Genomic DNA, 57,671 nt, shown 5'->3' on the forward strand with positions numbered 1-57,671 from the left:
TACGAGCGATCCCTTTGCATTTGATGAGCGCAGACGTTTTGGCAATGACAAAGCCGAAGCCAGGCACGCCTTGGATGCATTTGTTCGCGCTTGAGATCAGGAAGTCGATGGAGAGCTCTGCTGCATCCATTGGAATGCCACCGAAGCTGCTCATCGCATCTACGATATAGACTTTTCCGTACTTCTTAGCGACTTCACCGATTTCTTTGATGGGATTGAGCATGCCTGTTGTCGTTTCTGAATGCACGACAGCCACATGCGTGATCGTTGCATCCGCCGCTAGTTTCTGCTCCAATGCCTCTGCATCGGCTTTTGTCACTTCGCCAAAATCAATGACCTCCGTCGGGATTCCATGAATTTGTGCCATTTCCACGATCCGATCCCCGTATGCACCATTCGTCAGGACGAGCAGCTTGCCGTCTGCGGGAATCGCACTGCTCACCACCGCTTCCACACAAAAGGACCCGCTACCTTGTATCAAAACGCTCGTATAATCCTCTACCTGCGAAGTTGCCAATCGGACGAGCTTTTGGCGGATTGCCTGTACCAGTTCATTGTAATCACGATCCCACGTGCACCAGTCCCGCAGCATCGCCTCGCGTACGGTTGGGGAAGTGGTCAATGGCCCGGGGGTGAGCAACAAGTACGGATTATCGGTTGGTCTTGTCTGATTCATGGTCTCTCTCCTTCTGCATGACGCATCTCGATCTTTTTCAGCACCTCATCCAAGCATCCGATCTCCTCGATCACGTAGTGCGCACCCGCTGCCATCAGTCGTTCTGTTGCGATAGCCAGTTTTTTATCCAGCTCTTCCTGTGGCATGCTCGTCACTTCCTCCAAGGACAGACCGAGCTCGCTTCCACCCTTCAGAACGCCAACGGTCCACATTCCGGCGTTTCTGCCTTCTTTCATATCGCTCGTCGTATCACCGACCTTGACTATCTCGTTCATTGGATATACGTCCAGAAGGATCGCATTTTGATAGCACATCCATGGATATGGACGTCCTGCAGGCACTTCACTTGGGGTGATCAGTACGTCCGGCTCGTAGCCCTGTTGTTTAGCCGATGCTGCTACCACATTCATCATTTCTCTTGTGTAGCCTGTGGTCGAGCCGATTTTGAAGCCCTGCTCACGCAGACGTCCTACCAATTCAATTGCTCCCGGAACAGGAGTGGCATATTCGTGCAGCGTAGCCATCAGCATCGGTTCGAAGTCAGCGTACAATTCGTCCACATCCGCTTCATTCGGAAGTCGACCGTAACGCTCTTGCCATAACGCTGCTACCCGCTCCATTTTGCAAAGCGCCTGGATATGATCGCGCTTGAGCATCCCCATCGGTTCGCGCGCTTCTGCTGCTGTCAGCTCGATCCCCCGTTTTTTGAACACCTGTAAAAAGACAGCTAAAGGAGCGAAACATCCGTAATCTACCATCGTTCCTGCCCAATCAAATACTACTGCTTTCATGCTTTATGCCACCTGACCTTTCTCTTGGTAGGACCCTGTTGTCCGCTTGCGAAGTTTGGATGCGATCCATTCTGCACCAGCACGTGCGAGGATGTTGAGGAAGACAATCAATACCGACATCGCTGCTGCCGGAGCCACATCCCCTGCGTCATCCATGTTCACGATGGAGACAGATGCCAATTTGAAATCTGCTGCGTACAGAAAAACAACCGCCGAGATCGTCACCATCGAGTTGATGAAAAAGTACACCGCCATCTCGACAATTGCCGGCATACAGACGGGAATCGTGACGCGCCACAATAGCTTTGTCTGCGGGATCCCCATGGATTCTGCCGCCTGCTCGAATTCGGGATCGAGCTTTTTCAATGCGCTCGTTGCTGTAATAAAACCAACTGCGAAAAAATGAATAACGTTCGCCAAAATCAAAATCCAGATCGTTCCGTACATACCGTGAAATGGATTCGCCGGATTATTGAAGAAGAAAATGTACGCTAGCCCAATGACCATCCCCGGCAATGCCAGCGGGAGAATCGACAGGAAGTATCCAGCTTGGCGAAGCCCCTTCCACACTTGGGACTTTTCTATGGTGTAGGCCGTAATAAACGTCACCGCCGTCCCGATCACTGCCGTCAGCAAGGCGACGAGAATGCTGTTCCACAGTGGCTCGATCCCTTCTCCAGCTACGTTGGAAAAGTCATAATGATCCAAGCCGAAAGTCAGATTGTACGGCCATACTTTAATGAAAGAAGCTAGTACCACCGCAGCCATGAGAAGCAGCAAAAATCCGCTGACGCTCAAACAAAGAATAAAGTAAAACGTGTCGCGCAAACGATTTTCCTTGATTCGATACGGTTTGGACTTGGCTGTTACAGCCGCATGCTGCTTTCGCTCAACAATCCGGTCCACGACAAACGCTACGAGAGCAGGAATGATCAATAGCAGCCCAACCGTTGCGCCCATCGTCATATTTTGCTGACCGATGACCTGCTTGTAGACGTCTGTTGCCAGTACGGAAAACTGTCCGCCGACAACCTTTGGTGCTCCGAAGTCAGTAAACGAGAGAGTAAAACAAACAAAGCAGGCGCTGACGATACCGTATTTCACGCTGGGAATCGTCACTACAAAAAACTTGCGCAAATGGTTCGCTCCGAGCGTATCCGCCGCTTCGTACAATTGATAGTCGGCAAAAGCTAGGGAAACTGCGAGAATCAAATACGCTTGTGGGAAAACATAGACGATCTCCGCTAAGATAACTCCCACTGGGCCGTACAGATCGATGTCCCATTGAAACGGGAGTAATCCAAAGATCCCTGTCGTCACCAGCCCTTGATTCCCAAAAAGGTAGGTCAGGGCGATTCCGTGCATCATCGTGGGCGCAAACAGTGGCAGCAGCGCGATCGCCCGAAAGACTCGTTTTCCGCGAATCCCGCTGCGCGTCAAGGCATACGCGAACAAAAAAGCGAGTGTGACTGCAATCAGCGTGGTCATCCCAGAAATATACAAGGTGTTATTCAGCGACCCTGCCAGTGCTGGGGTGGAAAAATACGTAACGAAATTGTCCAGGCCGATGAACTGACCGTTCTTGTTATAGAATGCTTTGGAAAACAGCTGGCCAAGTGGCAACAGGACACTCGCTGACAATCCAAGAACGACAAGGCCGATGAGCCACTTTTGCAGGGCTTTTCCATCGAAGATCGATGTCATTTCCTTCATGCTGCTCACTCCTGTTCCTCTATGGTTGGCGCATGCTCAAATGTCAGCAAATTCTCTAGCGGAAACTCCAGCCACATCTTTTTGCCTCGGGCAATTCCAAGTCTTTGTGCCTCGGCCGCTATTAAATCGATTGTCAGATGCTCTTTTTTTATCTGACCTTCCTCTTGCCACTCCAGAAAGATTCGGTAAAAAGCACCGCGAAATTCTATTTCGGAAATAGTCGCAGGCATGGTGCATTCGGATTCTTGCTGCAAAAGCCGCACATGCTCCGGTCTGATCGCAAGTAAGCGATTCGGATCAGATTGCGCATTTTCAAAGCGACTGTACTCAAAAAAGTTGATCGCTCCGATAAAATCAGCAACAAACGGAGTCGCTGGTCTGTTATAGATCTCCTCGGGTGTACCTACCTGAACGACCTCTCCGTGATCCATGACGACGATCTTGTCTGCCATGGTCAATGCCTCATCCTGGTCATGGGTGACCATCACTGTTGTCATGCCGTACTGCTCATGCAAACGCCGAATCTCCCGGCGCAGCTTTTGTCTTACCTTTGCATCCAATGCGGATAGTGGTTCATCTAAAAGCAAGATATCCGGCGATAGTGCAATTGCTCGCGCCAAGGCAATTCGCTGCTGTTGACCGCCTGAGAGCTGGCTGGGATATTTGGCGGCGGCATGAGACAAATCAACCATGTCTAGCGCCTCTTCTACTTTGGCTGCGATCTCTTTTTTCCCTAGCTTCTTTTCTTGCAGGCCAAAGGCAATGTTTTCGGCAGCCGTCAAATTGGGAAACAAGGCGTACGACTGGAACATCATCGCAATGTTTCGTTTTGCAGGAGGCAGAGAAGTAATCTCCCTGCCTCCCAGAATCATCTTGCCTGTTGTCGGCTGTTCCAATCCAGCCAGCATTCTCAGTAATGTTGTTTTACCGCAGCCACTGGGACCGAGCAGACAAACAAATTCATTCTTGTCAATTTCGATGGAAATGTGCTCCAATGCGGCAAACAAACCAAAGCGTTTACTGACCCCTTGAATGGATAGATAGAATTGTGTCATGCTGTTCTCCTCGCTGCTTACTTGGGTTCACTCTTGGTCGCGTATCGTTTTTCCCACTCCGCCAAGACGTTGTCGCGATTTTGTGCGGCTTGATTCAGGTCGAGCTTGATTAATTGCTTGATCGGATCTACTGCGTAGCCTTCCGGGAGTGTCGCGCCTTCTTGCTTGACACTGACGATGGCGAAGTTCTGGTTATAAGCTTTCATGACTTCATCCGAGATTGCCCAGTCCAAGAACAGCTTGGATTCTGGCTTGATTTGACTCTTTTTCATCAAGGCATTCGCCTCTACGTCCCAGCCTGAGCCTTCTGTTGGAAAGACGACTTCCACTGGTGCGCCTTTTTTCTTCTCCGTAATCGAACGGTAGCCAAAGGAAATACCGATTGGATACTCTCCCGATGCGGCCATTTTCGCTGGCTTCGAGCCGGAATGCGTGTAGATCGCCATGTTTTCATGCAGCTTGTCGAGGTACGCCCAGCCTTCTTTCTCCCCTTTTAATTGCATGATTCCGTTGACGGTGAGAAGCCCAGTTCCAGAAGATGCTGGATTCGGCATCACGATCAGCCCTTTGTACTCCGGCTTGATCAGGTCTTCGTAAGAACGCGGGATAGGCAAATTGCGTTTTTCCAATTCCTTGGTATTGACCGCGATCGCAGTCTCCCATGCATCGATTCCTACCCAGCTTGCAGGTTCCTTGGAATCCTTAAACTCCGGGGATACCTTCTCGATCCCTTTCGGCGAATAGCTTTCGAGCATGCCTTGCTGTTCGAGTACAAGCAGGCTTGTCGCTGCTGTTCCCCATACGACGTCTGCTTGTGGATTATCTTTTTCCGCCAGCAGCTTTGCTGTGATGATCCCTGTAGAATCGCGGACGATATTGACCTTTACATCTGGATATTTCGCTTTGAAGGATTCCAAATACGTTTTGATCTGGTCATCCTCCAGCGCCGTATACACTGTAATCTCACCTGAGGCGTTTGTACTTTCCTTTGTGGAAGTTTGTGTGTTTGGTTGTGACCCTGGTGCTTGTCCACATCCTGCTAAAAACGCGATTGATAGAACGGAAGCAAGTAAAGGATAATGCCATTTCTTCATGAGAACCTCTCCTCTTTGCGGAATGTTCATTTCTTGGTTCCTACGACACCAATCTTACGGGGAAAATATTAAGCAGATATGAACGCAACGTAAATTGATTGTTTTTATGTGTTTTTGGTTGTGTTTTTTTGGTTTCAGAAGATTTCTTGGGAGAGCAGAAAACGCAACTGGGTAATACAGGAAAAACAAGGTGTATGTCGAAGTTACAAATGCCTCATTATTATCATGCAAAGGGAGATATGAGTATGAACTTGAAGGCGGAACCGTTAGACTTGCAAATGGCGGATATATCAAGGTCTAAATGGCAGGAGGTTAATGCTGAGGAACTTGACATGGATAATGTCAGCTTGGCGAAGACCACAATGAATAACGTAAATATAAGTCAAATGACTTTGAATGATGTGAATATGAGTGGACTCAAAGTCTCCAACGCAAACTTGTCAGGTGCAGGCATTCAGCATGCGAATTTCAGCCACGCTGTTATTGACCACGTCCATTTGTTTGGAACAGAATTTCACAATGTGGTTCTTCCTATGGAGGGAGACGGAAATTATAATCACGATGGGCAATACAAACCCGTAAGTTTTCATAGCTGTAATCTTTCAAATGGGCAATTCAGAAATTGTGATTTATCTAATGTAGAAATAACGGATTGCGACATTACTGGATTGAAAATAAACGGTATCTTGATTTCGGATTTAATCAAGGACAAATAAAAACATGTACGATTGCACAAAAAAAAAGACTGAGTCATCCATTCTAGTAGCAAATGGAATGAACTCAGTCTTTTATTTTTTGCCTTTGCTCTACCGCAAAGCAGCCTCCACAGCTGCCTCTGCATGAATCGCAGTCGTATCAAAGACCGGGACCGTGCAATCTTGGGCTGTGATCAATAGACCGATTTCCGTGCAACCGAGGATGACTGCCTCAGCGCCTTCCTTGACCAATCGCTCAATGATCGCCTGGTAATTACGCTTGGATTCTTCGCGAATGATCCCGACACACAGCTCATTGTAAATAATCTCATGGACGAGCGTTCGCTCTTGTTCATCCGGTAGCAGTACCTCTAATCCATGAACATCACGCAGACGCCCTGTATAGAAATCCTGCTCCATCGTAAATCGCGTCGCAAGCAGTGCCACTCGTTTATGTCCGTGGTTCGTGATCGCTTGCGCTGTCGCATCCGCGATATGAAGAAAAGGCAAGCTGGTCGCTTCCTCGATGGCATACGCCAGCTTGTGCATCGTATTTGTGCAGAGAACAATCAGGTCGGCTCCTGCCGCTTCGAGACTTTTCGCCGCAAGCGCCATCCGCTCGCCAGCTTCTTCCCATCGTCCTTCTCGTTGCATTTCTTCGATCTCGGCAAAATCAACGGAATACAGGATGCTTTTTGCTGAATGCAAACCGCCCAGTCGCTCCTTCACGGTTTCATTGATCAAACGGTAGTAGACCAAGGAGGACTCCCAGCTCATGCCGCCAATTAATCCGATTGTTTTCATTGTTCTCTACTCTCCTTTGTTGTTAGCGTTTCCATTATGATCCAATATACCACCATCCCCCATCTAGAGCGACACATAAATAGCCCAATCACCTTTATGAAAAAGAGCTGTTTTCATAAGTCTTTTTCATAGGAAGACCCCCATCGATTATTCAGAGCGGTATAACTGGCCGCATGCCGCGTTTATGTCCGATCCGAATTGAGTTCGGACCGTGACGCTTATCCCCCTTGACTTCAAGATCCGAACAAACGCTTTAATCCGCGAAGGATCGGATTGCCGATAGCTGTCTGGCGTAACTTCGGTCGAATTGAATGGAATCAGGTTAACGTGGTAGAGATGTTCCCAAGCTCCCCTTCCCCTTAGCAACTCGGCAACTGCTTCCGCATGCGCTGTCGAGTCGTTTACTCCACGAAGAAGAATATACGCAATATATACCTTTCTCCCTGTTTCCCTGATGTGACGATCCAATGCTATCAGTACGTCACGGACTGGAAATCGGTCGTTGATCGGCATCAGCTCGCTTCGCTGATCGTCGAACGGTGAATGCAGCGAGAAGGTTAGATTGACCTGGGGGAACTCCCGAGTCAGCTTGTCAATCCCCGGCAACAGGCCGATCGTGGAAATCGTAATTCGTCGATGTCCTAAACCGAAGAGATACGGGTCGGTCAATATCGTCATGGCCTCAAAAATATGCGGGTTGGCGAGCGCCTCTCCCATGCCCATGAATGAGATGCTGTCCAAAGAGTGGCCGTTCAAACGAAAGTACAGCAATTGGTCGGTAATTTCGTCGGCGGTCAGATTTCGTTTCAGACCAATGGTACCGGTAGCACAAAACTTGCACCTGAATCCGCAGCCGCACTGTGTGGAAATACAATACGATTTCCACCCCCGTTCATAAGTAAGTCGTACGGCCTCGACCTGTTCGTCGCCCGGAATCGCAAACAGCACCTTGCTAACCTGTTTCGACGTGAGCTCCTTTACCGGAGCGATACTGCAAACGTTCGGTCCAAGTATCCGATTCAACTCGTCGCGCAAAAATTTGGGTAGGATGGTCATCCGTTCGTATTCGCCGATGTTTTGCTTGAAAATGGCGTCCATAATCTGAGCATACCGATACTCAGGCTGCTTGCATTCGGACAAGATTCGCCGAATCGTTTCATATTTCGAGGTTAGTTTCATGTCTTCTCCTTATCGCCGGAGAAACCATATAAAGCAACCGTCAATTGGCACTATGACACATTCATCTACGTGCATCTGTCGATAAATAGGTAAATCTCCGGCAACCGATTTGTTTTTTTGTGAACCGCTTCACACAATAGGAACCGATTCACATAATCATCTACAACCTCAATCTCCATCGCTTTCATCCTCCTGAAATGGTTTATCTCTTGTCAGAATAAAAAAGAGCTACAAGAAAGTTACCTTTCTTGTAGCTCAAAAAATACGGCACATCCAACCCATTGCAGGGTATAAAAAGGATATATTTTCTGAGTGAAAAGAATAAGGTAACGATCTTGCCAATAAAGAATAAGACAAATTTTGCTTTATTCTTTAAAAAAGTGGCAAGAATGATTACATTATCCTCTTCATCTCCTATCGTTAATTGTCAGCACGATTTTAACATACCAGTTTCTGCATGACAACATCCTCTACATGACGAAACAATAATCTAACTGACCATTTACTACCTACTCTTTGAACTTACCTGTCAGGGCATTGATATCGATATCGTTAAGATCAATTGAATAGGCAAGGACCGGTTTTGCCAACCTCTTTCCATTAATAAATGGGTAGATGTATAACAGTTCGGTGGGTTTCGCCAGCAAGGCCTTGGCTGCTGCATCTATGGAGACAGCCTTCCTCTTATCCGGGAGCTTGGCAGGCTTTTGGTCGAGTTGTTGATAGTACTCGGTGATTTTCCCTGTGACTCCATTCACACCAATACCAATGCTTCGTCCATATTCCAGCGGAAGTCCCTCAACTGATGGCACAAGCTCTACTACATACTGATGTGGATTCCCCCTATCAGGATTCTTCCAATCAGGAGTCACCCTGTAGTAGAACTCCTTTTCTTCCTGTTTGAGATATGGCTGCAGGAACTGAACAGCTTTCGCAAGAAGCTGCTTTTCCGATAATATTGTCTTTCCTTTTTCGGTTTGGGTGTTCGAATAGCTTTTAAATCCGATCACAACGTCATCCTTCGTATACAAATACTCACTAAAATCAGGCGAAAAATAGACCCTTTCCATCTCGCTATTGCCGCCATTGCTATTGAAGATACTACCCTTCAGGCTGATACCAAACTCGCTTTCGTAAATCCGCTTTGCCTCCTGCTCATTCTTCACCTTTACTACCTTTCCACCAGGCGTGAGGGAGGTTGGTTTCCACCTCCAGGTTCTGTATTGCCGATTAGTGATCAGCTCAGCTCCTGTTACTGCGTCCACATAACCGGAGAATACAGCGGAGTAGACGAGATCGGTCTGATTTTCACCAGTCTTGTACATGAGTTGCAGTAGGGGTGGGATACAGCGGCTGAGCTGATCTTTCTTCATCGCCTGGGCTGGGGGGCGGAAGTCAGCTGGATTGATGTTTGTCAGCGTGTTTTCTCCTTCCGAAACGTGGGTTACCTGTCCCGCACTGTTTACTGACAACCGAAACTCATCGCCAACTACCTCGATGCCATTTACATGGCGGCTATAGATGACATCGCCTACAGGAGCTCGCGTTACCTTGTACAGGCTGCGCATTTCACCGATCCACCCCTCCATGAAGGTATCGGCGCTCTTATAGGCCAGCTTGTCATCAGCAATTTCAAGATCCTTGTCATCCAATAAATAGGTGAGCAGTTTCCCGGTTTCTGCATGGATATAGGCTCTGGCAAAGAATTCATTATTTTTTTCATAACGGATCTCGTACACAGGCTGGTCTTTCGTTTCCAAGGTAATATATCTTGATGTGTCATCGAGCGCTGGGAAGAGCATTTGCAGCTTTTGCTCCGTTCGTTTTGCCTTTTCGCTTAACTGATTTTCCTGAAGGGGAGCTTCTGCTTGTTGGTTCCCTGTCTGATTTGCCATGACTGTACCCGAGGCTGGTGACAGGAGCAGTGTGGCTGTTAGGAGTGCGCTACTTGCCAGTACAGGATAACGCCTTTGAGAGGTCGAGGTCATACGTGTATCCTCCATCTTTTCTTGACGTTGAAGCTCACACAATAAGACGATATTTGGAAATGATTGTCACATGATAAGAAAACATATCTCACAAAAAAATTTGGTTTGAGTCAACATAGCGGAGGAGAAGAAAAAGCACAGTTCTCTTCGACTCTGACACGCCAGCTGGGGGATTGAATGTCCGTCTCCACTTCCAAAAGGGGACCGTCGAGCCAAAGCCACCCTACGGGCGGAAGTTTCTCAAGGAAGAAGTGTTCGACAAGCTGGTCCCCTTTTGGAAGTTCCGACTGGGTAGGCGTTGTCAAGGTCTACGAGCTCTGTGCTTTTTCTTCTCACCAGCTTTGTTGGTTCATCGGTACCTTATAAAACGGTAGAATGATCATTGTGATTGTTCTTTCAAGATGTCACAACCGTTATCTCAGAACGAATAACCGCCTATCGAAAGGATACGGGCTTTCGCACACACCAAACTTATAAATTCCTATACGCTGAAAAAGGGCCCTTATAAGGCCCTTTTTTCATGCTCCGAACATCCGTATTTCTTGTCTGCTATCTAGTCTTTGTTCAGCCGATGAAAGTGCGCAAACAACTGATCACAGTCCTCACGCTTCTCCACCTTGATCATGTTCAAAACACTCTGATCCTTACCGGAAAAATAGTCGCGTAGATGCTTGTCCGAAAAGCCGTTCTCATGCGCATCCTCCGCAGTCGAGCAGTAATGAACAACCTTGATCCCGGACCAAATGATGGCACCTACACACATCGGGCAAGGCTCGCATGTCGCGTAAATTTCGCAGCCTGCCAGGTCCATCGTACCGAGCGCCTTGCACGCTTCACGAATGGCTACCATCTCTGCGTGCTGGGACGGGTCCATATCTGCCATCATGCGATTGCTGCATACAGCGATGATTTCGTTCCCTTTCACGACAGCCGCTCCAAAAGGTCCGCCAAGCTTGTTGTTCATACCTTCCAGCGTTTTTTCCACTGCCAGCTTCATGTAATCCATAGACTTGCATACTCCCTTAAGAGGCCTTTATTTTACGATGTGTGTCCCTGCTTTGTTCGTAATCGCATCCTTTAAGCTCTCTGGGTTCGTAATGATCACGCTTGACCCGTTTTTCTCCAAAAAGCTCAGGCTGGCCTCAATCTTTGGCAGCATGCTGCCTTTTGCGAAATGCTCTTCACGAACGTATTGCTTCGTTTCCTCTACCGTGATGCGCTCCAGCGCCTTTTGATTCGGCTTGCCGAAGTTAATGCATACCTGCGGAACACCTGTCGTAATGATCAAGGTCTGTGCCTCGATTTGTTCTGCCAGTAAGCTGGTGGCAAAATCTTTGTCGATGACAGCATCAATCCCATCGTACGTATTTTCGCCCGATTTCACCACCGGAATACCACCGCCGCCAACAGCGACTACCACATATCCCGCTTCGATCAACGATTTGATTGCGTCTTTTTCCACGATGTCGATTGGCTTAGGGGATGGAACCACTCTTCTGTAACCGCGACCGGAATCCTCGATAAATACCCAGTCTGGATGCTCTTTGCGCATCTCTTCCGCTTGCTCCAGCGTGAAGAAGGAGCCGACTGGCTTCGTTGGATTTTGGAAGTTCGGATCATCCTTGCTAACTTCTACCTGTGTGATTACGCTAGCAACCTTTTTGTTGATTCCTCTTTTGGCAAATTCGTTGGTGAGTGCCTGCTGGATTTGGTAGCCGATTCCGCCCTGCGTATCCGCCACGCAATTGACCAGCGGGATCGTAGGCATCCCGGACACTTCATTGGCGATTTCGCATCGTTGCAAAGCAAATCCAACCTGCGGTCCGTTGCCGTGAGTAACGACAACGTTGTACCCTTCCTGCACCATATCTGCTATATTTACTGCGGTTTCACATACGGCTTCATATTGGTCTTGAATCGTGTTGCGACCATTATCCTTAACTAATGAGTTGCCGCCGATAGCAACAATAACGAGTTTTTCCACTGGGCACTTCTCCCTTTGTTAAGATGCTTTTGCAGCTGTTTCACTCTGCGTGATCGTACTTGGTTTGTTCCATTTATAGCACAGCGCATATAAAACGCCGGATATGATCAACCCGCTAAGGAATGCTGACTTGCTGATGTTTGCCAATAGTGGCACATTTGGCAAGAAAGAGCCGGATAGCGTAATCAAGAAGCTGACGATCAATACGCCGCATGCCACCATATTAAAGCCGTTTTTGTATTCTCCGTTTTCACCCGGTTTTACGTAGATTGCAGATAAATCTAGCCTTCTTTTTCTTTCAATGAAGAAACTGACTAGCATGATCCCCGTAATCGGACCGTACATGGAGCCGATAAAGCTATAGAACATATACAGCGCCGCCGTACCATTAACCAGCTTCCAAGGTAAAATGACAGTCCCCAATACAGCTGTCAAAATAGCTGCTGATTTCACTGTAAACATTTTCGGAAGAAGCGCTGTCATTTGCAGTCCAGATGGAAGCAAATTTCCAAACACAACATAGCTCGTCGAACCTATATTCAGTGCCAGCAACAAGATAATGACGGCAACAGGATTCCCAATTTGATCAATGGCAACGACTACATTAAAGTCCTTGATGCCAAACGCGATTTGCGTCCCAACCAACAATCCTACACACGTAATTCCAAACAAGATGTAGGATGCAATCATTCCAAGCGGCAGACCAATCATCGGAGCTTTCGGGTGTTTTGCCCTTTGCGTAAGGTCTGCGATATTTACAATCGGGCCACCCCAGTTCGATACCAATGCACTTACACATGCGATAAATACAAGCCAATTCTCCATCGGTTTGGCAGGAGCATAAGCAAAGATTGGACCAAATCCGCCAGCAACGCTGATCGCCCAAATCGCTGCACCTACGATGAAAATATAGATGATCGGTGAAGACCATTTACTAAACAGACTGAGAATTTTCATTCCACCTAAAAACAATCCAACTGTAATGACCCAGAGGATCACATAAGAAAGCATGGTCGGGAAATCTAATCCGAGAAAATCAAAGCCTGGAACCATACTCTTATAGCCAGGGAATATTTTCTCAAAAATGACATTAAAGGATTGTGCGCCAATAATTGTTTTTGTCCCAAAAAACACGACCCCAGCGATAAGCCCGCGACATATAGCAGGAATGATCGAGCCTTTTACACCAAAGGAGCTGCGCAGCAGCATCGAATAGCCAATCCCGTACTTTGTTCCCGCATAGCCATTCAACACATAGCCCGCCGAAACGATCAAGGCAGCAATCATGACTGCCCACAAGACTTGCGGAACGGATAATCCGAGGACAAAGAATCCGGCTACCGTCATGTACGACATGAGATTATGCACAGCGCCCATCCATACGGTTACGTAGTTAAAGGTGCCCCAATCTCGATTTTCGGAAGTCTTTGGCAAAATATCGTCCGCGTATCCATAGGACTTGAATTCTTCATATGATTCCTTTACGTTTGCCTGTCCCATGTTCATTCACCTTCCTCTTTCAACCCAGCTTTCGCAACCTTCTTTTGCTGCGAAAGCTGAGTCACCTAGGATGAAAAGCTATTGGCTAATCGTTTCCGTCACTGCGAGCAATGCCTTTTCAAAAGCTTCCATTGGCGGATATGTAATACCCGCACCGATCATGCCGATACCTGCGTCTTTATGCGCGATGGCCGTGTTGATAATCGGCAGGATGCCAGTTTGGATCACCTGACGAATATCGATTCCTGTTGCGACACCTTGGAAGTCTAGGAGTGGAATTGTGACGTTTGGATTTTCTGCTGTCGTGATTTCTTTCATCGTGGTAGAGAAGCCGATCGCTTCTTCAACCGTTCCGCCTACGAGTGCAACAATCGCTGGAGCTGCCGCCATCGCGAAGCCACCAATCCCGTATGTTTCGGTGATCGCACTGTCCCCGATATCCAAGCCGGAATCCTCTGGCTTGTAGCCTGCAAACATCGGACCGATTACCTTTTGTGCTGGCCCTATAAACCAGGTGTTGCCAGCCATACCGCTTACACGGATACCGAACTCAACGCCATTACGGGCCATCGTGGTGACAATCGTGCTGTTCTCAATACCGTGCGCTGCGTCAAGTGCGCATTTGCACAGAGCCATCCATGTCGGGCCAGAGAAGTAATCGCTGCTTGCGACGAAGTCGAATACTTCGCGCTTCTGTTCTTTTGTGAAATCTGTCTCCAAAATGTACGGAGTCAGCGCTTGAATCAACAGGCTCGTACCTGCGTTGTTGCGGTTGTGGCATTCGTCACCCATGTGCAGCGCTTGCGCCAGCATAAGACGAAGATCGATTTCGCCAGCGATTTTCATTGCATCACGCAGCATTGGTCCCAATACATCGCGCATCCAGTTCAGGCGGGCGATAACACTTTCATCGTTGGCACCCATGCGCAAAATTTTAGCCATTTGCTCACTAAGGTTGGTGTAAGCGACGTTGCCATACGTTTTGTTTTTCACCACATGCATGAACATTGAAGCGGATGTCACACCTGCCATGGAGCCTACGCAGTTGTGCTCGTGGCATGGAGAGAACGTGATTGCGCCGGAAGCAGCTACCTGTTCAGCTTCCTCGATGTCTTTTGCCAAGCCCTCGAATACGATTGCTCCGGTTACAGCACCTTTCATTGAGCCGCACATTTTGTCCCAAGTGATCGGCGGACCTGCGTGGAGAATTGTGGTTTTCGTCATACCTGGTACCACATTGATCGCTTGGTCGAAGCCAACAAGCATCGGCTGGGAGTTGATGATACGCTCTACCGCCAGCTTGTTTGCCGCAGCGATTTTCTCGGCGACAGCTGCATTTTCCAGTCTATCGAGAGCGTTGATCAGCTCAGGCTTTCCACCGCCTGGTGGCTTCCAATCCAGGTGAGACGCATTCGCATTTTGCTTGATGATATCGTCTTTGAAAAACTCAATCCCTACGTTGATTGCATGAATTTTCCCGTTAAACAGCTCGTTGATTTTGCTCATGATTATTCCCCTTTCGCAACAAATTCTCTAGCCAGAAGACCTGCGTTCGTGCTGCTGCTTGCAATCGTTACGCCCGCATCCATCAGCTTCTTCACTTGCTCATCAAAGTTCGGTGTATCGAGGTCTGTACCCAGCACGTAGCCCAGGATTTCCAGGTGTCTGCCCTCCTTGGCAGCATTCGCTTTTGCTTCCAGGATCGCTGGCAGCATCACGCCGACAGGATCTTCATGGGAGCCGAAGCCTAAGATGAAGTCCATCAGAATGACGCCGACGGAAGGATCTTTTGCTTCTTCCAAAAATCTTGCGATGCGCGTGGAAGGATCGATCATTGGGTGCGGCTTGCCATTTGTAAAGTCGTCATCGCCCATGTCGAGGAAAGTGTGAGCCTTGCTCTCATGGATATTTTTCAGCTTGTAGTCTGCTTTCTTTTGGATGTTGCTGTATACATCTTCATACTTGTCCATAGCGAGGTACATGGCTTCGTCGCACAGCGTACCGCCGCAGAACAGCCCGCGAACGTATTTTTGTTCCGGTGTCAGCTTTGCCCGCACTTCTTCAATCAGCGGCCAGTTGAGCGCACGCTTGTTAAGCTCGTCCTCGTTGGCACCAGCCAGCACAACTGCTTTGATTGCTGCTTCCTTGCTCGTCTTTGCAAAATGTCCGCCTGCTTCCAAAACTGGCGTTTCTTCTCCACCAATGAAGTACACAACCACAGGTTTTTTGCAGCTTTTCACTTGCGCCAACACTTTTTCCTGTACACTTGCTGCTGGTGGCTTGGAAATGAGCACGATGACCTTTGTCGCCTCATCCTCTTCCAGTGCTTTGATTCCATCGAGCATCATGATGCCGCCGACTTGCTCGGATAGGTCGCGACCGCCTGTACCGATCAGCTGCGTGATACCGCCGCCGAAGTCGTGAATACGCACGCTCACCTCTTGGCTGCCTGTACCAGATGCACCTACGATCCCGATGTTGCCTTTTCTCACCGCGTTTCCGAAGCACAGCGCCACATTGCCGATAATCGCTGTACCGCAGTCAGGCCCCATCATCAAGAGACCTTTTTCATGCGCGAATTGCTTGAGGGCGATTTCTTCCTCGATGCTCACGTTATCGCTGAACAACATGACATGCAGATCGTTTTCCAATGCTTTTCTCGCTTCTCTCGCTGCGAATGCACCGTTTACCGAGATAACAGCGAGGTTTGCCTCTGGAATGCTGGCTGCCGCAGAATCAATCGTGGAGTATTTGATCTCTGTTGCAGATTTGCTGCCGCCTTTTTTCTTGAACAGCTCTTCGATGGCGATGAGAGCACTTTCGCACAGCTCGTCTGTCGCTGCCTTCACGACGATCATCAAGTCGCTCGTTTTTGCTGCTTCCAGCTCAGGTGTGAGCAAACCGACGTTTTTCAACACCTCTTTATTCATGTCGGTTCCCATCGCGATAACCGCTTGTTCGACACCTTCAATTTGATTCGCTTTTGTAGAGAGAGACATCAGGGACACCGAGTCAAAATACGTGCTTTGCTTGATTACGACTTTGGTAGACATACATTACCTCCAGCTTCTAGATTTCGTTCCAAACCACATAGGATGCCAAGCAGGATATCCGTACCCGACGACGAGCCGATCCTGATGATTTTGTCTAAAGCAGGGACAAGCTCTTCCAAGGAGCCGGATATCATGCATGAAAGCAGGTCATTTAGCGACTCTCTTACTTGTCCATGGGCTGCTTTTTTCAGCGTGATCGCACTGATTTCGTTCGTTAATACTTGGGACGAACGGACGATTTCATCGAAAAATGGGCATGACAAACAAGAGGAAATGTTTTGCATTTTGTATACACTGCACAATCCCACTAAAAAATCGTCACCCGATGGTGTTAACCCCGGCCCCAGTCCGATAAGACTTATCGCATGCTGAGTAGCTGACTCTATGCGTTTGTTCGCCAGATCGTCGGAAAGCATATCTGCACGCTGGATCAGCATACGGGACATCTCTTTCTCAAACGGACTGGCAGGTTGGGAGGACATCTTCATGCCCCCCGTCTTGCCGTATTCGTCTACGTAGTTTTTCGTGAACGCCACATTTCGGCGCAATACTTCTACGGCTTCTATATCACAAGGATAGGAAGGAAGGACCCCTTCCCACTTTGCTGCTTGCTGAATCCATATTCGCAAATCCGATCCGATAACGAGCGTGCCATCTTCCGTAATGACCGGAGTATTAACGGGTAGCCCCAGCTCTGAAAAGCCTTTTACATCAATGATGAGCGTGTTCGGTGCATTGTCTAGCTGATGGTTGCCAATGGTGTACAATTCCCCGTTTTCGCTGCATTTCAGATTGATCGTGCGCTCAAAAGTACTGTGTACGGTCCCGCTAAAGTTTGCTCGTGTCAAACGCTCAAGGAAACCAGCATCGCCAGACAACGCCTGGATGTACATGGGACGCTTTACTTTGCTCCTGCTTCCAGCAAGATGTTTTCGATCTCGGTGTAGCCTTTTCTTCTCGCAAGCTCAAGCGGTGTTACGCCGTATTTATCTACCATGTGCACATTGCAGCCATGCTCAATCAACAGCCTGATGATCGTTTGTTGCTTTTCACCGCCATCACCTAAGATGATCGCTTCGATAAGTGGTGTCCAGCCCACAAAGTTCGTATGGTTTACATTGATGTCAGTCGTCGTTACGAGCTCACGTACGATGTCCACATGACCTTTTTCGGACGCTGGGGTAATCCCTACGCCACCAAAACGAGTCAACAGCTCCAGGTTTGTTCCTGCCTTGATCATCATTTTGACGAGCTCCAGCTTGCCGTTGATGCAACCGAACAAGAACGGGTTGAAGCATGTCTCATCCTGCAAATCTACATCTGCACCTGCTTCTACCAAAAACGATACCGCTTCCAATTTGTCGTTCATCGCAGCAGTCAGAATCGCTGTACGCTTTTGTCTGTTTCTTGCGTTAATATCTACGCCCTGCTCCAGATGCTTTTTCAGTGCTTCGATATTCCCCTCAGCCGCTGCCTCGAGAAATGCTTGTACTACGCTTTTGTCTGTCATAGTAAGCCCTCCATGATCTCGTGATTGAACAACCCGCCAAGATTGGCTCGGTGCTTGCTTTTCAAAAAACAATTAGACAAGCACCACGTACTTACATCATTATTTTAGACAGGGTGGATGGAATCGTCATTGTGTATGGAAACTAAAAAAATCGAGGTTCACTTGTGCACATTGCACAATTACAGGAATCCCTTTGTGGCAAAGGAGTGAACAAGGTGCTGACCATCAAAGATTTGCTTACCATTCAATCCATAGACGGCATCAAAATCATCGCGGGAGAGCAAGGCATTAACAACGTCATCTCCATCGTCAATATCATGGAGAACCCGGATGCTTTTGACTGGCTGTCTTCTAATGAATTACTGCTCTCCACTGGATATATTTTCAAGGACAATCCCGAGCTGCAAAATACAATTATCAAGGAATTGGCGGAGATCAACTGCTCCGGGCTCTGCATTAAGATGCATCGCTATTTCGATCAAATCCCGCAAAACATGATTGATCATGCCAACAAGTATGGACTGCCGCTCTTGGCCCTACCTTTTGAATACACGCTGTCGAAAGTGATTGCGATTATTAACGAGAAAGCCTCCGGGCGCTACGATTTGTTGAATCGCAAAACATTGGACATGCATAACGCCCTGTTTCGCATTGCGCTGGAAGGCGGCGGACTGGATCGCATCGCCTCCGAGCTGTCTGAGACGATCAACAACCCGATCCTTATACTGGACCAGGACTGGCATCTGCTTCATTACACGGAAATCTGGCACAATCCGATTCCGCTTGACTCCTGCCTGACCTTAAGCAAAAACAGGCCTGTTTTTACCCGTGACTTCACGGAGTCCGTGCCGCGAAATATTAGCCAGATCAAAAAGTCGATCAAGCGTATCTACCATGCGAAGGATTATGAGATTAAATGCAGGATTCTACCCGTTGCTGTAGCCAATCACATCTACGGATACATCGTCGTCTGGCAAACCGTTTGGGAGCTTACCGAATTTGACTACATCGTGTTGGAGCAGGCATCCACGATCGTGGCGCTGGAGCGGATCAAGGCGAGGGAAATCGAGGAAGTGAAGCTGAAGATCAGGCAAGACTTTTTCGATGACTTGCTCACAGGTAAAATTACGTCCTCTGACTCGCTGCAAACCTTGTGTGATTTGCACGGACTGCAATCGAGCTACATGTATTTTTGTATGGTCATGAATATCGAGCCGATTGAGCTGGAAAATTTGGAGGATATCATCGATCGCAAATACGAGCTGGATCGGATCGCCAAAAAGTGTGTTGACCTCGTCTATGACAATTCGAGTAAAGCTCCTGGAGAAATCACCTGCTTTTATCGGAACAATCGAATCATTATCCTCATCGGACAAAATGAGCAAAAACCCGTGGTGTCTGCAAGTGAAGCCAAGCAATTCGCGAATGAGCTGTACAGCGCTCTCGTGGATAAAATCAAGAAAACCTTGTTCTTTATTGGGGTCGGACGTCAGTATAAAAACATCGCTTCTCTCCATAAGAGCTTTACCGAAGCACATGAAGCCATCCGCCTAATGCAAAAGTTCAACAGCAAGGGCGACGTCTCTCATTTCGATGATTACTCCGTCTATCATTTCCTGGGCTCCAACATTAAGGACATTGAACTGGAAGACTTCTTTTTGAAGCGTCTGGGGAAGCTGTACGAGCATGATCAAGAGTTCGGTACGAGCCTCATGGTGACCTTGGACAATTACTTTCTGTACAATCAAAACGTCAGTGAAGCGGCCAAAGCGATGTTCATTCACCGCAATACGTTTATTTACCGGATCGAGAAGATCAAGGAGATTTTGAACATGGATTTGAAAAACTCGGAAGAGATGCTTCAAATCCAGCTGGCGCTCAAGATCGGCAAGCTTTTGCACAAGGAGTAACGCTCGAAAGAGCGTTGTCTTCCTGCTGCTGTGGTCGGGCGGTCTCCTTCCAAACATGTGACACACCTTCCCGTACAGCTGATGGGGTGCTCGTTTCGAACTGCTTTGGGAGTGGGGCTTGCCGAAGATTTCGCTTGAATACAAAAAGAGCCTCTTTAAAGAGGCTCTTTTCTCTTAGTTGCTACTGTTTAGTTATGAATGTATTTTTCAAAGACTTTACCAAAGTCTTTCACGACATACTTGTATCGGATGTCCTCCAGCCAATCGAAGGTGTATTGGTTGATGGACTTGAATTGTGAAGCTACGTCTGCTTGTTGTCCAGTTACGCGACTCAGTGTGCTTTGGGCGACGTGGAGGCTTTCTTTTGCATGTTGGAGCGCAAGTTCGTTATCGTGCATAGTCGAGGAGATCTTCACAAGTGCTTTGTAGAGGTCTTTTAATTCCTCCAAATGCTTTTTGTTTACATCGATCGAGTAGTGCTCATTGCCCATCGTGAACTTGATTTCTACATCCAAATCGACGGTTCCGGCTGTTTCCAGATACACGTTAGAGATCGGGTGTGTATGGTAGGAATAGCGGCGCAGCATGCGTTTTTTACTGGTGGCACTCGTTCCATCCAGATGAACTAGACCCAGATTGGTGAAGCAATACTCGTCGGACTTTGATTTGATCAAAAAATAGATTTTCTCATGGTCCTCATGCATGATGTAATCATCAGCGTCCACCTTGTCGTAATCCGCTGGTTTTACCACAATTCCCACATTACTCAAGCCGAGCGCGTCTGCTGCAAGCTTTCCAAACATTGATGAAACAACTCCCCTCGATATGTACGGTGTAACCTTTCCCATTTATACGTCCATGAGGAGGCTTAGTTGCAAAGTGATTCACTCTTTTTTGGAAATGCTTTTCAGTTGTTCAGCAGGATTCCAACCTTCTTGAGGACATCTTCCTTTTGAAAACCAAATACATCCATTACGAATCCAGTTATCTCTCCATGCTTTGTAAACAGACTCCTTATCAGTTACATCATCGTCATCATAACCATAGTGAAATCCACAGCATGGACATATTTCATCGGAGGGTATACCCCTTTCATCGTATGGAGGTTCAAGCAGTTCATTATAATTACAAACAAAGCATCTGTTCAATGAATCATCATCCGTTGGGTGTCATTTTACAGCCAGGTCGTCTTTTCTACCGCTGCTACCCGACTGCTCTCCGGAGCATCTGCCTCGGGGTAGCCAATGAACAGCGTGCCTACGACCTTTTTATTTTCGGGCGATCCAAGGAATTGCAGCAAGCGCTCGTCGCGAACCAAGCCGACTCCTCTCGTGCGCCAAACCATGCCCAGTCCCAGTTCCTTCGCTGCCAGCCACATGGAGTGAATCGCGCAGCAAACCGCGTATTCATTATCCTCTGAGGATGCTTCGTCCCCTGGGATCACATCAGCGGTGGCAACAATGACGAGCGGTGTTTTTTCCAGAACAGCCAAGGAATCCTGCACGAGATTCGGCTTGGTTGGAAAACGCTCCAGCAAAAATTCCTTCGCGATTTCCTTGAACCGCAGCTTCGCTTCTCCTCTGATCACGTAGAAATGCCACGGTTGACGCAAGCGGTCGTTCGGGGCTAGCACTGCGCAATCTAGCAACGCTTGGATTTTTTCAGTTTCTACTTCTTTTGGAATATAGTTACGCACGGCTCTTCTGCTTTTGAGTGCCTCTAGTACGGACATGCTGGTTCCTCCTCGTTTGTACCATTTTCTTACCAATCCCAATTATTATATCGTATAGGCACCCATCAACGGGAATGAATCGCTAAATGTGCCTGGTGTTCGTCTTCTTTTGCCACGTAAATATCATACTGCTTATGATCTTGTTCTTGGGGCAACATCCCCATGTCTCCCCCTAAATGACGAACTGCATGAGAATGAATGCGTGTGCGAAAACGAATGCCATGAGCACTTAGCTTGTTTACCACGCGTATGTATCCTTCATGACCAAACGCAGTGTGGATCAAGCACTTGTACTTGGAAAAAAGGGTGAGAAAAAAATCCATCATCCGCTCCACTCCCCTTCTTTTTTGTAGTATATTCCTATTATTGCGGAAAAGAGAGGGGCATTCTCCTATGAATCGAAAGAAAGTGTTCACGGGTTCGCCTTGGGAACCTGTCGTGGGCTATTGCCGCGCAATTCGAGTCGGCGACCGTATTGAAGTGGCTGGCACCACTGCCATGAAGGACGGGGAAGTCGTTGGTTTGGACGATGCCTATGTACAAACGCGGTTCATCCTGGAGACGATTGAAAAAGCATTGCGAGAACTAGATGCTGATTTGTCTCATGTGGTAAGAACGCGGATGTTTGTAACGGATATCAGCAAGTGGGAAGAGATCGGAAAAGCACATGGAGAGTTTTTCCGCGAGATTCAGCCAGTCGCTACGATGGTTGAGGTCAAGGCATTGATTGACCCGCGTCTACTCGTTGAAATTGAAGTGGAAGCCGTTGTTTAGCATGCTGGTTAGTTGGAAGCGGACCGACGACTTTTCCTGTCGATCCGCTTTTTGCTTTTTCTACGATTGTGTGAGCTCCTCAGGGATATCAAGACCTGCCTTTTCTGCTTCTTCGAGGTGATGTTTCGCCAGAAGCTCGTCCACATATTGCGCTTCATTCTGGTAAATCCTTGCCAGCTCGATATGCGCATGCGGGTAATCTCTTTCCAAAGCAGCATGAAAATATGTGATGGCGGCGTCGATATTTTTGGCTGTACCATACCCATTACTGTAGAAAATCCCCAAATTATAGGCACTGAAATCGCTGCCTGCTTCGTAATCCTGCTGATAATAATGCAGCGCCTTTTCATAATTCCCTTTTGAATCATGCAAATAGCCAAGCCATTCAAAAACCGGAGAGCCTAATACCTCTCCCTGTTCATAATGCCAGAGAGCTTTGTCCAAATCTTGCGGCACCAGCTCCCCGTCATAATAGGTGGCGCCAAGATTGTTGTGAGCCAGCGCATGACCGTGTTCTGCCGCCTTGCCCATCCAGTACATAGCCTGATCGGCATCAGGCTCCGTGCCTATCCCGTGTCGATAGCAACAGCCTAATCCATTCATAGCATGGTGGTTGCCTGCCGCAGCCCCTAATTCATACCAGTAAAAAGCTTTATCAGCATCCTCGAAGCCTTCTAGACTGTAGTACATATGAGCAAGGTTGTTCATGGAGGGGGCATAGCCCTTTTTAGCAGCATGCGTATCGTACAGAATGGCTTTCTCATAATCACCTGCTTCATACGCTTCCATGCCCAGGTTGTACAACGTTTCCACCGGCGTGTACTGATCTATGCTGTCACCATCGGATTGCTCCCCTTTGGCATAGTCCAGCAGTCGCTTGCGAACCTCGGCATCAAAATAATAGCTGTAATAACGATCGCAGGCTTCCTCCAGAACAAGCGTTTTATCTGCCCTCGACAGGCCGTACTCGCTTACTAAATAAACGTCGTGACCCTTGAAGGCATAAGCAAAACCCTCGACCAGTGCCTTTTTCACCACCAGATCGAATTCGAAATCACTCCATCGCTTTTCCGGCGATAAGGCAATGCTCCATAATCCATTTCTCTTCAAAGCATACGCATCCTGATGCAGCCAAAAAATGTTCTCATAATCGTCTAAGGGGAATAACCAAGCTGGTTGATCGGCATCCCCATGAAAAACGCCTAGCTTTCCATCTTTTTTCGCCAGCACCTGATTGCCCTGTCCAGCCTCCGTGTACACCTGTAAATCAATCAGTTCATCATATTCGTACGGCAGCAAAAGGCTCTCCTGCTGCTTGCCATAAGCGGCGTACTTCTTCCCCTTGCGCAGAACGAGCAGATTCGGAAAATGGGTTTGCCGATTCAATTTATCGAAGCCGGATGCTCCGACAGTGCCATCTTTTTTGTATAAGGTGCTATGACTTGCACCCTTGTGTGGTTTGACGAGGATAAGCCCTTCGTCGATCCGTTCCACCGCCGCCAGAGGGAATTCCCCGACGTATTTCCAATATTCGTTAAAGATTTTCCGATTCTTCCTGCCTTTGACTGCCGTATGGTAAAAGCCGTCTCCGCACTTGAAAGCTTCTTCATGCTCAAAATCTATCGTTACAGAACCAGATTCGTCCAGAACGCCCCACTTTCCGTCTTTCTTTGCCGTATGAAATCCTTGGTAATCAAGCAGTTCTAGCTCTTCATAGTGGATAGGGACAATCGTTTGGCCTTCCAGATTGATCAGACCATATCGACCATTTCGTTTGACAATGGCACAAGCAGAGCCGTATTCAAAATCGTAGGCATCCTCCCACTCTAATGGAATGACGATTCTCCCGGATTTATGTACATAGCCGTATTTGCCATCTCGGGCAACCACGGCGAGATCTTCGGAAGCGAAATCGTAAAAGGCATCGAACTGAGGGGCGAGCAATACGTTTCCCTCTGCGTCTTTGAGACCTAGCAAGCCAGCTTCCTCAAAAATCTCCACGTCAGGTTGTTCTTCATAAGGCTGCCAGATGTGTCCCCAGCCGTATTGGTAGTCTTCATAATTGAGCAGCTCGGCAAAAGAACGAAAGCCCGGGTTCACGTCCATCAATTCGGAGTAGTTCAGCAGTGAGATGTCATCGTTGTCCATTGCCTTTGTCATGATCTCGTTGTTATGGGCAATATTGGCGCGCAGGGTTTCCGCCTGCTCGTCATGAGGGATGTCATCCATATTGAATACGTCCCAAGCATCGATGTGAAAATACGGAAGCGTTCGTTTTTCCAGATAGCTGAAAAGCTGATTTCTCGCTTCCGAAAATGCTTCTTTGTTACCGATTAACCCTTCCTGTCTCTCCAGGAAATCGTAGAATCGCTTCACGTTTTCGATGCCTGCCTGCGCGTCGTAATAGAGTCCGGAATTGTCCGGTTCGGTATGGTTGTTGTAATTATTTCCGGCGATTGAACCACCTTCTATGAAGAGCGGTTGCAAGAGTAGGGGGACTTCATAGCCCCATTCCACCATCATCGTGTCGTTGTCTTGCGCTTGAGAAGGCTCACTGACGTTATAAACATAGACTCTGTGTGACATGTCTTCTCTCCCTTTGATTTCCAATTGCTTCTGATAACATTGTAAGCAAATCTAGCAGGGCAAAACAATCCGACTGATGGGCTATCCAATGAAAAAGGCTGACTAGCAAAAATCATGCTGGTCAGCCCTTTCTACTTTTTAGATTACAGGTCAATGAGAGGAATACTCCCACCCACACTAACGGGCTCGATCGCCTTGCCCGCCGAGCGCACCAATGTAAAGTACTCATAGCAGCCAATGACACCAAAGTCCCCATCGATCACACCCGGATAAGCGCGATTCACGGAATACTCCTGACTTAAGTGAGCCTTCAGCGCCTCTCCTTTTTGTATCCGATAGCCCGAAATATCGACCTTGCCTGTAATCGGAACCGCTGGCTTTGGACCATGATCCGGGCAATGATCGTAGTAGTGCGGGATCGAAACATAGTACAGATCAGGATATTCTGCCTGCGTCAAGCTCGCTTCCGCTTGTTTGACGGCTCGTGTCGTTGCCTCGCACGTGACGATATGATCGGGATGGCCCGTTACCCCGTCCGGCGGAAACGTAACAACGACATTCGGCTTCCATTCTTCTATCGCTTCCCGAATCTTATCTACCAGCTCATCCAGATCGGCATTTTGCAAGGAACCATCCGGGTACCGGAACAATTCGAGACGACTGATTCCCAGCACTTCCGCCGCTGTTTTCAGCTCTAGCTCTCGATGTTTTGCCAGCTTTTCTCTACAATCGATTTCGAATGGACCGCTGCGTCCTTTGCAGCCGGAGGTAATGCACAAATAACACGTTTCATGTCCGGCGTCCTTGCACTTTGCCAACGTTCCCCCGCAGGCAAAAGACTCATCGTCCGGATGGGGGAAAACGACCATTACTTTTTTCATTTCTGACACCTCACTCGCCGCCCGATTGGCGTTCTAGATAAGCCAATCCTTTTGCTATGACACCGTAAATCGGATCGTTTTGCGCATTTTCGATGACGACCTGAGAAGCGTACTCTCGGACGTGCTCTACGACGATCTCTCGCACGCGATCATCGTTTTGCAAAACGCCTCCCTGCATAATCATCTGAAACGGCTTGGCTTTCATTTGCAACGTATCAATGACCGCCCGAGCAGCATTGAAAAGCTCTTCGCCTGCAACCTGCAAGATAGCAACTGCCACCTTATCTCCGGCGAGTGCAGCCTGGCTGACTAGCGGCGATAGCTCTCCTACCTTCTCGACGGAATAATGCTCACTGTACGTCCAGTTAAATAACTCATCTACGCGTCCCAGTCCAACGTGCGGGAGGAGCAGCTCCTTCAATGCAGTCGGCTCGCCGCGGCCATCTGCTGCTTTTAATACCGCCATAATTGCTTGCTTACCGATCCAGTAGCCGCTGCCCTCGTCACCGACCCGATGTCCCCAGCCTCCTGCTCGCGCCGTTTCCTGTTCATCATTTACACCAAAGGCAATCGAGCCAGTGCCTGCGATAACCAGAATGCCGGGGCTGCCTCCGGTCGCACCGAGCAAGGCCGCAAACCCGTCGTTTTCCACAATCAGCTGCTGGACACGAATACCGAGCTGGTGCAGCACCTTGCTTACCATCCGCGAGATCACCTGTCGATCATACTCCGTATCCAGACCAGCGATCCCGAACACCGCGCACTCGATTTCCCATTCGATTGGTCCATCCGGGGTCGGAGTGCCGTTCATTAAAGGGGCAACTGTTTGACGAGTGACCGCATCGGCCAGAGCTTGGCTGATTGCTGCAACCAACTCACGAGCTGCCGCTTCCTCCCCGATTCCTTGATAATTGCATGAACCGGAGCGTCCTGCACCGATTTCCTTTCTGGAGCGGTCCACCAGTACCGCCAGACACTTGGTGCCCCCTCCGTCCACTGCCAGAAGAGGTATTCGCACCACTGCCATTACCCCACACTCCATTCAGCTGTCATCTGATCAAGCCCTTTCATCACATTCGCATTCGCCTGCTTTTTCTGTGTCAGCCATTCTGTTTCCTGCTGGAGTACCGCTTGGCGAACGGCGATCATGCGCTTCATTTCCTCTGGATTTGGTCCACCAGGAAGCTTGCGGATCATTACGAAATGAACGGGGTCAAGCGCCAGCCTGAGCTCTTCTGCTGTGAGCGACAGCTCCCGCCCGATTACTTCTATAGCTGCACGGTTTACCAGCTCCAAGCTGATTTGATTTGCAGCGAGCTGCTCGCTCATCGCTTCTTTTACCACACGACTCACGATGTGATGAGATTTGCGGAACGAAAGCTGATCCGTGCGCACCAATGTATCCGCGAGCTCAGTGACGGTCGCAAAGCTGCCCTTTGCCCGCTCCAAGAGGACGTCCTTGTTCACTTCCATCGTCCCCACAACACTCGCCATCAAGCGATACATCTGCTCGAGCACTCCCATGCTCCGCCACGCGTATGGCTGCATGTCATCCTCGGTATCCACGATATCGCCAAAAGGCGTATTGTGCATCATCGTAAGCACTGTCGTCGCATTGCCTGCCGCACTGGACAACAGCGAGCGCATATGTTCAAAGGAAACCGGATTGCGCTTTTGCGGCATGATGGAGCTGATCTGCACGTACGGACTTGCGACTTTTAACCCCGCGAATTCCTGTGTGCACCAGAGCAGCATATCTTGAACCGTACGCCCCAAATTAATGGCTGCTAATTGTACAGCTGTCGCTACTTCCCCTAAATAATCCGCGCCGCAGACTGCATCATAAGAATTTTCCACCAACTCATCAAATCCGAGCAATTCGCGCATCCGCTCCCGGCTGATCGCAAAGCCAGAAGTCGTCAATGCCGCTGCCCCCATGGGTGAGCGATTGACCGTGTGATAGGCTTGAATCAGTCGCTTGATATCACGGCTGAGCATGTCAGTAGCCGCCATGATGTAATGCGCCATTGTCGTTGGCTGAGCCTGCTGTGTATGTGTGTAGCCAATCATAATCGTATCCACATGCTCATTTGCAAAGAGGAGCAAATGCTCTTTCAGATAGAGGGCAGAAGTCAAGGTCACCAACAATTTTTCGCGCAGCACCATGCGGTATATGGTAATCCCCATATCGTTGCGGCTGCGGGCCAGATGCAGATTTCCTGCCACATCAGGAGCCAGTTCCAGCAAACGGCTCTCTACCTGAAAGAACAAATCTTCAAACTGCCCGGTGTAATGCGATTGGCGCAGCTCTTCCATTTCGATTCCACACAGTGCACCAGCAATTCTTTTGGCCTCATCGTCTGTGAGCAATTCTTGTTCACGAAGCATGATCAAATGTGCCTTGTTGATCGCCATCATCGGATGCAGCAAATGGTGCTTTGCTTCATTAAATGCAGGCTCCAAAACCGCCTCCACGTATGTCTTGCCAGGGAAACTGGCTCCCTCCTGTTGAAAAATTCGCTCTCTGTAATTCATCTTTCTTGCATCTCCTTCCTACCCATTCGTAAGCTGCTTCTATTTTTGCGTCTGATTTTCTTTTAGGAGGGAGGCGACCGCCGAACGATCGCCTTCCCTTCTACTATGATTACTGCTGTGGGCTGATCATGTTGACAAACAATCGGATCGCACCCGGTACGAGTGACGGAATTTCGCGATACCACACAAGCGAGCTGTAGGTATATGTTCCTTTTCCATACTTGGCAGTGAGGTACGTACCCGTAAATTCCTTCTCGCCTTCGTCGCCATTCGAGATTAGCTCGGTGAATTCCTTGCCCCATTCAGATGGATTGTAAGCGGAACGATCCTGAATCCAGTTATCCCAATCTTTCTCCGTGATTTTGTTTGGCGAATGGAATAATGCATGATCAGACGCCAATACTGTCACTTTGGAGGTTTCGTCTGTGACACGCCATTGAATCAGCGGAGCACCGATTTTGATCGGATAAGGAGCCAGCTCCGGCTTCCATTTATCCTCTGGCTTGTGGTATTGCACGACCAGATTTCCGCCGTTTTCCACGTATTTGAGCAAGCGTGCATTCGAAGGAATCAGCTCAGGTCGGAATCCATAAGCGCGAATGCCCAGCACGATCGTATCGTATTGATCCAGATCGCCAGACTCAATGTCTTTTGCCGACAGATTGGTCACATTGACTCCCAATTGGGACAAATACTGATCGATATTGTCAAAGCCACTGGATACGTAACCGACCTTCAGTCCTTCCGGCACCTTCAGGTCAAATGCCTGGATGGCAAGTGTCGCTGGTTGGACAAAGTAAGTCGTGCCGATATGCGGGTAACGGATGACCTGGGCTCCATGTCGGCTCTCTTTTCCACTGCCAGACGCTACTGCTGTCACCGTATACTTATCCGGTTGGACCGAAGCGTCTGCTTTGATCGTAAAGGCAACGGACTTCGTTTCTCCCTTGGCCTCAAAGGCGAGCGGTGCTGCTTGTGGCTCCACGCTCCAGCCTTTTGGTACATCGAGAGAGATGACTGTTTTCGCTGCACCTGGATTGTAGTTTTTCACTGTAACCTTGACCGGGATTGGCTCCTCCGGCTTCTGCGTATTCAAAACCGTCGCATTTGGACTCAGCACCATAGAAAAAGATGGAAGAACTGCAATGGCATCTGCTGGTGTCACATGGCTATTCGCCGTCGCGCCTGCAAAGCTGTAGCTGACGTCTGCTGTAATGGCAGGAGCGGCATACGGTTGGAACAGAGCAGCATCAGAAGGAACTGTGACATCAAAGGTTGTCTTCACTGTCTGATTGTAGCCGAGCGATGAAAAGCTGGTGGTCGATTGCGGCTTGGCTTGCCAGCCTTTTGGTACATTTAGCGCGAGATTGATCTTCCCGACTTTTGCTTGGCCGCCGTTGTAAGCCGTGACCGTTACTTTTGTCGTTTGGCCTGCTACCAGTTCAGTTGTCTCAGGCTTTACTTTCGTTACGAGCGAGAGCGCTTCGGCACTCGCTTTGTTCAGCTGGGATTTCTTCACTCCCAAACGATGGCGCAAGTCTGTTTTCGTGTCAGTTGCCAGGGAGGAGGCTTCGACTGCTACCGTCGCTTTTTCCACATCCGCCAGCATCTCATGCGCTTCCTTGGCTACTGACGCAAAGCTTGGGTACGCAGCAATGACCTCTGCGGCATCCTTTTGCAGCTTTTTCAGTTCACCCGCGACTTTTTCCCCGCCAGACTGGCTGGCAACGTCCTTGGCTAAATCGTCAAATGAATAGGCAATTCCCTCAAAAAAGTCTGCTTCCTTGTCTTTTGTCTCTACGATGGATTGATCGAGCTTGTAATAATTGAAGCTTGGCCCTTCGTCATAGTGGCGTCCCATGCCCTGGCTCTTATGCATGAAACGGGATTCTTCGCCGAGTTGGACGTAAGAGGCACCATAAATTTCGTCATAGTCGCCCACAGGCACCTTGACCGAGTAATCCTGTTCCTTTGCAGGCAGATACAGCTTCTTCACCTGCCAAGGAGCCAAGCCTTCCTTTGCATGCTGTGGAAAAACGTTTGGATCTGCGGCATCCTTGAATGCCCGCACCGTAATAACATTAATGGCGCGATGATGACCGTGAGTCGAAGGTTCGTTCAAAAATGCGGGAATCACGACATCGGGTCTCAGTGTCCGGATACGACGGATGAGCTTTTCATACGCGACATCCTCGCCCCATTTTTGCAAGGTTTCATCCGGGCTTTTGGAAAAGCCGAAGTCAAAAATAGGGTCATCGATTTTTTCACTGAGGTTCTCCAGATGGATGTTCGTGATTTTGGAAGCTTCCTGCAATTCGCGGGTACGAATAATCCCCAGCGCATTACCCAGCTCGCTGCCTATCTCGTTCTGTCCTCCCTCGCCTCGGTTCGCAATGACACTGGATGTGTCCACCCCTTTGCCAAGCGACAAGTACGCGAGCATTGAACTGTGCTCATCGTCCGGATGTGCTCCAGTGTTCATCGCACTGGCAATCGTGGTGAGCGGCTTGATGGCTTTCCACAGGTCGACAACCCCGCGGTCTGCATGGGCGGTCTCGGGTGCTATCGGCATAATCAGACTCGTGGCCAGCACCGCAGCAGTCGTAATCGTGTACAGCTTGGCAAGTTTCCCCTTACTCAATGAACGTTCCTCCATTCCATTTTCAGATTGATGTCTATATCAATCATGGCGGTCTGTACGTTTGCATTTCATTGATGTAGCCATGGATCGACCCACGTTGGCCCGGAGTGGATGGGGCATTACTGCTTCTGACTGATCATGTTGACGAACAAACGAAAAGCGCCAGGGACTAGCTGTGGAATCTCGCGGAACCAGGCAAGTGAGCTGTAGGTGTACGTCCCTTTTCCATAGTGCGCCGTGAGGAAAATGCCGCGGAACTCCGGTTCGCCTGGATCACTTGTCGCAATCAGCTCGGTATACTCGCTCCCCCAGCGAGAAGGATTGTAGATGGAGCGCTCCTGCACCCATCCATCCCAGTCCGCTTGGGTAATCACGTTTGGCTCCTGGAACATCGGATGGTCAGGGGCCAGCATACGGACGTCTGATTGCTCATTGGTCACCCGCCAATCGATCAGCGACTCGCCGATAAAAATGGGGTATGGCGCCAAGTGCGGCTTCCATTTGTCCTCCGGCTTATGATATTGAACGACGAGATTTCCGCCGTTTTCTACATAGTGCAAAAGACGCTGGTTGCTTTCGATTAATTCGCGACGGAATCCATATGCACGAATACCGAGAACAATCGTGTCGTAGCGGGACAAATCGCCCGATTGTATTTCGTTTGCGTCCAGATTGAGGCAATTCACCCCAACCGCGGGCAAGTATTTATCCATATTGTCAAAGCCGCTGGATACGTAGCCGATCCGCTGGTTTTTCGGGATGGCCAGATCAAAGGCTTGAACAGTCAGCGTAGCGGGCCGGATGAAATACGTGCGACCGACATGCGGGTATTCAATGACCTGCACATCCTGTGCTATCTCTGTCACACCATCTGTCCCCACGACCGTAGCGCTAATCTGATATTTGCCATTCGTCACCTGCGGTGTGGTATGAACAGTAAAAGCGATTGTTTTCGTCTCGCTGCGAAAAGAAAACGGAACATCGACAAAGGCTGGCTCCGCTGTCCACCCTGCTGGGACAATGAGAGCGACCTTGGCTGTAGAGCTTCCCGGACGGTACTGTTTCAGTGTTACCTTAACCGGGATCGTCTCATCCGTATGCAGCGTGTTTCGCACGACATCTGACGGGGTCAGCGTCACCGCATACGGTGGAAGCACAGCCACACGGCTTTCCGGCTCCACACGAATTGTACTGGCTGTCTCGAAGGCGAAATAGAGCACCTCGACATCGAGCACGGGCGGCTTGTAAGGATGGAACAGCTCCGTCTGTGCAGGAATCGATACCTCAAATACGGTGCACACCGTCTGATTGTAAGCAAGTCGTGGAAACGCAGTTGGGGTCAGCGGTTTCGCCGTCCATCCAGCAGGGACACGCATACGCAGTTGCACATGCTCAACCTCCAGCGAGCCGCCGTTGTACGCCGTTACGGTAACCGTTGTCGTCTGGCCTGCCACCCACTCGCCCGTCTCCGGCTTGATTTTCACGACCAAAGACAGAGCCTCCGCACTCGCACGGTTGAGCTGCGCTTCCTTGAGTCCTAGCCGATACATCAAATCCATCTTTGTTTCTTCATCAAGTGGAGCCTTGCGCACTTCTTGTTGTGCAGTCGCAAGCAAAGCCTTCATGCGGTGAACCCTTTGTGCTACTTCAGCAAAACGCGGGTAGGCATTCAATACATCTGTTGCCGCATCGTGCATACGGTGCAGCACTTCCGCGAGTTCTTTCCCGCCTTTTGCAGCAATACCCTGCGCCAGATCAGCAAAACTGACGGGCAATCCGGAAAAAAAGTCGCGCTCTTTTTCCGGTGCCGGAAAAACCGATGCATCCAAGCGGTAGTAATTGTAGGTCGGGCCTTCATCGTAATGAACACCCATCCCCTGTGTCTTATGCATAAACCTCGATCGCTCACCAAGCTGCACATAGGATGAGCCGTAGATTTGGTCGTATTCCCCGACGGGTACCGCGACGTGATAATCATCATTGTCCATGATAGGCAAATACAGCTTTTTCATTTGCCACGGCAAAAGTCCAGCCTGCCTATGCGCAGGAAAGATCTGTGGATCGGCTGCTTCGTGGAAAGCTCGCTGTGTCAGTAACGTAATCGCCCGGTGATGTCCGTGTGTCGTCGGTTCATTTTCAAAGCAGGCGATGACGACATCGGGGCGCAGCTCCCTGATTTTTCGAATCAATCGCTCATACACAACCTCTTCGCCCCATTTGCGGAAGGTTTCTTCGGCGCATTTGGAGAACCCGAAATCATGAATGGGATCATCCAGCTCTTCGCTTAAGATACCCAGCGTCACGTTGCTAAGAGAGGAGGCTTCTTCCAGCTCACGCGTCCGGATAATCCCCAGCGCGGTACCTTGCTCGCAGCCGATTTCGTTTTGGCCGCCTTCCCCTCTCGTCGCGATCACACTCGTGGTATACACGCCTCTCCCCAGCGCCAAATAAGCAAGCATGGCACTGTGCTCATCGTCTGGATGGGCCCCTGTATTCATGGCACTGGCAATAGTAGCGAGCGGCTTGATCGCTTTCCACAGATCGAGCAGTCCGTGTTCCCCCTGCATGGTGCGAACAGATGCGGGAATAGGCGGGCAGGGCAGTTTGGTCGGCTGTACGATCGGTGATTTCTTGTCCATCGATTCACTGACATCCACGTGAAGCTCCCCCTTTTTGACGAAGGCATCCAGCTTTACACGGCAGTTCCCGCTTTATCTCCGGTCAGTTTTCTGGAGATGAACAGCACGATGATGATGACCACGATTTGCAAGACACCATAGGCGCAAGCGGTGCCGAATTCATTACTGTACATGCGTTGGAATACCGCGACAGACAATGGCGTTGTCTTCGATGTGAAGATCAGAATCGAAGCCACGAACTCCCCGATACACTGGACGAATGCCAAGAGCGTACCTGCGAGAATTCCCCCCCATGCCATCGGGAACACGACACGTCTGAAGCTGTACCACCAGGAAGCACCGAGATTTCGCGCAGCCTCCTCGACAGATGGGTCCATCTGCATCAAGGTCGCATTGGTAGAGCGAAACACAAGTGGCAGATGTCGGACAAAATACGCCAATGGGATAATCCAGAATGTTCCGATCAACACCTGTCCAAAGCTAAATGCATTCGGCTCGCTGAACGCAGCAATCAGGTTGATCGCTACAACTGTCCCTGGCAATGCCCATGGCAGCATGATCAATACATCAAGAAGCGTTTTCCCGCGAAACTTGAGGCGAACCATGGCATATGCCGCAGCTACACCGAAAATGACGATCCCGACTACCGCGATAGCAGACAACTGCAAGCTGTTGAGAATCGGACGCCATGTCTTGCTATCCGTGAACAAATCCATGTAATGCGACAAGGTATACTCAGGAGGTAATATTTGCACCGTCCAGGTACCATCCACTGAGAAGGAAATGAGTACCAATACGAGAATTGGCAGCATCAGAATGATTGTACCGATAAAAGACAGCACAATCGTGGTGTAGCGTCCCGCTTTACTCTTGATCTCAGTACGGTGCACGCTGACCCCTTTGCTCAAGTTCTGGTAGTTGCGCGCGCCTTGATACCAACGCATGATCAAAAGAAAAGCCACAGAAACAATCGAAAGAATCGTAGACTGTGTCGCAGCCATGTCCAAATCTCCATTGGTGCGAGACAGATAGATTTGCATCGTCATCGTCCGGTCAATGCCGAAAATGAGCGGTGCCGTATAAGAAGCCATCGAAATCATGAAAACCAACAGAGAAGACGCGACCATGGCTGGCGTGAGCATCGGCAAAATAATGCGCCGCCAAACGGTAAAGCGATTCGCTCCAAGACTGGCTGCTGCTTCTTCCAAGGACGGGTCGAGTCCCTTGATTGCTGCTGTAGCGGTCATGAAGAAGTAGGTGTACATCGTAAACGTATGAACGACGACCACACCCCACATTCCTTTTAACGAGAAAGGAACCTGGGCAAGCCCGAACAGCTCTTTGATTGCCCGTGGAACGATTCCGCTTTCTCCGTACAAAAAGGTAAACGAGAGAACACCAATGAGTGGAGGCAACGCCATCGGAACCAAAGCCAGCACAGAAAGAATTTTTCGTCCGGGAAACTCATAGCGCTCCAATAAAAACGCCATCGTAACGCCGACGATTCCGCACGTAATGACACTCAGAACCGATATGTAGATACTGTTCCACAACGCTTCCAGGTTGGCGGTATGCTCCAGACTGAAGAAGCGAATGTAGTTTTTCCACGTAATTTCCTCATCGATTTTGATACTCGCAACGAACGTTTCGAACAATGGATAAACGACATAAGCCAACAATATTAAAAAGAGTGGCGATACCAGCACGTAGACGAAGGCGGGTGAAGCGGTGATGGACTTTCGTCTGGCTGCTGTCGGCGCTTGTTGCAACTCTGCTCTCAAAAGCTTCTTCCCCCTTATCCGGCAAAATAAATGCTCTCTTTCGGTATATGTAGGCCGATAGCATCACCGCGCTGTTTAATCGGTCGTCCCAGGTTGATCGACATGCTGCGCAGGCTCTCCGTTCCTACCTCCGTGACGTAATTGACACACGCCCCTGTAAATTCAGACATGACAACAGAGCCTGTTACTACATTTTGTCCCTCGTTGCCTGTACTCTCCAGAACGGATTCAGGACGAATGGACATGGTTACTTTCTCCCCAACTGACAGCTGTGCACGTGGAGAAGCATTTCCCTTCAATCCACTGAGCATTTGTCCAGAAGCCGTGCGAACCAGCACTTCATCGCCGTCAAACCCTGCAACTGTCCCTTCCCACAGATTCGTCTCGCCGATAAAAGAAGCGACAAAACGGTTTACAGGACGATGGTAAATCTCATGCGGTGTTCCGATCTGTTGCACTTCTCCGCTCTGCATGACCATGATTCGATCTGACATCGACATCGCTTCTGCCTGATCGTGCGTGACGTAAATCGTCGTGATCCCCAGCTCCAGCTGGAGTCTCTTGATCTCGAAGCGCGTCTCTTCACGAAGCTTCGCATCCAGATTGGACAGCGGCTCATCCAACAGCAGAATCTGCGGCTCGATGACCAGCGCCCGTGCCAGTGCTACCCGTTGTTGTTGTCCCCCAGAAAGCTGATCAATGCGGCGTTCGCCATAGCCTTCCAGACGGACCAGCTTCATGATTCGTTCTACACGCTCTTTTGCATCTGTTTTGTTCACTTTCCGAACCTGCAAGCCAAACGCGATATTTTCAAAAACAGTCATGTGCGGGAACAACGCGTAGTTTTGGAATACCATCCCGGTATTGCGCTTATGGGGAGGAAGAGATGTGACTTCCTGTGATCCAAAGCGGATATGGCCTTCCGTTGGATAATAAAAGCCGGCAATCATGCGCAGAGTAGTCGTTTTGCCGCAGCCACTCGGACCGAGAAAAGTAAAAAACTCTCCAGATTCGATATGAATGTGAACATCTTCGACCCCTTTTGCCTGACCAAACCTTTTGTAAACGTGATCAAGTGTTACGCTGCTCATCGGGTTGTGTTTCCTCCTTCATCGCAAGTCATTTCAAGCTGACGACCGTTTTCAAACAACTTCTATAAGTGACTAGACGGAAAGGACAACGCCTTCCCGCCTAGCTGCTTGGAAAAAATCTTTCTTACTTCTTGCCTTTCCCCTTGATGTTTTCATCCCAATGCTGCATCCACTCTTTTTCTTTTGCAGCCATGACAGCCCAATCGATTTCCATTGGCTTCAGCTCGAGATTTTTCATGAAGTCTGGCAACTGGTCCTTGCTGATGTCTGTACGAGATGGGAACTGGAAGCGTTCCTTCGCCAATTGGGCAGCTATTTCAGGACTCATCAAGAATTCCATGAACTTTTTCGCTCCATCCAGGTTCTTCGCGCCTTTTACGAGAGCCACGCCGTCTACGAGAATCGGTGCCCCGCTCTTCGGATAAATGAAGTCATACGGATGGTTGTTCTTTTTGCTTTGGATCAGAACGTCCTGAAGGTTCCACAAGGAGATGACGCCCTCTTGACGATCCAGCTTCAGATACAGATTTGTCGGGTCTTGCGTGTATTCTTTTGTATTGGCATCGAGCTTGGTCAGCCATTCAAAACCTTTTTCAGGAGTATCCGCCCCTTGACGGAAGATCATTGCGGAATAAATGGTACGCATTGTGCCGGACGGCAGTACGTTTCGGATCACGATCTTGTCTTTGAATTTCGGATCGATCAATTCGTCCCAATCTTGCGGCGCTTCTTCTGGCTTCATCACCTGCGAGTTGTACATGATGACCTCTGGCAAAAGCATTTCGCCGTACCAGCGATCTTGCGAATCTTTGTACAAATCTGGAACCTTGTCTGCAAAAGTCGGCTTGTATGGCTCCAGCAGATCTTCATTGGCCGCTGTTGCTAGAGCAGATTGGGTACCGCCCCACCAGAAGTCAGCCTGCGGGTTCGCCTTCTCTGCACGAACGCGCTCCAAAATTTGTTGTGCACCCATTTCGAGTGTCTCCACTTCAATGTTCGGGTACTTTTCTTTGAATTTTGGCAACACGATTTCAAAAATGTTTTTGTCCCGTCCTGTGTAAATCACCAGTCTTTGTGGGTCACCCGATGAATCAGCAGGTTGAGCAGCCGTGCCAGATTGGCCGCCAGCGCTGTTATCGGCAGGCTTTGCTTCCTGTCCTCCAGTGCCGCACGCAGCTACAGTCAGAGCCAAGGAGCTGACAAAAACGCCCTTCATCCATGTTTTCAGCTTGCTAGTTGTCTTCTTCAAAACGAACTCCCCCTTTTGTTCTTCTCACTCTTTGTCAAGCAGTCGCGTGAAAGGAAACGCTTCCAAAACACTGTGGACAGCACCAATTAAACCAGCTCGTTCCCCCAGACTTGCTTTTTCAAGATTAGGCACCTCGGGCACCCATTCTCTCAGCCATTCGTGAATTTGCTTCACCCCTTCACCATCGACGTGGACCATCTCCCCGCTCAGGATCAATATTTCCGGGTTCAAAATACTGATGATGTTCGCCATTCCGTACGCCCAATGTCGATACACATCTGCAAGAAGCTTCTCTGCTTCTGGATTATGTTTGGCGTGCCGGATCAGCTCTTCTATGACACTCGACCCTTCCTGAAGGTCAGAGAGAAATCCCTTAGCCTGCTCTTGGATGCCCGGAATCGAATAATGCGTCTCAAACACGCCTGACGCGCCATTCGGTCGATTATGTACCGGGCCGATCATCATGAAGCCGATTTCTCCTGCTGCCTCACGACTCCCCCGATAAAACTGTCCATCCAAAATGATCCCGGCCCCAATCCCCGTTCCTACGTACATGTAGACGACGTTGGTATGGCCGACTCCTGCTCCACGGACGTACTCGCCCAGTGTCATCATATTCACGTCATTGTCGATAATGACGGGCAGTCCGAGCCGCGCTTCGATGGTCTGCTGAATCGGTGAACCCATCCAGCCTGTGCTGGGTGAAAAGCTGACGGTTCCACTGCCACGCTGTGTGACCCCTTGCAAACCGACGCCCATTCCGAGCAGGCGCTCTCGCGGGATGCCGCTTTCACGTAGCAAACGATCCAGTCCAGCTGCCAAATCTTCGATGACGGTTTCGCCATTCGCTGGTTGTGCCAGCCGTTTTCGATAGCGAGCCAAGAATTCACCTTTCATATCTGCGATGGCCATATCCAAGGTAGAGCCTTCAAAAATCGCGCCAGCAATGGCGTACGCCTGGTAGTTGTACTCCAACAAAATCGGCTTGCGGCCGCCTTTGGAATCACCCATTCCTACTTCTTGCAGGAGTCCTTCCTGGATCATTTCATCTACGAGGGCAGAAACACATGGACGGCTGAGCTGTGTCTGTTTGGAAATATCCGCGCGGGAAATCTGCCCGTGCAAGACGACCTGCTGCAATACTTCTTCTTTATTCAGTTTTTTCACGAGTTTGCTGTTACCTGTTTTTTTGGGAACTTGCACGCGTCATCGATCACCGCCACACAGTTAGTTAACATTACTAACAAAGATAACCAAATTATAGACACGGCGACCATCAATAGTCAAACAATTTACATTTGTCTTTCAGATATTTTTTGGATTTTTCAGTGTATATATCCATTGTTAAGAGATACTAAAAATTCGGTCGTCTAGCTGTTGTGGTGGGGAGGAAACAGGAGAAAACGCTCAGATTCTAGGTCCACCCGCTGTGGGATTCACTGCCCGGCTCCATAAAAAAAGCGAAACCCGCGTCCAAAGTCGTCCATTCAAGGGGGATCTCAGAGGTGGACGCTAAGGGCTTGTTTCTCTTTTTTCATTGCGCCTCGGGCGGTGTCCCTAAGATCTTCGCTTTTTTCTCCTGTTTCCTCTACGAGCTTTCCTTGTTTACCGATCTTTTAACGACTTAAAACCATTGAAGAATGCGAGAAGTTACGCCAGAGAAGAATATTTCCAGACGTAGCGACTTGTGAAGTCCTACCGAGCGGAGAAGGGATTAGCGGGCAAAAGAAATGCAACCGTGCCCATGCGACGTAGCGGCTACCACTTTTGCATTTCCCCGCTAATTCCTTCGGAGCGGGCAGTCCCAACCCTCAGCGGGACGGAGCACTGAGCCTAGTCTGGAAATATTCTTCTCCTCACCGCAGATGCATATTTAGAGACCTTGAATTGTTGCAGTAGTGTTGGCGAGGAAACAGGAGAAAACGCTCAGCTTCTTGTCCCACCCGCTGAGGGATTCACTGCCCGCCTCCATGCAAAAAGCGAAACCGCGTCCAAAGTGGTTCTTTCAGGATGTATTTCAGAGGTGGACGCTTAAGAGCGTGTTTCGCTTTTTACATTCCGTCTCGGTCGGTGTACCAAAGATCTTCGCTGTTTTCTCCTGTTTCCTCTACGAGCTTTCTATGCTTAAACGGGGTTTAAAGGACTTCAAAGAATGAAGAATCTCATTAGTTACGCCAGAGAAGAATATTTCCAGACGTTGCGACTTGTGGAGTCCTACCGAGCGGAGAAGGGATTCGCGGGTAAAAGAAATGCAACCGTGCCCATGCGTCGAAGCGGCTACCACTTTTGCATTTCCCCGCGAATTCCTTCGGAGCGGGCTGTCCATGCTTCCCTGAGGGACGGAGCACTGAGCCTAGTCTGGAAATATTCTTCTCCTCACCGTAGCTGCATATTTAGAGACCTTGAGTTATTGCTGTAGTGCTGGGGAGGAAACAGGAGAAAACGCTCAGATTCTTGTCCCACCCGCTGAGGGATTCACTGCCCGACTCCATGCAAAAAGCGAAACCGCGTCCAAAGTGGTTCTTTCAGGATGTATTTCAGAGGTGGACGCTTAAGAGCGTGTTTCGCTTTTTGCATTCCGTCTCGGTCGGTGTACCAAAGATCTTCGCTGTTTTCTCCTGTTTCCTCTACGAGCTATCCATGCTTAAACGGGGTTTAAAGGACTTAAAAGATTGAAGAATGTCATTAGTTACGCCAGAGAAGAATATTTCCAGACGTTGCGACTTGTGGAGTCCTACCGAGCGGAGAAGGGATTAGCGGGCAAAAGAAATGCAACCGTGCCCGCGCGACGAAGCGGCTACCACTTTTGCATTTCCCCGCTAATTCCTTCGGAGCGGGCAGTCCCAACCCTCAGCGGGACGGAGCACTGAGCTTAGTCTGGAAATATTCTTCTCCCCACCGCAACCACCGTCTTTCAGACTTACCATGATTACCCTTTTGCGTTGTGAGAATAAAAAAGCACATCACCCTCTACAGGGGAATGTGCTTGGAACACTACTCTTCTTTTCCTGATAACCAGACGTCCTCTATTAGTCTATGTATCCAGCGACTCCTTTTTTAATCAAGTATTCCATTTCTACATCCAGGATCTTCTCGACAGTGATCTCATCCAGCTTCACATCTGACTTACCCATGACGTAATCTACGAGATCATCAAAATCAACGTCGACATCACCTTTTGCATCTGCCTTCGCACTGTTCATGTACGCTTGCTCATGCTTGAGTACGATCATGATTTTTTGCGGGTCTACTTTTGTTTTCGCAGCTACATGCGCTACGAGTTCGGTTTCGTTTACTTGCTTACTCATTTATAGTCATCTCCTATTTCTCTTACCTTCTGTCATTTTACACTATCATTGCCGTTCCACACAGAAATGAAAGAAATCAAAATTATATCAGCCAAACACTCCTCGCTCTAGAGGTGCAAGAAGAGAAATTATTGTTTCCAAGAGACAATTTGCCCCACATTCAATTTTTATAAACGTCAGACTCAGGTCATCTTCGATATCGAAGAGCTAATTTTTGAATAAAAAGCATCGGCTCCTATATTTTCCAACCTAACTATTGGGAATATCATGCTTATGCTATGTAAATAATTATCCTGACTTTATGCTACGCGTATAAAACAGTTACATGTTGGATCTACACCTATATAAAGGAGATGCTTTTCTTGGAGAATAATAACAACAGTAATAACAACGGCTCGGGGAAACCGGTGCCAAAGTCAGAGACTTCGACAGGATCTACGACATCTACGACATCTACAACCCCCACAACATCTACGACTCCTACGACTCCCACAACACATACGAGACCGGAGCCTGGGGGAGGTTTAATACCGACGGAACCCCAAGGGGGAGGTACAATACCGTCACCGCATCGATAATAGTCCACAGATGGACAAAACCATTTGTAACCATTCCAAGCATGAAAGGAGCCTCCATGGGCTCCTTTCTTCTTTACTTTTAAGGGACTTCTTAGACCAGTCCCTTGTCATGACTACTCTTCTCTTACCGATAACCAGATGTCTTTGACTAGTTCCATGAAGGTCTGGATTGCAGGTTCTTCTCTTCGGCGACCCAGACAGACCAGCGATGTTTCTGCTTTCTTGGAAAAGCGGTACAGCTCGAATAGTTCTCCTGATCGAAGCTCTTTTTCCACGAGAACCTTACTGAGCAGGGCTATGCCTGTTTGGTTCAGGACTGACCGTTTGATCGTTTCTTCGCTGCTACATTTTATGACAGAGGGTGGGCTGTAGTTTAACTCCACCAGGCATTGGGTAATAAATTCGTCGAGATTGCACCCCTCCTGATAGGACAAAAAAGGAAAGGTCACGAGTGCGTCTGCTAGTGTTTTGTCCTTCATCAAATCAGGAGAGGCAATCAAGGTAAATTGTTCCAAGTCCACGACGCTGGAATGAATACCTGGTTGCGAGGTGGTGCCCGCAATGATCCCAATATCCGCCTCGTGGGCCTGAATTTTTCTCAAAGTCTCCTGACTGGTGCATGAAATCACCTGAAGATTGACCTGTGGATGTGTCTCGACATATGCTTTCAGAATTTGAGGCATGTATTGGATGCAATAAAACTCCGGGGCCGCTACGACCAGCGGTCCTACAGGCATGTCTAAGTGATTAAGTCCCTCCGCCATGTGCTGGAGAACGTAGAAAAGCTGATCCGTATGCTGTTTCACTATTTTTCCGGCCGGTGTCAAAAACGTGCGCTTGCCTACCCGATTGAGTAAAGGATGTCCCAGCTCCCGCTCCAATGCTTGAATCTGGAGTGTAATCGTAGGCTGGCTGTATCCGAGTTGCTCTGCCGCCTTCGTCAGGTTCAAATGCTCGGCAACGACCTGAAATGTCTTCAGATTGCGTAACTCCATGATTAATTTTCCACTCCCTCACCGAACGACACCCATTCTTCGTGTAAGTGCGTGTTCAAAAAGTCGGCTTTTTGAACAACCTCAGTTAGAAAAAGTGTAGCCGAGAGTGGCTCTATGTTCAACCGATACCCTATGCGTGCTTCCCTATAATCTCCGCCAGCTTGTGAGCCGTCTCCTACTCTATCCCTTATTTGCGTGACTCCAAAAACTCCGATACTTTTGATAGACCCACTTGAAGTACTTCCGTCGAGCAGGCGTACCCGATTCGTAACCACCCTTCCATGTCAAAGCAACTGCCTGGTGTCAAAAAAGCCCCTGTCGTTTTAAACAGGTCAATACAAAACGCTTCCGAAGGGATATCCAGCTCGTACTTGAGCATTGCAGTTGTTCCTGCCTGCGGCTTGACGTAAGAGACCAACGGCTCCTTTGCTACCCATTCGTCAAGTATTTGCAGATTGTCACGCACGATCTTCAGGTTGCGCTCCATGATCTTGTCGCGGTTTTTCAGTGCATGGACAGCCAGCATATCATCCAGCATCCCGCAGCTGATGGTGGTGTAATCGCGGTGCGTAAAGCAGCTCTTGATCACGTCCTGAGGTGCTGCAATCCATCCCAGACGCAAACCCGCCAATGAAAACACTTTGGACATGCTGCTTGTCGCAATCCCTTTTTCGTACAAGTCGACGATCGATGGCACCACAACCTCCGGGTCTTGGTGCAAATTACGATACACCTCGTCACACAGCAGATAAGCATCAACGGAGCGGGCAATCCCTACGATTTCTCGCAGCAACCCTTCACCCATCAAAGCGCCAGATGGATTGTTCGGATTGTTGATACAAATCAGCTTTGTCTTGTCTGTAACGAGCGAGCGCAGCTCATTCAGATCAGGCAGAAAATCATTTTCCGGCAAAAGTCTGAGCAGCTTGACCTGTGCTCCGAACGACTCCGGTACCGAATAAATTTGCTGATAGGTCGGATGAACGGTAATGACTTCGTCACCAGGCGCAACGAGCGAGAACAAGGTGAGAAAATTCGCTCCAATCGCCCCGTTCATCGCCAAAATGTTCTCTGGCTTCATCGTTTGATACATACTCGCGACGAGGCTGCGGAATTCCGGCGAACCCTCGATATGACCGTACGTAAGCTTCTTCTGGGCCATCTCGCGGAAAAAATCTTCCGGCTCATCGGAAAGACGGATCAACTCTTCTACCGTCAGCGAATCGACGCAAGTTTCGGCAATATTGTAAACAGCCTCCATCTCGTAGGCGTTCATCCATTCTTCTACTTTAAAAGGTGCAATTCTCATCGTCGTTCCTCTCCTTATCCTATCCTTTCACTTTTACAGATCCACTATCGTACCTACACCGCGCTTATCCGCCACTTTCAAAATGTGTGCAGCTGTCAGTAAATCTTGAAACGCGATCCCAGTGCTGTCAAAAATCGTGATTTCTTCTGCATCTTGTCGTCCTTGGACATGACCGGGGATGACATTGCCGATCTCTGCTGCGATATTGCCTTCTGTTATCAGGCCCTTTTTTACAGCTACCTTTGTCTCTCCCACGCGTACAGCCTGTCCAACATCATCAACGAAGACGCGCGCTTTTGCAAAAAGCCGTTCATCGATTTCCTGTTTTCCTTCCATGTCTGCCCCGATGCAGGTAATATGCGTCCCCGGCTTTACCCACTCCTCTTGGATCATCGGTTCACGTGAAGGGGTTGCGGTGATGATAATATCTGCTTTTCTAGTCGCTTCTTCGAGGTTGTCCACTGCAATAAACTGCACGTCACAACGGCTGGCATAACACTCGTACTCTTCTCCTGCATATTTGGAGACGAATCTGGTCAAAAGGTTTTCTTTGATATTGGCGGCAAAGCTTTGCGCCTTTTCTGGTGATCGCGGATTGCAGATGTACACCCGCTTGATCTCTGTCATCGTCATCAGTGTCGCCATGATTTGAAAAGGTGCCTGGTGTCCTGTCCCGACAATTAGCAGGTTCTCCGATTCGCGACGTGCCAAATACTTTGCCCCGATTCCACCGGCAGCTCCTGTACGCATACAAGTAATGTGCTCTCCACTCAAAATCCCCTGTGGTACACCCGTTTGGCTGTCCAATACCATCACCGTACCAACTAATTGTGGCAGACCTTTCTTGTCATTTTCACCGAACCACGAGACAAGTTTGAGTCCAAATATATCCGCTTGGGGCAAATGACCGGATTTGATATCCATGTCCGCTCTACCCTCGACGAACTCATGAAAAATGAGCGGAAACAACGTCGCCTGCTGACTCGATTTCATTTGATAGGCTTGCTCGACCACTCTAATCACGCTGGCCATATCCAGCACATCTTCGGTAGTTTCCTGATTTATGACGCGAAATGGAAACATGTCTATCTTCCCTCCCTGCTGTTTCTTTCACACTAACACAGTTTTTCAGGGCGAAAAAATTGAAAGATCCAATGGTTCCTATTAAAAAAAGCAAACCCTCCACCAACAGATGCTGGAATGGAGAGTTTGCTTATGCTCCACCGATTCTTGTCGAAATCGTTGTAGCTTGACGCTTCACTTTTTCGATGAGTAGGGGCAATCGATCTTCTGTCACCCGAAAGCAGGGGGCGTTGATCGAGAGCGCTCCGACGAGTTGATTTCCGTAGCCAATGATCGGAGCGGCAACTGCCATGGTGCCTTCCGTCTTCTCCTCGTAGCTGATCGCATAGCCACTTTTCTTGGCTTCACTCAGCTGCTCCAAAAATGACGGCTGCTTGTCTCGTGCAAGCTGGGCGGAAACGACTTTTGTAATCGCATCCTGCTTCAAATACGCGAGAATGATTTTACTGGGGGCGCCAATTGTGAGAGGTATTCGCTCCCCCAGGTTCTCATCTATGCGTATTTTCAGTGGACTTTCTACTTTTTCGATCGGCATCGAATCCGTTCCAGCCAATACGTTGAGGAAAATACTCTCCTCGACTTCATTCGCCAGCTCCTCCATGAAAGGTCTCGCTACAGCTCGCAGGTTTAGCTTTTCATGCAGGATAAAACCGATTTCCATCCACGTATATCCCGGCTTGTAATGCTTGGTGACTGGGTCCTGCTCAACCAATCCGAACTGGATCATGGATTCGAGAAAACGGTGGAGCGTACTGATTGGTAGACCTGTTGCGCTCGCTAGCTCCGAAATCGGCCAAGCATGTTTTTCGTCTGAAATCAGTACCCGAATAATTTTCATCGCCCGTTCGACTGATTGAACCATCCTTCTTTCGTCCTCCATGACAAAAAGTTACGCTGCAACACTCGTGTTATCTTTCGTTTGTTTAGTGGGGGCTTTTCCTTTGGCAAGCCTTGCTTCCAGCTTATTTACAAAATACGAGAAGATCATGATCAGTACGAGATAGTACAACCCGACGACCATATACGTCTCCAACTGCTTGTAGTTGGAGGCTGCCTCACCGAGACCCGTTCCCCATAAATCCTGCATCCCAACGTATGCGACCAACGATGAATCCTTCAACCCGATAATAAACTGATTGCCAAGCGACGGGATCGCCCGACGGAACGCTTGCGGCAAAATGATTCTTCGCATCGCCAACGGGTACGACATTCCGAGTGATCTGGACGCTTCCATTTGCCCGCGGTCGATGGACTGGATGGAGCCACGGAAGATTTCCGCAATATACGCACCGTTATGAACTGCCAGGGCGATGGCCCCTGCCCAAAACTGCGACAGCGTGACCATATTCGCCAAGCCGAAGTACAGAATACAAATTTGTACGATCAATGGCGTTCCGCGAATGACGGTAATGTAGGTGTGCGCGATGTAGTTCAATGCTTTGGAATCGGATATCCGGAAAAAGGCAATGACAAGACCTACCACACAACCGAGGATCAGGGCAACCGCCGTCAACTGAACCGTGAGCCATGTCGCTTTTAGAAAAAGGGGATAACTGGATAGAAAAATATCAATAATCACGTTTAATCCTCCTCACATGAAGCGTTAAAAGGAGGGCGTCCATCACGGACACCCCGTTGCCCACTTACTGTTTTTGCAAGATGTTGCGGCCAAACCATTTTTGGCTGATTTTCTCATAAGTGCCGTCTTTGACGATCTCATCCAACGCCTTGTTGATCCGCTCCACTGCCTCTTGGTCGCCCAAGCGCACAGCGATTGCTTGCTCGTCAAAGCTGAGTGGTTCGCCTACATCAATCACTTTTCCGCCGCCTTCTTTAATGAATCGCAAGCCTACTACCTGGTCGGTAATCACTGCATCGAGACGCCCTGTCGGCAGGTCGAGCAAAGCGGTGATATCGCTATCATATTGAGTGATTTTGTCTTCATCCGTCAGCTTTTTCGCCCAATCCAAGTAGTTGGATGCTTTCACGACACCGATCTTTTTGCCTTTCAAATCCTCTTTGGTCTTGATTGTTGTATTGCCCTCTTGTACGAAAATTTGCGAACCGGAACGGTAGTATGGATTGGTGAACAAAACAGCTTTTTGGCGTTCAGGTGTGACGGTCAAGCTCCCGATGACAGCGTCGTATTTTTTCGCGTCCAGGCCAGGGATGATCGTTTCGAATGGATTGGTGATCGGTACTGCGTTCATGCCCATTTTTTCTGCCAGCGCTTGTCCAATCTCCACGTCAAAGCCAGTCAGTTGCCCGTTTTCCTTGAAGCTAAACGGCTTGTACACGCCACTCATGGCGTACGTAAAATCCTTCTTTCCACCGTCTCCAGCAGCTTGTCCACCTGCTGCCGGTGCACTTCCCTGTGATCCACAAGCAGAGAGCAACAACGAGCCTACTAGGACAGTGGACAACAAAATTCCGGACCATTTTGCACGCTTTTTCATTGGTGATTCCCCCTGTATTCATCTCTACTATTCGTGTTCAAAAAGTCGGCTTTTCAGCACCGAGAAAGTGGTGAGAACCTGAAGAAGGAGGAGCGGAATGTAGCGGACCTACATGAGCACCGGACTTCGAAGGTGAACACCTCTTTCGATGTCGAATTAGCTTTCAGGACTACTTCGTGATCAAAAGATGACTTTTTGAACTACCTTTTTAATGGATTTTAGCGGATGCTGCCTAAAAACTGCTTGGTACGATCATGCTGTGGGTTTTCAAAGAATTCTTTCGGCGGTCCTTGCTCCAGAATTTGCCCATCGTGCATGAACACCGCCCGATCTGCTACTTCACGAGCGAACCCCATCTCGTGTGTCACGACGATCATCGTCATTCCTTCTTTGGCGAGCTGCTTCATGACCTGTAGCACTTCACCGACGAGCTCGGGATCGAGTGCAGAGGTTGGCTCATCAAACAGCATGATCTTCGGCTTCATCGCAAGAGCCCGGGCGATGGCAACCCGCTGCTTTTGTCCACCAGAGAGCATGTCCGGGTAGACATCGGCTTTGTCCTGCATATTTACTTTTTTCAGGAGCTCGTACGCTAATTGTTTGGCTTCTGCTGCACTCATCCCTTTGACGTGAATAGGTGCCTCGATCACGTTTTCCAAAACGGTCTTGTGCGGAAACAGATTGAAGTGCTGAAAAACCATGCCGACCTCGGCGCGAAACTGATTCAGATTCGTCTTGTGTGGATCAATTTGCTGGCCGCCGATTCGAATCTCTCCGCTGTCATAAAATTCCAGAAAATTCAAACATCGGAGTAAAGTACTTTTGCCTGATCCACTGGCTCCAAGCAAGACAACAACTTCCTTTTCTTCCACCGTGAGCGTAACGCCCTTCAACACGGTTAACGGGCCAAAAGATTTGACAAGCTGCTTAACCTCAATCATCCTGCTATCCCCCATTTATCTCCCGGATGAATTGCGTATTCCTTTTTCCGAATACCGGAAACGTTTTCTGATTTAAATTATAATTATATATTTTCTGATATTCAAGAAAAATATGTTTTATTGAATAAATATTCATGATAAGAATATGGAATAGTTTTCCTCCCCGCTTGGAATGAATAAATGAGAGTGTTTTATACATCAAGGAGGATCGGGATGAAAGTAGCAACGTGCTTCTCTGTAGGACTCATCATCATTTTTCAGCTCTCCGCCTGTTCGCTGCCAGGTCCACAAGCAGCACCACCCCCACAGCAAGCGGCTCCATCTGACCCTGAGCCGGAAGTCAAAAGACCGGCAACCGATGAGATCAAAGGTCGAATCATAAACAATCAGTTCACGGTGCCGATCCCGATCACCGAGACATTTACGTTTACCCTTCCTCCCACTTGGAAAGGAAATTACATCGTGGAGGAGTTCTCATCGACGACGAAGCGTCCCCCTCGCCAACAGCCACAGGAGGGCAAGCTGGATGTGCCGACGAAATACGAAGTGCATTTTATGTTCGCGCCTAATCAGCGAAAGGAAGGGCACTCCTCACTCCTCACCATTTTTGTCATGACGGTACCCCATTGGAATCACTTGTCCAAAATGGAAGGGCCTCCTCTAGGTGATGTACTGGCACAAACACATGGGCTTGTCTACGCTGTCTCCTTGCCCCAGTCCAATCCATATGACCCCGCAACTCCAGACGGGAAGCTATACGGGCAGATGGTCATGTCTTTGGAGCAGGTCAAAACTGCGTTTTCCGTGCAATAAAGAAAAACAAATAGTTTCCCATCTGTGTTTAACGCTTGAGTACCTTGGCCTAACTCCATCAAGGACTGTTCCAGGTCAGGACAAATGCTTCTTGCACCCTATTTTAGAAGCTATTTTAAACATAAGTAATTTGTAAGGAATGCGAAAGAAAAATAGAGATTTTCATTTTGTATGATAAAAAAATCACGAGGCGTATTGCTGGAGAGGATGATGATAGCTGTTTGGTTAGTAGGAAGCAACAAGCAATCACCTATACAATATGAATAGAGGAGAGAAATGCCTGATGAAAAGACGTAGTCAAATTACATTTGCAAGTCTGGCCCTTTTAATCGCTGGAAGTTCCCTGTTGTACACAACGCCAACCTCAATTGTAAAAGCAGAGCCCACTCAAAATGTACCGAGTTCGTTACATACAAGCATTCAACGAGATCGTAATTCAGTCAAGGAAGCAATCAGAGATACATTGCAACTTGGGATCCCGGGGATACTCGCTAAAACTTATGAGGATGGAAAAACATGGGGTTATGCCGCTGGGGTATCGAATCTGAGCACGAAGAAACCAATGGAAACAGATTTGCGCTTTCGCATTGGCAGCGTGACGAAGACGTTCATCGCAACAGTTGTCCTTCAGTTAGCTGGAGAGAACCGCCTGAATCTTGACGACCCCATCGAAAAATGGTTGCCTGGTGTCATTCAAGGAAACGGATATGATGGTAACCAGATAACTATCCGGCAAATATTGAACCATACAAGTGGTATCGCTGAATACTTACTGTCAAAAGACGTTGATTTGATGAATGCAAAAAAATCATATACCGCTGAGGAATTGGTAAAGATTGGGCTTTCTCTACCTCCAGACTTTGCGCCAGGAAAGGGCTGGTCATATTCAGACACAGGATACGTATTACTGGGTATCCTTATTGAAAAAATAACTGGTAACAGCTATGCGGAAGAGATTGAAAATCGGATTATTGAACCACTTGAATTATCGAATACATTCCTACCTGGCAATTCGAGCGTTATTCCAGGCACCAACCATGCCCGTGGCTATTTCCAACCAGACAGAGCAAGTGAGCTAAAAGACATTACTTATTATAATCCAAGTATAGCTAGCTCTGCTGGAGATATGATTTCTACTGCTGACGACTTAAATAAATTCTTCTCTTACTTACTCAGTGGCAAATTACTAAAGGAACAGCAATTAATAGAAATGCTTACTACAGTTCCTACAGGAAGTTCTGAAATCAGCGGATATGGTCTTGGAATCTATGAAACGAAGCTTCCAAACGGTGTTTCGATATGGGGACATACAGGTAGCATTCCAGGGTTTATTACTCTTGTTGGGGGTACACTTGGAGGCAAGCATATGTTGACCGTCAATTTGAACAGTTTGGGCAAAGCTAACTTTAAAAATATTTTACTTGCAGAATTTAGTAAGTAGGCAAACAGGAAAAAATACGCCATTCTTTCTGAAGAATCATAGGAAAGAATGGCGTATTTGTACGTCACGAACGCAGCTGCTCCCTGACTGCCATCAATGCAAAACCGAGCAAATTTTCTCCCCGCCACTTTTCGGGCTGTTCCGCATGCGGATGATCTTGGGCCATCCCGATTCCCCATATCCGATCATAAGGACTCGCTTCGACAATAATGCGGTCACCGGTGTCCAAGAGGTATGCTTTCAAATCGGCATGCTGGCTGAATTTTAATAGGTTTGCCTGGCGAACAATCGCCGTCTTGTTCGCATTCCACACAGCCTCGTCAAAGGAATGTACCTTTCGTCCCAAATCCTTCGCTTGTTTCGGATGATTTTTTCTCAGTATTTCATCACGGATGGCCAGATCGCCGAACAGCTCAGCCTTTTTCGCCATCATGTAATGCTCCGCGGTTAGGTACGTGATACCGTCCTCTACAAAAGCGGCCGGATACCATTGGCTGAAACAAGATTTATCGGTCGTGCCTGAATCCTTCTGTGTATGTCCCCAAAAGAACAAGTACTTCACTCTGGTCTTCTGCGATTCTTTGAGTAAGCTTTGGACGTCATGTATGTGCGCCATCGTTGTATCCCCATCTTTCTTTTATAGACAATCCCATGTATACGAAACCTTTGAAAAATCCAGACGAAGCAGGTCCTCCCTGCGAATGAAGAAGTTGCCCACTCCGCTATCTCCCCACGAGACATAGTAATCGTAATTGTCGCCTTCCATATCCAGTTGAAGAAGCATCTCCCATCCATCCTGATTCACATACTCCTGGGTAAAGTAGGGATATCCTCCGATCCGTGACCCGCTAGCATCGGCGAGGTCCCAATACTTGGAGTAGGCCACTTGATTCTCGTCGGTAGGTAGCTGATAATTCACCGCCTGTGGATCTCGATGAGGGACGTACTGGGACTCTAGTTTTCCTGTCACTTTGTATGGCCCACCTAGTACCGGACTGTACACGTCAGGGTCCTCTGGTTGAAACGGGTCAATTTCCTGTGTATCGATGAACTCCTCAAAATGGAGCACTTGAAAGGATTGATCCATCAGTCCGAAGGTATCATCCTCCTTGACAAAAAAACTGGTCAATCCACTAGCGGGGTAGCCATCGAGCTGCGGCATTTGCGCCCAGTTGATTTGTGCGAGAAACAAGTAGTCATTTCCGTCTTCATCCTGTGGATATGGCATTTGTGGCGGCAGCCAAGGCTTTCCGCCCACCTTGCTATCTGTTAAGGCGGCCGCTTCTTTCGTCAGCGTGAGCTTAATGGATGGCTTCGCGGATTTTTGGATGTGTTCCAAAAACTCTGGGGTCCATTGGTTATTTGCATCTAAGAAGTTCAAGGAAGATCACCTCGGATATTGAAACATATGGAAAATGGTTACCTTATTTTATCTGAACCATCTACCTATCCGCAAATTTCTTACATCACTTGCGAAGCAGGATGCCAGCCTGTGGTAATCCGAGCCAGAATCCGGAGGCAGGCATGGCAATCACTCCGACCACGCAAATCCCGAGTATCGTCCACCCAAAGGCAGCTGGCGTCTCCATTCCCTTCTTTTTCATCAGCCAATCCGCCATATATCCGAGCAACATCAGCAAAAATCCAAACATCAGAAACCAGAAAGCAGCAACTTCTTCTTTACCTACCGCATTCCAAAAGCCATTAGCAACAATCTGCTGAAGCGGCTTTGCGTATAAAAACAGACCGACAACCGTATGCAGTAGTCCTGTCAGGATGAGAGTGAAGCCCATTTGGCGCTTGATCCCACTTACCATGTCCATTCTCCTCTCAATGCTGGGCAGCCCCTTCCCTTGCGCTAAAACGAATAATCAGCCGATCTTCCGCATATTTCGCTCCCGTCACCTGTCGTCCCATTAACACTCGTGGCAAGATGACTTTTCGCTTGTAGGCGCCAGCATTTACGGTCAATTCATCCCCTGTTTGCGTTAAATCCAGCGCTGCCTTATCCACAAAAGGAATCATCAGCTCCAAATGCAGCTCGCCATCCACTTCTCGAATCAGTTCCGTTCTGCCCTGATAAAGCTTGGCGGATGGGTCTTCTGTTCCAAAAACGATATCAGCCAATTCTTCTAACACGGGAAGCCCAATCACTTCTTTTGGCATCATCGGGGCTTTTAAAATTGGCAGCGGCTGAAAGTTTTCCACGATTTCGTTCTCATACTTGCGTTGCAGCTCCCGCCAGTGGGCAAAAAATCCTTCTCCCGCTTCATCCGGAAGCACCCGATTCACGATGATGGCATCCGTATTGAACCCGAACAGATTCAAGTACGTAAACGAGCGCTTTGCTTCCGCAAGTACCATTTTTTCTGGATTTACTACGATCCTCACTGATGTGATCTCCGGGTCCAAAACAATGCGTTGCATTTCCTCCAGCCCCCGGGCGAGCTGCTCGACGCTGTTTAGCACATCATCAGAAGGAAGCTCTACTTTGTTGACGATCTTGGCCACTGGGCGAACCAGTTTGATCAGCTTGCGTTCCGTCGGAAAAATTTTCTCCAACCACCAATTCAATACGTTGGGATAACTGAGCAGACGCAGGGTTTCTCCGGTTGGGGCACAATCTACTACCAGGACGTCGAACTGCCCGCTTACGGCGTGTTCCTTGATCTGTAGCAAACTGAACATTTCCTCCATGCCAGGAAAAACAAGCATCTCCTCCGTCGTAATATCAGTCAGCTGTGCTTTGTCGAGCAGTGTTGTCAGCCATCCCTGAACGGCTCCCCAATTGCGCTCGGTTTCCCGCAAGCTGTTTACTTCCTGGCCCCATAAATTTTCGCTAATGAGTACGGGGTCTGGTCCGATCACAGTCCCCAATGAATCTGCCAAACTGTGTGCCGCATCCGTACTGAGTACGAGCGTCCTCTTTCCCTGCTTTGCCAGCTTAACAGCCGTTGCTGCTGCAACACTTGTCTTGCCAACTCCACCTTTGCCAGTGTAGATGATGATTCTCATCTCGACTCTCTCCTTCACGGTCCATTTAGTACGATTTCGTAGTAATTAAACAAAAAAAGAAGCAGATTCGATCAAACTATTCCTCTATGTTGATCTTGATGGAACGAACCTTTGTTTCACGAGGCTTGACAGGTCCTCCGTCCTGAAATACCTTGGCGGCTTTGAGTAAAAGGGCAGTGAATTGCTCCATTTCCTCCGGTGTAAATGCCTCCTGAAGCCTCCCCAACATCGCTAGCATCATTTGCTCTGATTCTTTTGCGAGCTGTTTGCCTGGTTGTGTCAGTGTGACGAGCTTCACCCGTTGATCCTCTGCAGAGGTAGCCCTCGCGATGTAGCCTTTGCGTTCAAGCCGTTTCGCGATGCTGGTCATCGAACTAAGCGGCGCCCCCATCTCTTGCGCCAACTCTGACATAGTCAAATCTCCGCGGAACAACAATAGGAGGAGGGTCGTCAAATCAGAGCGAGTCAGTTTTTCTTCAAGCTGCATCGTATCGGACATAAAGGCGAACGGACGCAAACCGGTTTTCAGAAAGAGGTCATATAGTTGCTGCATACCGGTGACTCCTTTTAGTACGATTTCGTAGTAATTTCCCCTCCAATTTATTACATATTTTAGGGAATGTCAACAGCGGTAAAAAGTATACTGCGCTGGGCTGACGTACATATTAAAGCTGTTACAACTGACAGGAGGAATCAAAATGAATAAACAGCGCGCGAAAGAAATCGCCGCTTCGCCCGTTATGGCGAATGTGACCTGCGATGGAATGCCCGTATACATCCAGCACATCGATGATGACAACGACATGGCGAGAATTTACCCGCTCAACCAGCCGGATCAGGAGATGAGCGTTCCTGTAGCCAGCTTGCGGGAGCACGATGAGTACTGATTTTTGTCACGACAACGCTTGAGGGGACCTGTAGCGAATCCACAGGTCCCCTCATCTTTTACTTTTTTTATCGTACAAATGGTCTTACAACAAGCCCTGAATGAACGGCAGCTCCAAATTCTCGATCATTTTTTTCTGACTCGCCGCCAATTTTGCTGTGATCTGGTCCTTGCGTGCGATGGCCTCCCAGGTGCAGGAAAGAATTCGTTCACCTAGTCGCGGCTCGTCTGTTGTCACGATGAGCTCCGGGAGATCCAGTGAATAAGCGAAGTCAATGCCCTTGATGCGATACGCCAAGCAAACGAACGGAACACCCGCAGCGGCACTCAGCACATTGGCATGCAACTTAAAGTTGATCGTCGCTTGAAAGCCTTTCATCAACTGCAGCATTTGCGTATGATCGTGCAGCTCAAGGTCGAGAATCGTATGCGCTGGATCGTTGATTTTTTTGTACAGTCTTTTAATGGCTTCCCGATCCGGTCCCCACATGGTGAGCAAGTGGATATCGTAGCCTGCCTGGATTAGCTTCTTGGCTGCATGCGCTAGCGCATCCTCTACTGCAGTCTCGTTTTTCCCATAAATCCGGTTATAGGAGGTGCCCCAATTGATGCCAATCGTGGGTCGCTTGCTTTTATCTACTACTATTGGCAATGATGCAGGGAGAAGCAGCATCCCCGGGTCTCCGCTAATCGCTGCCTTTTCTCCTACTCCCGCTTGCTGGAGGTATTGGAGTGTAAGTGGTCCGCGTACACCAAAAAACGTGGCGTGCTCGGTGATTTTTTGCAGCATGTGGCTCATTTTATCTTGGCCATTTATCAGCTTGCTCGTCATTCTGCCGGAAGAATCCAGCTCTACTCGATCTTGTGAGTCAAATCCGCTTCCCCAGACCCAAAGATTTTTTTTCTGTTCAACAGCACGATAAGCTACATCCACATACCCAGGGATGAGAAGCGATCCTCCCCCCAAAACGACGGTGTCATACTCGCTTACATCCTTCAGATCAACCCCGGGCAAGGAAGGTATTACCTTGTATTGTGTAGGGTCGAGGTATTTGCACGACAAATTGTAAAAGGCATGCCACATCAGCTCGTCGCCCAAATTGTTGAACCCCAGCCATCCAACGTACAAGACTTTTTTCATATTTGTTGTCCCCCCTCCATTCTTTATTTGTGCATAAATAGTAAGCAAGGAGGCACATTTTTGCGTGATAGGAAAATGGTTTTGAACCCACACCCTTCCTTGACCTCCTATTTCCTTCAATTGACTCCGGTCGCTACATGCTTGACGCAAAGCACTATCAATCAACGAAGGAGACGGCTTCTGCACAGAGGAGTGGTCACCGAAGTAACAATCCCAAGCCAACTCGTAAGACGAAGGTTCCACCAAACCGACGTAGCCGTGATTCCCGATCGCAAGCACAGGCTTTCCACACGCCATCGCTTCGAGTGCGACCCTCCCTGTTCCAATCACCAAATCACTAATGGCGTAATACGGCCGGACATCCGTTTGCTCTCCCACAATGTGAATATAGGGCTGCCCTGCGGCTTTATTCAGCACTTTTGCCAGCTCATGAACATGAATGGCCTGGGCACCCGAACCCACCACCACGATATGCAGGTTGGGGATTTCATTCCGCAGTGTTTTGGTTGCCCGCAACACCATGTTGCACACCGTCGCTTTTTGCCAAGCCAACCTGCTCACATACGTAACCACTGTGGCATCAGGCGGCAAAGACGGCACATCAGCCCTACTTGCTGAGCCTGACTGAAACTCTTCCATATCAATCCCGTTGGAAATGAGTGTGGTTTTTACCCCGCGCTTTTGCCAGAATATTTGGACAGGTTTGCTCACACTGATAACGCCGGAGCAGAGCTGGGCTACTTTTATCGCCTCATCCTTTGGGTAGTACGTTCCATGCAAGGTGAACACGACAGGAATGCCGAGCTCATTGGCTGCCGTAGCGGCAAGAAAGCCTGAAGGCGTTTGATGCACATGGACGATGGTAATACGATGCTTCTTCATACATGCACGGTAACATTCGATCAGATGCTGTCTGCGTGCCGAAAGCGGCTCACGAGCGGATTCTATCGGTTCAACCAAAAAGCCTGCATCAACAAATTCTTGGTAGAAGGGGCCATTACCACCTGCATAAAACAATTGGACTCCTTTTTTCCTCAATGCTTTCCCCATGCTAAGAACGTATGTCTCCGTTCCGCCTGTCCTCAAACTGTCCAGCACCATCAATATCCGATCATTACTGCTAGTCAACTTTTTACCCTCCCTTCTTCCGATAATAGTGGGCCGAACGCTGCTCAGCGTGGGTCCGGTAATAATACAATGCTTCTGCTATATTGTTCACGCCTGCTCTCGCATTCAAAGCTTTGGCGATAAATTCGTAGTCTTCTGCACCCTCAATCCGGCGTGTCGGGCCACCAATCTGGTCAAACAATCGCCCTCGAAACATGCAGGTTCCGTGACAGACGCAGTGTCCCCCGTTTCCGTATACTTTGCGAATGTCATCGCCGTACTTGATCCATCCAGCGAGCTGCTTTTTTTCCGGATTATCGGCCGAAAACGCATAGTAGTTTGTACCGACCAAATCGATCTGAGGATGGTTTTTCAAATATTCAACCTGCCGCGAAAAACGCAGGATATGGGAGAAATCATCCGAGTCCTGAATCGCGATGAACTCACCTCTGCTTAGGTAATGTCCGACATTGATGGCACCCGAAAAGCCAATATTGCGCGGGAGCTCATGAATCAGCACCTGATTCTCTCTTGGAAAAAACCTTTTACTCTCTTCCAGCCATTCTCTGGCCACTGCTACGGAATGATCTGTCGATGCATCATCGATCAGGATAATCTCCCAATTCTCATAGGTTTGCTGGAGGATGCTATCCAAGCATTCACGTATATAAGCAGCCCTGTTGAAATTGGTAATGACGACACTTACCAGACCTTCTATTCTCTCTTTTGCCAAATTC

The 57,671-nt window shown here is 48.7% G+C and carries 50 protein-coding genes (1 of these 50 cut by a window edge); 6 read left to right on the forward strand and 44 right to left on the reverse strand.

Annotation, left to right across the window (positions count from 1 at the left end; all coding sequences use genetic code 11):
- The 5 genes in view from phnW to BBR47_RS22555 are tightly spaced (at most 17 nt apart) and all read right to left on the reverse strand, a layout consistent with a single transcriptional unit that may run on beyond the window.
- Positions 1-676, reverse strand: partial view of a 2-aminoethylphosphonate--pyruvate transaminase gene (phnW, locus tag BBR47_RS22535; protein WP_015892736.1) — the 5' portion only. It extends 443 nt beyond the left edge of the window; the window shows 676 of its 1,119 coding nt (coding positions 1-676); it begins with the start codon at positions 674-676; its stop codon lies beyond the left edge, outside the window.
- The gene (gene phnX, locus BBR47_RS22540; RefSeq protein ID WP_015892737.1) at positions 673-1,467 is read right to left on the reverse strand and encodes a phosphonoacetaldehyde hydrolase; all 795 of its coding nucleotides are present in this window, start codon (positions 1,465-1,467) and stop codon (positions 673-675) included. The genes phnW and phnX overlap by 4 nt, the downstream gene beginning before the upstream one ends.
- A 3-nt stretch (positions 1,468-1,470) precedes the next feature.
- The gene (locus BBR47_RS22545; protein ID WP_015892738.1) at positions 1,471-3,180 is read right to left on the reverse strand and encodes a putative 2-aminoethylphosphonate ABC transporter permease subunit; all 1,710 of its coding nucleotides are present in this window, start codon (positions 3,178-3,180) and stop codon (positions 1,471-1,473) included.
- 5 nt (positions 3,181-3,185) lie between these two features.
- Positions 3,186-4,235, reverse strand: a complete 1,050-nt coding sequence (locus BBR47_RS22550; RefSeq protein WP_015892739.1) for a putative 2-aminoethylphosphonate ABC transporter ATP-binding protein — start codon at positions 4,233-4,235, stop codon at positions 3,186-3,188.
- A gap of 17 nt (positions 4,236-4,252) precedes the next feature.
- Positions 4,253-5,329, reverse strand: a complete 1,077-nt coding sequence (locus tag BBR47_RS22555; protein WP_015892740.1) for a putative 2-aminoethylphosphonate ABC transporter substrate-binding protein — start codon at positions 5,327-5,329, stop codon at positions 4,253-4,255.
- A 245-nt stretch (positions 5,330-5,574) separates the two neighbouring features.
- On the opposite strand from BBR47_RS22555, the gene BBR47_RS22560 reads away from it, so the two are divergent.
- Positions 5,575-6,045 (forward strand): pentapeptide repeat-containing protein, encoded by a 471-nt coding sequence (locus BBR47_RS22560; protein WP_015892741.1) that lies wholly within the window; start codon positions 5,575-5,577, stop codon positions 6,043-6,045.
- Between the two features lie 90 nt (positions 6,046-6,135).
- On the opposite strand, the gene BBR47_RS22565 is transcribed toward BBR47_RS22560, so the two are convergent.
- The 10 genes from BBR47_RS22565 to BBR47_RS22610 form a co-directional block, all read right to left on the reverse strand.
- Positions 6,136-6,828, reverse strand: coding sequence for an aspartate/glutamate racemase family protein (locus BBR47_RS22565; RefSeq protein ID WP_015892742.1), 693 nt, complete (start codon positions 6,826-6,828; stop codon positions 6,136-6,138).
- A gap of 147 nt (positions 6,829-6,975) precedes the next feature.
- Positions 6,976-8,007 (reverse strand): 23S rRNA (adenine(2503)-C(8))-methyltransferase ClbC, encoded by a 1,032-nt coding sequence (locus BBR47_RS22570; protein WP_015892743.1) that lies wholly within the window; start codon positions 8,005-8,007, stop codon positions 6,976-6,978.
- A gap of 509 nt (positions 8,008-8,516) precedes the next feature.
- Positions 8,517-9,995, reverse strand: a complete 1,479-nt coding sequence (locus tag BBR47_RS22575; protein ID WP_015892745.1) for a PepSY domain-containing protein — start codon at positions 9,993-9,995, stop codon at positions 8,517-8,519.
- 553 nt (positions 9,996-10,548) lie between these two features.
- Positions 10,549-11,001 carry a nucleoside deaminase gene (locus BBR47_RS22580; RefSeq protein WP_015892747.1) on the reverse strand — a complete coding sequence of 151 codons (453 nt, stop codon included), beginning with the start codon at positions 10,999-11,001 and terminating at the stop codon, positions 10,549-10,551.
- Positions 11,002-11,028: 27 nt separating this feature from the next.
- The gene (gene arcC, locus BBR47_RS22585; RefSeq protein WP_015892748.1) at positions 11,029-11,979 is read right to left on the reverse strand and encodes a carbamate kinase; all 951 of its coding nucleotides are present in this window, start codon (positions 11,977-11,979) and stop codon (positions 11,029-11,031) included.
- 18 nt (positions 11,980-11,997) lie between these two features.
- Entirely contained in the window at positions 11,998-13,479 is a 1,482-nt protein-coding gene (locus tag BBR47_RS22590; RefSeq protein WP_015892749.1) for an NCS1 family nucleobase:cation symporter-1, read from the reverse strand.
- Positions 13,480-13,557: 78 nt separating this feature from the next.
- The gene (locus BBR47_RS22595; RefSeq protein ID WP_015892750.1) at positions 13,558-14,985 is read right to left on the reverse strand and encodes a DUF1116 domain-containing protein; all 1,428 of its coding nucleotides are present in this window, start codon (positions 14,983-14,985) and stop codon (positions 13,558-13,560) included.
- 2 nt (positions 14,986-14,987) lie between these two features.
- Entirely contained in the window at positions 14,988-16,532 is a 1,545-nt protein-coding gene (gene fdrA, locus BBR47_RS22600; RefSeq protein ID WP_015892751.1) for an acyl-CoA synthetase FdrA, read from the reverse strand.
- Entirely contained in the window at positions 16,514-17,425 is a 912-nt protein-coding gene (locus BBR47_RS22605; protein ID WP_015892752.1) for a DUF2877 domain-containing protein, read from the reverse strand. The genes fdrA and BBR47_RS22605 overlap by 19 nt, the downstream gene beginning before the upstream one ends.
- An 8-nt stretch (positions 17,426-17,433) precedes the next feature.
- Positions 17,434-18,042, reverse strand: a complete 609-nt coding sequence (locus BBR47_RS22610; RefSeq protein ID WP_015892753.1) for an ankyrin repeat domain-containing protein — start codon at positions 18,040-18,042, stop codon at positions 17,434-17,436.
- Between the two features lie 215 nt (positions 18,043-18,257).
- Here BBR47_RS22610 and BBR47_RS22615 point away from each other — a divergent pair, with 215 nt between their 5' ends.
- Positions 18,258-19,952, forward strand: a complete 1,695-nt coding sequence (locus BBR47_RS22615; RefSeq protein ID WP_015892755.1) for a PucR family transcriptional regulator — start codon at positions 18,258-18,260, stop codon at positions 19,950-19,952.
- A 188-nt stretch (positions 19,953-20,140) separates the two neighbouring features.
- On the opposite strand, the gene BBR47_RS22620 is transcribed toward BBR47_RS22615, so the two are convergent.
- The 3 genes from BBR47_RS22620 to BBR47_RS22630 form a co-directional block, all read right to left on the reverse strand.
- Positions 20,141-20,755, reverse strand: coding sequence for a PH domain-containing protein (locus tag BBR47_RS22620; protein WP_015892756.1), 615 nt, complete (start codon positions 20,753-20,755; stop codon positions 20,141-20,143).
- 371 nt (positions 20,756-21,126) lie between these two features.
- Positions 21,127-21,684: a nitroreductase family protein gene (locus BBR47_RS22625; protein WP_015892758.1), complete on the reverse strand. Its 558-nt coding sequence runs from the start codon at positions 21,682-21,684 to the stop codon at positions 21,127-21,129.
- A gap of 65 nt (positions 21,685-21,749) precedes the next feature.
- The gene (locus tag BBR47_RS22630) at positions 21,750-22,010 is read right to left on the reverse strand and encodes a hypothetical protein (RefSeq protein ID WP_231850509.1); all 261 of its coding nucleotides are present in this window, start codon (positions 22,008-22,010) and stop codon (positions 21,750-21,752) included.
- A gap of 67 nt (positions 22,011-22,077) precedes the next feature.
- Between BBR47_RS22630 and BBR47_RS22635 the strand changes: the two genes are divergently transcribed.
- Positions 22,078-22,458: a RidA family protein gene (locus tag BBR47_RS22635; RefSeq protein WP_015892760.1), complete on the forward strand. Its 381-nt coding sequence runs from the start codon at positions 22,078-22,080 to the stop codon at positions 22,456-22,458.
- A gap of 60 nt (positions 22,459-22,518) precedes the next feature.
- Here the strand turns inward: BBR47_RS22635 and BBR47_RS22640 are convergent, their stop codons facing one another.
- The 19 genes from BBR47_RS22640 to BBR47_RS22735 all read right to left on the reverse strand — a co-directional run bounded on the left by BBR47_RS22640 (position 22,519) and on the right by BBR47_RS22735 (position 48,531).
- Positions 22,519-25,044: an SEL1-like repeat protein gene (locus BBR47_RS22640; protein ID WP_015892761.1), complete on the reverse strand. Its 2,526-nt coding sequence runs from the start codon at positions 25,042-25,044 to the stop codon at positions 22,519-22,521.
- A gap of 143 nt (positions 25,045-25,187) precedes the next feature.
- The gene (locus BBR47_RS22645) at positions 25,188-25,925 is read right to left on the reverse strand and encodes a PIG-L deacetylase family protein (protein WP_015892762.1); all 738 of its coding nucleotides are present in this window, start codon (positions 25,923-25,925) and stop codon (positions 25,188-25,190) included.
- A gap of 10 nt (positions 25,926-25,935) precedes the next feature.
- Entirely contained in the window at positions 25,936-26,952 is a 1,017-nt protein-coding gene (locus tag BBR47_RS22650; RefSeq protein WP_015892763.1) for an N-acetylglucosamine kinase, read from the reverse strand.
- Entirely contained in the window at positions 26,952-28,460 is a 1,509-nt protein-coding gene (argH, locus tag BBR47_RS22655) for an argininosuccinate lyase (protein WP_015892764.1), read from the reverse strand. Before argH ends, BBR47_RS22650 begins: the two co-directional genes overlap by 1 nt.
- Positions 28,461-28,569: 109 nt before the next feature.
- A complete protein-coding gene (locus tag BBR47_RS22660; protein ID WP_081437267.1) occupies positions 28,570-31,101 on the reverse strand; it encodes an NEW3 domain-containing protein in 2,532 nt (843 codons plus the stop codon).
- A 119-nt stretch (positions 31,102-31,220) separates the two neighbouring features.
- A complete protein-coding gene (locus BBR47_RS22665; protein ID WP_015892766.1) occupies positions 31,221-33,740 on the reverse strand; it encodes a PIG-L family deacetylase in 2,520 nt (839 codons plus the stop codon).
- A gap of 53 nt (positions 33,741-33,793) precedes the next feature.
- Positions 33,794-35,521 (reverse strand): ABC transporter permease, encoded by a 1,728-nt coding sequence (locus BBR47_RS22670; protein ID WP_015892767.1) that lies wholly within the window; start codon positions 35,519-35,521, stop codon positions 33,794-33,796.
- Between the two features lie 14 nt (positions 35,522-35,535).
- Complete coding sequence (locus tag BBR47_RS22675; protein WP_015892768.1) at positions 35,536-36,612, reverse strand: ABC transporter ATP-binding protein; 1,077 nt, start codon at positions 36,610-36,612, stop codon at positions 35,536-35,538.
- Between the two features lie 124 nt (positions 36,613-36,736).
- Entirely contained in the window at positions 36,737-37,861 is a 1,125-nt protein-coding gene (locus BBR47_RS22680) for an extracellular solute-binding protein (RefSeq protein ID WP_041749587.1), read from the reverse strand.
- A gap of 24 nt (positions 37,862-37,885) precedes the next feature.
- Complete coding sequence (locus BBR47_RS22685) at positions 37,886-39,064, reverse strand: ROK family protein (protein ID WP_015892770.1); 1,179 nt, start codon at positions 39,062-39,064, stop codon at positions 37,886-37,888.
- 1,826 nt (positions 39,065-40,890) lie between these two features.
- Entirely contained in the window at positions 40,891-41,169 is a 279-nt protein-coding gene (locus BBR47_RS22700) for a hypothetical protein (RefSeq protein WP_015892771.1), read from the reverse strand.
- 340 nt (positions 41,170-41,509) lie between these two features.
- Positions 41,510-41,635 carry a hypothetical protein gene (locus BBR47_RS31835; RefSeq protein WP_269446207.1) on the reverse strand — a complete coding sequence of 42 codons (126 nt, stop codon included), beginning with the start codon at positions 41,633-41,635 and terminating at the stop codon, positions 41,510-41,512.
- A gap of 225 nt (positions 41,636-41,860) precedes the next feature.
- Positions 41,861-42,742, reverse strand: coding sequence for a LysR family transcriptional regulator (locus BBR47_RS22705; RefSeq protein ID WP_015892772.1), 882 nt, complete (start codon positions 42,740-42,742; stop codon positions 41,861-41,863).
- Between the two features lie 187 nt (positions 42,743-42,929).
- Positions 42,930-44,051 carry an aminotransferase gene (locus tag BBR47_RS22710; RefSeq protein WP_015892773.1) on the reverse strand — a complete coding sequence of 374 codons (1,122 nt, stop codon included), beginning with the start codon at positions 44,049-44,051 and terminating at the stop codon, positions 42,930-42,932.
- Positions 44,052-44,084: 33 nt separating this feature from the next.
- Positions 44,085-45,134, reverse strand: a complete 1,050-nt coding sequence (locus BBR47_RS22715) for an ornithine cyclodeaminase family protein (protein ID WP_015892774.1) — start codon at positions 45,132-45,134, stop codon at positions 44,085-44,087.
- Between the two features lie 130 nt (positions 45,135-45,264).
- Positions 45,265-45,996 (reverse strand): IclR family transcriptional regulator, encoded by a 732-nt coding sequence (locus tag BBR47_RS22720; protein WP_015892775.1) that lies wholly within the window; start codon positions 45,994-45,996, stop codon positions 45,265-45,267.
- A 27-nt stretch (positions 45,997-46,023) separates the two neighbouring features.
- A complete protein-coding gene (locus tag BBR47_RS22725) occupies positions 46,024-46,713 on the reverse strand; it encodes an amino acid ABC transporter permease (RefSeq protein WP_015892776.1) in 690 nt (229 codons plus the stop codon).
- Between the two features lie 64 nt (positions 46,714-46,777).
- Positions 46,778-47,590 carry an ABC transporter substrate-binding protein gene (locus BBR47_RS22730; RefSeq protein WP_015892777.1) on the reverse strand — a complete coding sequence of 271 codons (813 nt, stop codon included), beginning with the start codon at positions 47,588-47,590 and terminating at the stop codon, positions 46,778-46,780.
- Positions 47,591-47,808: 218 nt separating this feature from the next.
- On the reverse strand, positions 47,809-48,531 hold the full coding sequence (locus BBR47_RS22735) for an amino acid ABC transporter ATP-binding protein (protein ID WP_015892778.1): 723 nt from the start codon (positions 48,529-48,531) through the stop codon (positions 47,809-47,811).
- A 213-nt stretch (positions 48,532-48,744) separates the two neighbouring features.
- On the opposite strand from BBR47_RS22735, the gene BBR47_RS22740 reads away from it, so the two are divergent.
- Together BBR47_RS22740 and BBR47_RS22745 are read left to right on the forward strand one after the other, a co-directional pair.
- Positions 48,745-49,344, forward strand: a complete 600-nt coding sequence (locus BBR47_RS22740; RefSeq protein WP_015892779.1) for a hypothetical protein — start codon at positions 48,745-48,747, stop codon at positions 49,342-49,344.
- A 283-nt stretch (positions 49,345-49,627) separates the two neighbouring features.
- Positions 49,628-50,785, forward strand: coding sequence for a serine hydrolase domain-containing protein (locus BBR47_RS22745; protein WP_015892780.1), 1,158 nt, complete (start codon positions 49,628-49,630; stop codon positions 50,783-50,785).
- A 64-nt stretch (positions 50,786-50,849) separates the two neighbouring features.
- Here the strand turns inward: BBR47_RS22745 and BBR47_RS22750 are convergent, their stop codons facing one another.
- The 5 genes from BBR47_RS22750 to BBR47_RS22770 all read right to left on the reverse strand — a co-directional run bounded on the left by BBR47_RS22750 (position 50,850) and on the right by BBR47_RS22770 (position 54,353).
- Positions 50,850-51,401: an NADAR family protein gene (locus BBR47_RS22750; RefSeq protein ID WP_015892781.1), complete on the reverse strand. Its 552-nt coding sequence runs from the start codon at positions 51,399-51,401 to the stop codon at positions 50,850-50,852.
- A 21-nt stretch (positions 51,402-51,422) separates the two neighbouring features.
- The gene (locus tag BBR47_RS22755) at positions 51,423-52,166 is read right to left on the reverse strand and encodes a YwqG family protein (protein WP_015892782.1); all 744 of its coding nucleotides are present in this window, start codon (positions 52,164-52,166) and stop codon (positions 51,423-51,425) included.
- 85 nt (positions 52,167-52,251) lie between these two features.
- Positions 52,252-52,602: a DUF6463 family protein gene (locus BBR47_RS22760; protein ID WP_015892783.1), complete on the reverse strand. Its 351-nt coding sequence runs from the start codon at positions 52,600-52,602 to the stop codon at positions 52,252-52,254.
- Between the two features lie 13 nt (positions 52,603-52,615).
- Positions 52,616-53,800, reverse strand: a complete 1,185-nt coding sequence (locus BBR47_RS22765) for an ArsA family ATPase (RefSeq protein ID WP_015892784.1) — start codon at positions 53,798-53,800, stop codon at positions 52,616-52,618.
- Between the two features lie 76 nt (positions 53,801-53,876).
- Entirely contained in the window at positions 53,877-54,353 is a 477-nt protein-coding gene (locus BBR47_RS22770; RefSeq protein ID WP_015892785.1) for a MarR family winged helix-turn-helix transcriptional regulator, read from the reverse strand.
- A gap of 145 nt (positions 54,354-54,498) precedes the next feature.
- On the opposite strand from BBR47_RS22770, the gene BBR47_RS22775 reads away from it, so the two are divergent.
- Positions 54,499-54,687, forward strand: a complete 189-nt coding sequence (locus BBR47_RS22775; RefSeq protein ID WP_015892786.1) for an H-type small acid-soluble spore protein — start codon at positions 54,499-54,501, stop codon at positions 54,685-54,687.
- An 84-nt stretch (positions 54,688-54,771) separates the two neighbouring features.
- Here the strand turns inward: BBR47_RS22775 and BBR47_RS22780 are convergent, their stop codons facing one another.
- Positions 54,772-56,955, reverse strand: a complete 2,184-nt coding sequence (locus tag BBR47_RS22780) for a polysaccharide pyruvyl transferase family protein (RefSeq protein ID WP_041749590.1) — start codon at positions 56,953-56,955, stop codon at positions 54,772-54,774.
- Between the two features lie 4 nt (positions 56,956-56,959).
- Positions 56,960-57,667 carry a glycosyltransferase family 2 protein gene (locus BBR47_RS22785; protein WP_015892788.1) on the reverse strand — a complete coding sequence of 236 codons (708 nt, stop codon included), beginning with the start codon at positions 57,665-57,667 and terminating at the stop codon, positions 56,960-56,962.
- Between the last annotated feature and the right edge of the window lie 4 nt (positions 57,668-57,671).

It is taken from the genome of Brevibacillus brevis NBRC 100599 (assembly GCF_000010165.1).
In the GTDB taxonomy this organism is placed as follows: Bacteria; Bacillota; Bacilli; order Brevibacillales; family Brevibacillaceae; genus Brevibacillus; species Brevibacillus brevis_D.

What these genes read in the sequence shown, in the direction of transcription:
- argH (WP_015892764.1), bottom strand. Translation starts at nt 28,460, where the DNA reads ATGAATTACAGAGAGCGAATTTTTCAACAGGAGGGAGCCAGTTTCCCT.
- BBR47_RS22610 (WP_015892753.1), bottom strand. Translation starts at nt 18,042, where the DNA reads ATGACAGACAAAAGCGTAGTACAAGCATTTCTCGAGGCAGCGGCTGAG.
- BBR47_RS22730 (WP_015892777.1), bottom strand. Translation starts at nt 47,590, where the DNA reads ATGAAAAAGCGTGCAAAATGGTCCGGAATTTTGTTGTCCACTGTCCTA.
- fdrA (WP_015892751.1), bottom strand. Translation starts at nt 16,532, where the DNA reads ATGTCTACCAAAGTCGTAATCAAGCAAAGCACGTATTTTGACTCGGTG.
- BBR47_RS22605 (WP_015892752.1), bottom strand. Translation starts at nt 17,425, where the DNA reads ATGTACATCCAGGCGTTGTCTGGCGATGCTGGTTTCCTTGAGCGTTTG.
- BBR47_RS22740 (WP_015892779.1), top strand. Translation starts at nt 48,745, where the DNA reads ATGAAAGTAGCAACGTGCTTCTCTGTAGGACTCATCATCATTTTTCAG.
- BBR47_RS22635 (WP_015892760.1), top strand. Translation starts at nt 22,078, where the DNA reads ATGAATCGAAAGAAAGTGTTCACGGGTTCGCCTTGGGAACCTGTCGTG.
- BBR47_RS22590 (WP_015892749.1), bottom strand. Translation starts at nt 13,479, where the DNA reads ATGGGACAGGCAAACGTAAAGGAATCATATGAAGAATTCAAGTCCTAT.
- BBR47_RS22710 (WP_015892773.1), bottom strand. Translation starts at nt 44,051, where the DNA reads ATGAGAATTGCACCTTTTAAAGTAGAAGAATGGATGAACGCCTACGAG.
- BBR47_RS22770 (WP_015892785.1), bottom strand. Translation starts at nt 54,353, where the DNA reads ATGCAGCAACTATATGACCTCTTTCTGAAAACCGGTTTGCGTCCGTTC.
- BBR47_RS22570 (WP_015892743.1), bottom strand. Translation starts at nt 8,007, where the DNA reads ATGAAACTAACCTCGAAATATGAAACGATTCGGCGAATCTTGTCCGAA.
- BBR47_RS22565 (WP_015892742.1), bottom strand. Translation starts at nt 6,828, where the DNA reads ATGAAAACAATCGGATTAATTGGCGGCATGAGCTGGGAGTCCTCCTTG.
- BBR47_RS22750 (WP_015892781.1), bottom strand. Translation starts at nt 51,401, where the DNA reads ATGGCGCACATACATGACGTCCAAAGCTTACTCAAAGAATCGCAGAAG.
- phnX (WP_015892737.1), bottom strand. Translation starts at nt 1,467, where the DNA reads ATGAAAGCAGTAGTATTTGATTGGGCAGGAACGATGGTAGATTACGGA.
- BBR47_RS22550 (WP_015892739.1), bottom strand. Translation starts at nt 4,235, where the DNA reads ATGACACAATTCTATCTATCCATTCAAGGGGTCAGTAAACGCTTTGGT.
- BBR47_RS22620 (WP_015892756.1), bottom strand. Translation starts at nt 20,755, where the DNA reads ATGTTTGGAAAGCTTGCAGCAGACGCGCTCGGCTTGAGTAATGTGGGA.
- BBR47_RS22745 (WP_015892780.1), top strand. Translation starts at nt 49,628, where the DNA reads ATGAAAAGACGTAGTCAAATTACATTTGCAAGTCTGGCCCTTTTAATC.
- BBR47_RS22765 (WP_015892784.1), bottom strand. Translation starts at nt 53,800, where the DNA reads ATGAGAATCATCATCTACACTGGCAAAGGTGGAGTTGGCAAGACAAGT.
- BBR47_RS22775 (WP_015892786.1), top strand. Translation starts at nt 54,499, where the DNA reads ATGAATAAACAGCGCGCGAAAGAAATCGCCGCTTCGCCCGTTATGGCG.
- BBR47_RS22545 (WP_015892738.1), bottom strand. Translation starts at nt 3,180, where the DNA reads ATGAAGGAAATGACATCGATCTTCGATGGAAAAGCCCTGCAAAAGTGG.
- BBR47_RS22760 (WP_015892783.1), bottom strand. Translation starts at nt 52,602, where the DNA reads ATGGTAAGTGGGATCAAGCGCCAAATGGGCTTCACTCTCATCCTGACA.
- BBR47_RS22675 (WP_015892768.1), bottom strand. Translation starts at nt 36,612, where the DNA reads ATGAGCAGCGTAACACTTGATCACGTTTACAAAAGGTTTGGTCAGGCA.
- BBR47_RS22715 (WP_015892774.1), bottom strand. Translation starts at nt 45,134, where the DNA reads ATGTTTCCATTTCGCGTCATAAATCAGGAAACTACCGAAGATGTGCTG.
- BBR47_RS22630 (WP_231850509.1), bottom strand. Translation starts at nt 22,010, where the DNA reads ATGATGGATTTTTTTCTCACCCTTTTTTCCAAGTACAAGTGCTTGATC.
- BBR47_RS22580 (WP_015892747.1), bottom strand. Translation starts at nt 11,001, where the DNA reads ATGGATTACATGAAGCTGGCAGTGGAAAAAACGCTGGAAGGTATGAAC.
- BBR47_RS22625 (WP_015892758.1), bottom strand. Translation starts at nt 21,684, where the DNA reads ATGTCCGTACTAGAGGCACTCAAAAGCAGAAGAGCCGTGCGTAACTAT.
- BBR47_RS22700 (WP_015892771.1), bottom strand. Translation starts at nt 41,169, where the DNA reads ATGAGTAAGCAAGTAAACGAAACCGAACTCGTAGCGCATGTAGCTGCG.
- BBR47_RS22705 (WP_015892772.1), bottom strand. Translation starts at nt 42,742, where the DNA reads ATGGAGTTACGCAATCTGAAGACATTTCAGGTCGTTGCCGAGCATTTG.
- BBR47_RS22735 (WP_015892778.1), bottom strand. Translation starts at nt 48,531, where the DNA reads ATGATTGAGGTTAAGCAGCTTGTCAAATCTTTTGGCCCGTTAACCGTG.
- BBR47_RS22665 (WP_015892766.1), bottom strand. Translation starts at nt 33,740, where the DNA reads ATGGACAAGAAATCACCGATCGTACAGCCGACCAAACTGCCCTGCCCG.
- BBR47_RS22650 (WP_015892763.1), bottom strand. Translation starts at nt 26,952, where the DNA reads ATGGCAGTGGTGCGAATACCTCTTCTGGCAGTGGACGGAGGGGGCACC.
- BBR47_RS22640 (WP_015892761.1), bottom strand. Translation starts at nt 25,044, where the DNA reads ATGTCACACAGAGTCTATGTTTATAACGTCAGTGAGCCTTCTCAAGCG.
- BBR47_RS22555 (WP_015892740.1), bottom strand. Translation starts at nt 5,329, where the DNA reads ATGAAGAAATGGCATTATCCTTTACTTGCTTCCGTTCTATCAATCGCG.
- BBR47_RS22720 (WP_015892775.1), bottom strand. Translation starts at nt 45,996, where the DNA reads ATGGTTCAATCAGTCGAACGGGCGATGAAAATTATTCGGGTACTGATT.
- BBR47_RS22560 (WP_015892741.1), top strand. Translation starts at nt 5,575, where the DNA reads ATGAACTTGAAGGCGGAACCGTTAGACTTGCAAATGGCGGATATATCA.
- BBR47_RS22645 (WP_015892762.1), bottom strand. Translation starts at nt 25,925, where the DNA reads ATGAAAAAAGTAATGGTCGTTTTCCCCCATCCGGACGATGAGTCTTTT.
- BBR47_RS22595 (WP_015892750.1), bottom strand. Translation starts at nt 14,985, where the DNA reads ATGAGCAAAATCAACGAGCTGTTTAACGGGAAAATTCATGCAATCAAC.
- BBR47_RS22575 (WP_015892745.1), bottom strand. Translation starts at nt 9,995, where the DNA reads ATGACCTCGACCTCTCAAAGGCGTTATCCTGTACTGGCAAGTAGCGCA.